The organism is Streptomyces sp. NPDC002088, assembly GCF_040296605.1.
Classification (GTDB): domain Bacteria; phylum Actinomycetota; class Actinomycetes; order Streptomycetales; family Streptomycetaceae; genus Streptomyces.
On sequence record NZ_JBEOXO010000005.1, the window covers coordinates 388,455 to 444,813 of the forward strand.

A 56,359-nucleotide genomic window follows, 5' to 3' on the forward strand; every position below is an offset into this window, starting at 1 on the left:
GCCGCAAGGTCGCGGACGGCCGGGTCAAGGGCGTCCACTACCTGATGAAGAAGAACAAGATCACGGAGTTCGACGGCCGGGGCAGCTTCCTCGACGAGCACACGCTCCAGGTCGCCGGCTACGACGGCGAGACCCGCACGATCGGCTTCGAGCACTGCATCATCGCCACCGGCGCCACCCCGAAGCTGCTGCCCGGCACCCGCCGCACCTCGCGCGTGGTGACGTACGAGGAGCAGATCCTCGCCGAGGACCTGCCGCGGTCGATCGTCATCGCGGGAGCCGGCGCGATCGGCATCGAGTTCGCCTACGTCCTGCACAACTACGGCGTGAAGGTCACGGTCGTCGAGTTCCTGGACCGTGTCGCCCCGCTGGAGGACGCCGAGGTCTCCGCCGAACTCGCCAAGCAGTACCGCAGGCTGGGCATCGACGTGCTCACCTCCACCCGCGTCGACGCGATCGACGAGTCGGGTCCGCAGGTACGGGTCACGGTCACCGGCAGGGACGGCGCCCAGCAGGTGCTGGAGGCCGACAAGGTGCTGCAGGCGATCGGTTTCGCCCCGAACATCACCGGCTACGGCCTGGAGAACACGGGGGTGAAGGTCACCGAGCGCGGCGCGATCGATGTCGACGGGCGCTGCCGTACGTCCGTGCCGCACATCTACGCCATCGGTGACGTCACCGCGAAGCTGATGCTCGCGCACGCGGCCGAGGCGATGGGCGTCATCGCCGCCGAGACGCTCGCCGACGCGGAGACGATGGAGCTGGACTATGTGATGATCCCGCGGGCCACGTACTGCCAGCCGCAGATCGCCAGCTTCGGCTACACCGAGGCACAGGCCCGCGAGCTGGGCTACGAGGTGAAGGTGGCCAAGTTCCCGTTCACCGCGAACGGCAAGGCGCACGGTCTCGGTGACACCACCGGCTTCGTTAAGTTGATCAGCGATGCCAGGTACGGCGAGCTGATCGGCGGCCACCTGATCGGCCCGGACGTGACCGAGCTGCTGCCCGAGCTGACCCTGGCCCAGCAGTGGGACCTGACCGTCCACGAGGTCGCCCGCAACGTGCACGCCCACCCCACCCTCGGGGAAGCGGTCAAGGAGGCGGTGCACGGCCTCGCCGGACACATGATCAACATGTGAGAAGGACGCCCCGAGCCGCTCTGAGCCGCCCCGAGCCGCCCTGAGCCGCTCTGAGCCCGCGGGGCCGTTCACCCGGACGGCCCCGCAGCACTCGCCGCCCCCGTACGGGCGGGATCTCCTTGTATCCACCGGTGCGCACCGACGAACCGATGGACAAGGGAGCCCGCCATGCCGGACAGCGGCGTCCCCGGCGCGAACGGATCCGGCGCGGACGCCTCTCGAACCGAGCTGGAGCAGCTCCGGGCTCGCATCACCGCGCTGGAGGCGACGCGCCCAGCGCCGCGCCCCCAGCGTCACTGGACGCGTTCACTCGTCGCCACCCTGCTCATCGTCCTCGGCTGTGTCCTCGCCCCACTCGGAGTGGTCGCCGCCTGGACCGCCGACATCATCGGCGACACGGACCACTACGTCGAAACCGTCGCGCCCCTCGCCTCCGACCCCGACATCCAGGACGCCGTCGCGAACCGCGTCACCACCGCGGTGACACAACACCTCGACCTGGCGACGCTGCTGGAGGGCGTGGCCCCGGCCCAGCGGCCCCTCCTGGAGAAGGCCCTGGGCAAACTGGGGAACTCCCTCGAAGGCGCGGTCAGCAGTTTCGTGCACGACAAGGCGCGGGCGGTCGCGGCCTCCGACGCCTTCGAGCGGATCTGGACCGACGCCAACCGCAAAATCCACAGCAGTCTGGACAAGGCGCTGACGGGCAGCGGCGGCGGCGCGGTGAAGCTGGAGAACGACGCGGTGACCGTGGACCTCGCCCCGGTCGTCGAGCAGGTCAAGCAGCGCCTCGTCGACTCGGGCATGACGGTCGCGGGGAAGATCCCCGCGATCCACACGAACATCACCGTCGTCCGGTCCGACGAGATCGGCAAGGTCAAGACCTACCTCCGGCTCCTCCAGCTCGCCGGTCTCTGGCTGCCCGTCCTCGCGGTCGTGCTGGTCGCGGCCGGTGTCCTGCTCTCCAGGCACCGCCGCAGAACTCTGATCGTCGCAGCGCTTTGCTTCGCCTTCGCCACGCTCCTGCTGGGCGCCGCCCTGACCGTCTTCCGGGTCGTGTACCTGGACGCCCTCCCGGGCGGCGTCTCACAGCCCGCGGCGGCGTCCGTGTACGACGTGCTGACCCGCTTCCTGCGCACCTCGGTGCGGGCGGTGGTCGCCCTCGGCGTGGTGATCGCCGTCGCGGCCTGGCTGACCGGACCGGAACGCCACGCCGGTCTCGTACGGCAGTTGTGGCGCTCCGGCATCGGCGCGGTCCGCGCCACCGCCGACCGCGCGGGGCTGCGCACCGGACCCGTCGGACCGTTCGTGCACCGTTTCCGCACATGGATCACCTGGATCCTGGTCGCGGCGGCGGTCCTGGCGTACGTCCTGTGGCCGTTTCCGACCGGCTGGGTCGTCATCGGCCTCGCGCTCGCCCTGCTCTTCGCGCTGTGCATCGTCGACTTCGTGGCGGAGGACGACTCGGGGAGAACACCGACCACCGGGGGACCGCATCAGGGGGACACAGAAAGGACAACCGCATGAGCCAGGACGCAGCACACCCGACCGGAGACCCGCAGGGCGAGGTCGGCAGCGCGTGGAACCGGCCGCGCAACGGACCCAATCCGACGCGCAGTCAGGACAGTTGGGTCAGCGGCGGCATCGTTTTCGCCGGCGTACTGATGCTGTGCAGCGGCGTACTGTCCATCCTGCAGGGCATCTCGGCGATCGCCAAGGACGACGTCTACGCCCGTGTCGGCTCATACGTCTACAAGATGAACCTCACCGGCTGGGGCTGGATCCACCTGATCATCGGCGTCCTGGTGGCTGTCACCGGCGCGGGCCTGCTCAAGGGTATGGCCTGGGCCAGGTTCGCGGGCCTGTTCTTCGTGGCGCTCAGCCTCATCACCCAGTTCCTGTTCCTGCCGTACGCGTTCTTCTGGCCGATCACCATGATCGCGATCGACCTGTTCGTGATCTGGGCGCTGGTCTCCCGGCAGGAAGGGGTGGGCTGATCCCCGGCCCCCTCAGCGCCTCCGCCGGGCCGCTGCGGCTGCCGCTGCCGCGCGGGTCCGCACGGGGATCCGCGGACATCCTGGACAGTCGAGGTTGATGTCGGATTCCCGCCAGCCCTGGTCCCTCCGGTGGCCGATGCTGGACGCATGCAGAACAACGGGATGCACGCCGACCGGGCACGCTGCGTACGCGCCGTCCAGTCCAAGGACGCGCGCTTCGACGGCTGGTTCTTCACGGCCGTCACGACCACCCGTATCTACTGCCGGCCCAGCTGCCCCGTCGTGCCGCCCAAGCCGGAGAACATGACCTTCTACCCGAGCGCGGCGGCCTGCCAGCAGGCGGGCTTCCGGGCCTGCAAACGCTGCCGGCCCGACACCAGCCCCGGCTCCCCGGAGTGGAACCAGCGCGCCGACCTGGTGGCCCGCGCGATGCGGCTGATCGCGGACGGTGTCGTGGACCGCGACGGCGTACCCGGCCTCGCCTCCCGCCTCGGCTACAGCACCCGGCAGGTCGAACGCCAGCTGCTCGCCGAACTCGGCGCCGGCCCGCTCGCCCTCGCCCGCGCCCAGCGCGCCCAGACCGCCCGCCTGCTCATCGAGACGACCGCGCTGCCCATGGCGGAGATCGCCTTCGCCGCCGGTTTCTCCTCCATCCGCACCTTCAACGACACCGTCCGCGAGGTCTTCGCACTCGCCCCGACCGATCTGCGCACCCGTCGCCCCAAGTCGACGGCAGCCCTCACCCCCGGTGTCCTCACCCTCCGCCTCCCGTTCCGCGCGCCGCTCAACCACGACAACCTCTTCGGCCACCTCGCGGCGACCGCCGTACCGGGTGTGGAGGAGTGGCGGAACGGCGCCTACCGGCGCACGCTCCGACTGCCCTACGGGCACGGCATCGTGGCGCTGACCCCACAGCCCGACCACATCGCCTGCCGCCTCACCCTCAGCGACCTGCGCGACCTGCCCGTCGCCATCAGCCGCTGCCGCCGCATGCTCGACCTGGACGCCGACCCGGTCGCGGTCGACGACCAGCTGCGCACGGACCCGGTCCTCGCGCCTCTCGTCGACAAGGCCCCCGGCCGGCGCGTCCCGCGCACGGTCGACGAGGCCGAGTTCGCCGTCCGAGCGGTGCTCGGCCAACAGGTCTCCACGGCAGCCGCCCGTACCCACGCGGCCCGCCTGGTCACCGCGCACGGCGAGCCGGTGGACGACCCCGAGGGCGGCCTCACCCACCTCTTCCCGTCCCCGGAGGCACTGGCCGTCCTCGCCCCCGAGACGCTGGCGATGCCGCGCACACGCCGCACCACCTTCACCACCCTCGTCAGCCAACTCGCCGACGACACGCTGCGTTTGGGTGTCGAGAGCGACTGGGCGGAGGCCCGTGCCCGGCTCCTCGCCCTCCCCGGCTTCGGCCCCTGGACGGTCGACGTGATCGCGATGCGCGCCCTCGGCGACCCCGATGCCTTCCTCCCCACCGACCTCGGAATCCGCCGTGCCGCCCAGGAGCTGGGCCTTCCGGCGACGCCCGCGGCACTCACCGACCGGGCAGCGACCTGGCGGCCCTGGCGTGCGTACGCGGTTCAGTACCTGTGGGCGACGGACAGTCACCCGATCAACTTCCTGCCCGTATAAGGGCACTTCAGTCAAGGACACTTCAGTGAAGCAACACACGGTCATCGACAGCCCGTACGGCCCCCTCACTCTCCTGGCCGACGACGGGGTCCTCTGCGGCCTCTACATGACGGCCCAGCGCCACCGCCCGCCGGAGGAGACCTTCGGCGACCGCGACGACGCGCCCTTCGGTGAGACGGCCGACCAGCTCAATGCCTATTTCGCGGGCGAATTGAAGGAGTTCACCCTCGAACTGCGCCTGCACGGCACCCCGTTCCAACGCGGCGTCTGGGAGCAGCTCCAGCAGATCCCCTACGGCGAGACCCGCTCGTACGGCGACCTGGCCGACGCCCTGGGCAACCCCAAGGCGTCCCGCACGGTCGGCCTCGCCAACGGCAAGAACCCCGTCGGCATCATCGTGCCCTGCCACCGAGTCATCGGCGCGAGCGGCAGCCTCACCGGCTACGGCGGCGGCCTGGAACGCAAGCAGCGGCTGCTGGACTTCGAGCGGGGAACGGCCCTGTTCTAGCCGTTTCGACCGGCGAGGCCGCCCCGCGCCTGTGGGCTCGTTCAGGCGGCGGGGCGAACTTCCAGGATGTCCTTGTCGCAGCGCAGGATCTCCAGATCCCGATCCGGACGACCGCTGCTCTGCGGGAAAGAGATGGCCAGCTGACGGCTGTCCACGAGCCGCCAGTGGCCGGGCACCGTATCCGGGGCATCTCCGCGTCCCACGGGGTGGTCGACGAAAGTACCGTCCGCGGCGAGTTCCATCCCACGACGACCCCGGGCGGGCGGAAACGCGTAGTCGGCGGGCCGATAGACCGTCACACCCTCGGTGTCCTCCTCGAAAGAGTGAACCCAGTACTGGAAAAGACAGGAGGGGACGCTCATGGGATCACCTCGCTCTGCACGCTCCTGGACCGAATTGACCAGCTCAGCGATGTATGTCTACACTTTTTAGTGTATGGGCTATTTGCGTGGTGCGCATTGCCCACCTCAGGTTCTGCGCTGTCCACTCGCGCAACGCAAGCCTCTGCGTCAAGCCGCTCTTCTGCATCGGCGGCGCTATTCCGTGGATATCCGGAGGAGGCACAGCCATGTCCGACGCACAGTCATACCTTCGCGTCACCTCGGCCGACTACAGCCGCTGGTGCGGAGCGATGGAAGTTCACCGCAGGCTCCTCGACAGGAATCCTGACTACGCCGGGAATCGTGCGTTGATCGAGAACACCGCCTTCGCCTATGAACGACAGGAGCGGACAACCGCGAGGCAGAGTGTGATCGACATTCCCGTCGTCGTGCATGTCGTGTACAACACGCCCCAGCAGAACATCAGTGACGCGCAGATCAGCAGTCAGATCGACGTCCTCAACCAGGACTTCCGGGCCAAGAACCCGGACATCGCCGGCGTGCCCGGTGTGTGGCGGGGGCTCGTCGCTGATCCGCGCATCGAATTCCACCTGGCCAGAACCGATCCGCTGGGGCGGCCCACGGACGGCATCACCCGTACCCAGACGTCGAACGAGGACTTCGGCACGGACGACCTGGTCAAGTTCACGCTGAGCGGGGGCATGGATTCCTGGCCCGCCAACTCCTACCTCAACATCTGGGTCTGTCAGTTGCAGCGCGGTCTGCTCGGCTATGCCCAGTTCCCGGGCGGCGCCGCGGCCACGGACGGGGTGGTCATCACCCATACCGGCTTCGGCACCAACGGAACCGCCACGGCTCCGTTCAACGGAGGCCGCACGTCCACGCACGAGATCGGGCACTGGCTCAACCTGCGGCACATCTGGGGCGACGACGACCAAGGATGCAGCGGCAGCGACTTCGTGGCGGACACACCCAACCAGGCCGGACCCAATCTCGGGTCCCCCACCTTCCCCAGCGTGACGTGTGGCAACGCGCCGAACGGCGACATGTTCATGAATTACATGGACTACACCGACGACGTGGCGATGTTCATGTTCACACAGGGTCAGGTCGCGCGCATGGACGCTGTCCTCGACAACGCACGCCTGTCTCTCATGCGCCAGGCCGTACCGGTGTGACGGTTCTCGGAACAGGTCCCGATCCCGATGATTCGGAGCCACTTCGACCGCTGACGAAGAGGAGGCTGCGGAGATGCCGCATGGTCCCTTCAAGAATGCAGAGCACCAGGAGAACATAAGCCCTGACCAGGGGCGCGAGCGCGAGTTGCACTTCAACTACCGGACCGAGTACGAGCGTGAGATGCGCGAGTACTTCGAGGGCCGCCAGGCACGCCTGAACACCGTCGCCACAACGGAAGCTCCGGACGGCCGCATTCTCGACTGGGTTCCGGTCGAATCCCAGGTGCCAGGGGGCGACATCGCCGATCCCCCTCCGTCGGACGCGGCGTTGATGGCATCTCTTCTCGGCGAGGAACTGCCCGCCATCACGCCGCTCGGGGAGAGCGGCGCCGCGCGAGGCCCCGCAGGCACGGTTCCCATACCACGCAAAAGGCTTGATCAGCTCGGATACACCAAACCGCTGAAGCAGTATCTGCAGAAGGCTCCGCAGCCGTACTTGTCGGCCTCGGCATACCCGCTGCCTGAAATCGGCGGACACGCATACGCCGCCTCAGGCCAACCGATCATCTGCTTCGGAGGAGAGGGGGTGCTCAGCTGCTTCTCCCCCTACACCGAGACCTCCGACGATTTCTCGCTGCTGCAGATCGGTCTGGCGAACCATGACCGCAACAACCGGCAGACGGTCGAGGCGGGCTGGCAGGAGAGCCAGGACATCTACGGTGACTGGGTCCCGCATCTCTTCGTCTTCTACACGACCAACAACTACACGGCGCAAGGTGACAACCTCGGCGGCTACAACCAGGATGTCGCCGGGTGGGTCCAGGTCGACAACACGATCTTCCCGGAGACCACCTTCGTGCCGTACAGCGTGCGCGGTGGAGAACAGCGGTCGATCACCATCAAATACCAGCTCTGGCAGAACAACTGGTGGCTACAGGTGCAGGGCCGCTGGGTCGGCTACTACCCGGCACGGCTCTTCATGGGAAACGAGAGCGTCTTCGAGACCCTCGGCGATCATGCCGATCACATCAACTTCTTCGGTGAGGTCTTCGACTCCGACGAGGTCGCGGGAAGAACGGGAACCGACCTGGGCAGCGGTTACATGCCCACCTCGGGCTGGACCTGGTCGGCGTACATGCACAACCTTGCCGTCCAGACCGACCGTGCCGGCACCCTTGCCCGATACGACGGAACAGCGGGTGTCTTCGAGAGCGACCCGGACATGTACGGGATCGAGCCCCACTTCGGCAACAGCGACAACTGGGCAAGTTACGCCTGGGTCGGCGGGCCGGGCGCCAACTGACTCGATCCGTCAGCCGTCGCTCGCGGTGCTCAGTCTGCGCAGCAGCTCGGGAAGGGCGGTACCGATGGGCTGCCGAATGACTTCGTCGGCCCGCTCGTCGTACGGTGTCGGCTCCGCGTTGACGATGACCAGCCGCGCTCCGTGGTCGGCGGCGACACCGGCGAGCCCGGCGGCGGGCTGCACCTGAAGACTGGTCCCGACCGCGATGAACACCTGGCACGCCTTGGTGATCGCGAGTGCCTCGCCCAGCACCACCGGATCGAGCCGCTCGCCGAACATCACCGTCGCCGACTTCAGGATCCCGCCGCAGTCCAGGCACGGCGGATCGTCCTCACCGGCCTCGACCCGGGCGAGGGCGTCCGCCATGGGCCCGCGCGCATGGCACTTCGTACACACGACACTGCGCGCCGTGCCGTGCAGCTCGAGCACCTTGCGGGCGGGCAGTCCGGCGAGCTGGTGCAGCCCGTCCACGTTCTGCGTGATCACCCGCACCGGCACCCCGGACCGCTCCAGCTCGGCCACCGCCCGGTGCGCCGCGTTGGGCTCGGCCTTCAGCGTCCGGTTCTTGCGCCGCAGCTGCCACGACCGCCGCCGGATCTCCGGATCGCCCATGTAGTACTCGTACGTCACGAGCTTCTCCGCCCCGGGATCCCGCCGCCACAGTCCGTTCGGACCGCGGTAGTCGGGGATACCGGAGTCGGTGGAGACACCGGCACCACTGAGAATGGCGACGAGTGGCTTGGTCATGGGACCGAGGGTAGGCCGGGCCGTCCGGATGCGGCGAGCGGATATCCGCGGCCAAGGCCCGGTGGTCGGCAACCCGTAGGACGCGGTGGAACTCGTCGTCCGTGACCACATCGAGCGCTGGCACCGTACGGAGGCCCGGATCGCCGCGCGCGACGAGGCGCTGCGCTGGGTGGACGGCAAGCCCCGGGACCCCGAGGGGTGAGCCCGGCCCTGGTCAGGCGACCCGGTGGCCGTTCTCGAGCTCGGCCGTGTCTGTGCCGTCCGTGAGGACGTCGAGCGCGGCCAGGACGCGGCGGCCCAGGGCGCCGGGGAGGTGGTCGGTGAGATCCTCACGCGGGACGAGACGCCAGGACAGCAGCTCCTCCTCCTGGAGGCGGATCGCCTTGAGGTCCTCCTCGCCCAGGGTGCCGCCGTCGTAGAGGTACGCCACCAGCGGCGGCCGGCCGGTTCCGTGCACCCAGTCCACCGCGAGCAGCCGGCCGAGCGCGCGGTCGAGGCCGATCTCCTCGGCCGTCTCGCGGCGCGCTCCCTGGCGCGGGGTCTCGCCGTCGTCCGACTCGATCGTGCCGCCCGGAAGGGCCCAGCCCTCACGGTAGTTCGGCTCGACCAGCAGCACCCGGCCCTCGGCGTCGCGGAAGAGGGCGGCGGCCCCGGCGAGAACGCGGGGGAGGCTCGCGATGTACGTGGCGTAGTCAGCAGTGGTCACCCAGGAAGGGTAACCAGCTCGCGCGGCGGCCTCGTGGATCTCGACGACGTCGTGCTCCTTCCGAAGCGCTGCGAAGTCCGGGCCGGTGGCGAGGAGTTCGTCGACCAGCTCCGTGAAGCCGGGTTGTCGAGCTCGTACGCCGTCTGCCGGCAACGGAAGGGCCGGTCGGTCAGGACGCGCCCGTCCCGGTCGGCTGGGCGGCCGGTGTGGCAGCGTGCGTCGCGGCCTCCGTCCCGGCCAGCCGTACCGTCCGCTCCGCCAGTTCGCTGATCCTGACCCCGTCGAAGCCGAACACCGCGCTGCGGACCGTGTCCTCCAGCGGATCCTTCCACTGGGCCGGGATGGCGTTCGCCCCGGTCAGTACGCCGGCCACCGAGCCGGCCGTCGCGCCGTTGGAGTCGGTGTCCAGGCCGCCGCGCACGGTCAGCGTGATGGTGCGGGTGAAGTCGCCGTCGCCGTACAGCAGCCCGGCGGTCAGGACTGCGGCGTTCGGGACGGTGTGGATCCAGCCGAGGCCGGCGGTTTCCTCGGCCAGGGTGGTGAGGGTGTCTTCCCAGCTCAGCCGGGTCTCGTGGAGTGAGGCGACGCGGCGCACGGTACGGGCCAGCCGGCTGCTCGCCGGGATCACGGTCAGCGCGGTGTCCACGGCGTGCCGCACAGTGGGCGCCGTGAAGGCCGCCGCGATCAGGGCCGCCGCCCACATCGCCCCGTACACGCCGTTGCCGGTGTGGGACAGCACCGCGTCCCGGCGGGCCAGCGCTGCGGCGCGGTGCGGGACGCCCGGGCAGGTCCAGCCGTAGATGTCGGCGCGGATGAGCGCGCCGATCCACTCCTGGTAGGGGTTGTCGTACGTCGCTGTCAGCGGCGGTTTGATGCCGTTGGCGAGGTTGCGGTAGGCGGCCCGTTCGGCGGTGAACGTCTGGAGGTACGGCAGCCGCAGCAGCCACAGGTCGCCGACCTGCTCGGTGCTGAAGTCGAAGCCGTGGGTCTCGAGGAGGTCGAGGCCGAGGATCGCGTAGTCGACATCGTCGTCGCGGCAGCTGCCGTGGATGCGGCCGCGGACGCAACTGCGCCACTCGGGGCGCAGCTCGAGGCCGTCGTGCTCGCTCGGGGGCTCGGGAAGGTAGTCCGTGAGCGGCAGGGCCTCGGCCCGCCGCAGATAGCGGTCGATACGGTCCCGCGTCCACAGGTCGCCCTGCTCGACCGGTTTGCCGAGCATGTTGCCCGCGATCCGGCCCAGCCAGCCCCCGAGGATGCGGTCGTCGAGCTCTGGCTCGGTGCCCACAGGGGTCATGGCTCCGGTTTACCCGATTCCGGGGGTGGCCGCGCGGGGTTCGGGCCGGGTTCGGGGCACAGGGGGATGCCAGGAGGTTCCCAGGGTTCGGTCGGGGCATGACGGCGGGGGCGTCCTCCGGTTAAGGTCGCAGCGGCGCGACTGGCCCTGACGTGCGCGGGCCCGGAGAGCAAGGGGATTTCAACGTGGCGGACGCTGCAGTGGACAACACCCGGCGGGTGCTTGTCGCCGCGGACAAGTTCAAGGGGTCGCTGACGGCCGTGGAGGTCGCCGAGCGGGTGACGGCCGGACTGCGCCGGGTCGTGCCGGACCTCGACGTGGAGGCGCTGCCCGTGGCCGACGGCGGTGACGGGACCGTGGACGCGGCCGTCGCGGCCGGGTTCGAGCGGCGGGAGATCCGGGTCGCGGGCCCCCTCGGGCAGGAGGTGACGGCCGCGTTCGCGCTGCTTGGCGACACCGCCGTCGTGGAGATGGCGGAGGCGAGCGGGCTGCAGCGACTGCCGGCGGGCGTCTTCGCACCGCTCACGGCATCGACGTACGGCTCCGGGGAGCTGCTGCGGGCCGCGCTGGACGCGGGCGCGCGGACGATCGTGTTCGGAGTCGGCGGGAGCGCGACCACCGACGGGGGTGCCGGGATGCTGTCCGCGCTGGGGGCGCGCTTCCTGGACGAGGAGGGCGAGCCGGTGTCGCCGGGCGGCGGCGGGCTCGCCTCTCTGGCGCGGGCGGACCTGTCGGGTCTGGACCCACGGCTGGCTTCGGTGGAGCTGGTACTCGCCAGCGACGTCGACAACCCGCTGACCGGTCCGAAGGGCGCGCCCGCGGTCTACGGCCCGCAGAAGGGTGCCGCGCCGGACGACGTGGAGGCACTGGACGCCGCGCTGGCGCACTACGCGAAGGTGCTGGAGGAGGCGGTCGGCGCCCGGGCCGCGGAGTACGCCGCGTCGCCGGGGGCGGGTGCGGCGGGAGGCATCGGCTACGGCGCGCTGCTTCTCGGTGCGCGCTTCCGGCCCGGCATCGAGGTGATGCTCGACGTTCTGGGCTTCGCGCCCGCGCTGGAACGGGCGTACCTGGTGATCACCGGCGAGGGCTCCCTGGACGAACAGACCCTGCACGGCAAGGCCCCGGCGGGTGTCGCGTCGGCTGCGCGGGCGGCGGGCAAGGAGGTCGTCGCCGTGTGCGGACGGCTCGCGCTGCCGCCTGAGACGCTCGGCCGGGCCGGAATCCGGCGCGCCTACCCGCTCACAGAGGTCGAGCCGGATGTGGCCACGTGCATCGCGGAGGCTGGGCCGATCTTGGAGCGGGTCGCGGAGCGGATCGCGCGGGACTTTCTGGTGTGAGGCGGGTACGGCACGGGCGGGACGGCCTGGGCTGAGCGGCTGAGGGGCCGAGGCAGCCTTTTCTCGCCGCGCCGCCCCTACCCGTCCCGTCCCAGGGGTTGTGCCCCTTCGACCCCGCGAGGGGCTTCGCCCCTGGCCCGGTGAGGCCGGGGGCGAAGCCCCTGTATGCGCCGCGCGCCCCCACCCCCGCGGCCGGGCAGGCGGCGGCCGCCCCTGCGTCGCACCGGCCCGCTTACGCCCCGATCGCGTCCAGCTCCGTCAGAGCGTCGGACGGGAGGGGCAGGCGGGCGGCTGCGATGTTCTCGCGGAGGTGGGACAGGGAGGAGGTGCCGGGGATCAGGACGATGGTGGGGGAGCGGTGCAGGAGCCAGGACAGGGCCACCTGCTGGGGGGACGCGTCCAGGCCGGCGGCGACCTTCGTCAGGGTCTCCGACTGGATCGGGGTGAAGCCGCCCAGCGGGAAGAACGGGGCGAAGGCGATGTTCTCGGTCGCGCAGCGGTCGACCAGGGCGTCGTCGTGGCGGTGGGCCAGGTTGTAGAGGTTCTGGACGGTCACCACGGGCGCGATCGCCTGCGCCTCGGTGAGCTGCTTCGCCGAGGCGCCGCTGAGGCCCAGGTGACGGATCAGGCCCGCGCGCCGGAGTTCGGCCAGCGCCCCGAACTGCTCGGAGACCGGTTCCTCGTCCGGCGTGTCGTGCGAGCCGACACGCAGGTTGACCACGTCCAGGACGTCCACGCCCAGGTGCTCGAGGTTCTCGTGGACCTGCTTGCGCAGGTCGGCCGGCTCCCGGGACATGATCCAGCTGCCGTCCGCACCCCGGCGCGCGCCGACCTTCGTGACGATGTGCAGGTCCGCCGGGTAGGGGTGCAGGGCCTCCCGGATCACCTCGTTGACGATGGTCGGGCCGTAGAAGTCGGCCGTGTCGATGTGCGTGATGCCGGACTCGACCGCCTCGCGCAGCACCGCCACGGCCTGGGCGCGGTCCTTCGGCGGGCCGAAGACGTTCGGTCCGGCCAGTTGCATGGCGCCGTAGCCCATACGGGTGAGTGTCAGGCCGTCGGTGGGAGTCACCGTTCCCGCTTCGCCGGCAGTGGTCGCAGTCATGTCGTCGTACCTTTCGGCCTTCTCGGCTCTTTCGGCTCTTTCGGCCTGTGTTCTGGTTCTCGTCGGACACGTGTCAGATTGCCGCGCCGCCACCCGGTACGGCAGTACCCCGTTGTTCCTGGGAGTGACAGGGACAGGCACCCCGGTGCGGCCCGGCCGTACGGTGGGGGCATGGACGGGACGAACGCGCTCGGTGAGTTCCTGCGTGCCCGCCGGGCGCTGGTCCGGCCCGAGGACGTGGGGCTGCGCAGCACCGGCCTCAGAAGGGTGCCGGGACTGCGCCGCGAGGAGGTCGCGCTGCTCGCCGGCATCAGCGCGGACTACTACCTCCGCCTGGAGCAGGGCCGTGACCGCAATCCGTCGGTGCAGGTCCTGGAGGCGGTCGCCCGGGTGCTGCGGCTGGACTCCGACGCCACCGCGCATCTGGTCGGGCTGGCGCAGGTGCGGTCCTCCGAGCCGCGCCGCCCGGCGGGCGAGGGCGGTCGCGGTCGCGGTGTACGGCAGCGGGAACGGGTGCCGGTCAGCATCCTCCAGCTGATCGACGGCTGGACCCACAACCCCGCCTACGTCCAGAACAAGTTCACCGACGCCCTCGCGGCGAACGCCCTGGCCACTGCCCTCTCCCCGAACTACGCCCCCGGCGTCAACCTGCTCCGCGCCGTGTTCCTCGACCCCGCCGAGCGGGAGCTGCGCCGCGACTGGGAGGAGCTCACGGAGGGGGGCGTGGCCGCTCTGCGGGCCGAGGTCGGGCCCGACGTGGACGATCCGCGCCTGCGGGAGCTCGTCGGCGAGCTGTCCGTGCGCAGCGACCGCTTCCGGTATCTGTGGGGCCGCCATGACGTGCAGCCGAGGCGGGGGCGGGTGAGCCGGATGAGTCATCCGGAGGTCGGCGACATCGACCTGCACTCCAACAAACTGTCGATCGACGGCGCGGACGGTCTGACCCTCGTTGTCTTCCACGCCGAGCCCGGCAGCCGCAGCGCCGACCTGCTGAACATCCTCGGCAGCCTCACCGCGCCTGCGCCACGCGCGCCACGCGACACCGACCACGATCCCGTCCAGGAACAGTAGATCCAGCAACAGAAGCAGATCCAGGAACAGCGGAAGGGCCCCGAATCTCTCGATTCGGGGCCCTTCACCGTCGTACCTCGTACCGCGTACGTGTACCTCGGCTACGGCAGCTGTGCCGCCCGCGCCTCGCGTCGGTTGTCGCGGAAGTTGTTCACCCGGCGAGCCGTGGCGAACAGCGGGATCACCGCGCCCATGACCAGCTGCAGCGCGCAGCCCGTCTGCAGGAGCAGCTGACCGCCGGGGGCGTCGAACGCCCAGGCGGCCAGCAGGCCCATGCTCAGCACGATCCAGGAGAGCATCGCTCCGGCGAGCCGGCCCCGCGGCTTCGGGTACTCGACTCGGCTCACCATCAGCCAGGCGGTGCCCAGGATCGCCAGCAGCGTCGCCACGAAGGGCAGCTCGAGCAACACGATCGAGACCACCGTCAGCGCGCCGAAGGGGCTCGGCATGCCCTGGAAGACGCCGTCCTTCATCGTCACGCACGAGAAACGCGCGAGCCGCAGTACGACCGCCAGTAGCACCACGATCGCGCCCAGCGCCGCCACCCGCTGGTGCGCGTCGTCCGCGACCATGCCGTAGACGAGGACGAAGTACGCCGGTGCCAGGCCGAAGCTGATCAGGTCGGAGAGGTTGTCCAGCTCCGCGCCCATCGGGGAGGAGCGCAGCTTCCTCGCCACCAGGCCGTCGAAGAGGTCGAAGACCGCCGCGCACAGCATCAGGATGACCGCCGTGGCCGCGCTGTGGCGGGCCATGCCGGACTCCTGGCCGCCGGTGAGGTGCGGGATCAGGATGCCGGTGGTGGTGAAGTACACCGCCATGAAGCCGCACGTGGCATTGCCGAGCGTGAGGGTGTCCGCTATCGAGAGGCGGAGAGAGAGGGGCATCTCCTCCGCTTCGTCCACCTCGTCGGCTTCGGGCACCCAGCCCGCCTGAGTCTCCGGATCAATCACGGTCAATGCGAGTCACCCCAGCCACGGTCTTCTGACCGACCTCGACTGCGACCTCCACGCCCTCGGGCAGGTAGATGTCGACACGCGAGCCGAAGCGGATCAGACCGATTCGGTCACCCTGCTCGACCTTCGTGCCCTGGGGCACGTACGGCACGATGCGGCGGGCGACCGCGCCGGCGATCTGGATCATCTCGATGTCGCCGAGTTCGGTGTCGAAATGCCAGACTACGCGCTCGTTGTTCTCGCTCTCCTTATTGAACGCCGGAACGAACCCGCCGGGGATGTGCTCGACCGAGGTCACCGTGCCGGAGAGCGGGGCGCGGTTGACGTGGACGTTGAGCGGGCTCATGAAGATCGCGACGCGGGTCCGGCCGTCCTTCCACGGCATGATGCTCTGCACCACACCGTCGGCGGGCGAGATGACCCGGCCCTGGGCGATCTCGCGCTCGGGGTCGCGGAAGAACCACAGCATGCCCGCCGCGAGCGCGGTGGCGGGTACGGCGACGGCCTTGGCGGCGCCGGAGCGGCGTGCGCGGGCCAGGCTGAGGGCTGCGGTGGCGACGGTCGGCAGAAGCCACGGCGATGCTCCGCGCGCGAGGCGGACCCGGCCGCGAGGTGCAGAGGATTGGCTGTGGGGCATGGATGACCTTCGTAGCGGATGATGCCGCGCTATATCAGGGGACGGCGGCTTTCCGGCGATCGTAGCGGCTAAGAGCCACAACTGGGTAAGTCAGGAAGCTGAGTCGATGGCTGAAGCGTGCTGACGGGGTGTGATCTTCTTCTCGAAGAAAACACCCCGTATCAGGACAATCAGCCTTGGAATCGATACTCCTCGAGCAGCCTGCGCCCGATGATCATTTTCTGGATCTCGGCGGTACCTTCACCGATGAGCAGCATCGGGGCCTCGCGGTAGAGGCGCTCGATCTCGTACTCCTTGGAGAAGCCGTAGCCGCCGTGGATCCGGAAGGCGTCCTCCACGACCTCCTTGCAGTACTCGGAGGCGAGGTACTTCGCCATCCCCGCTTCGAGGTCGTTTCGTTCCCCGGAGTCCTTTTTGCGCGCCGCGTTCACCATCATGGCATGGGCGGCCTCGACCTTGGTGGCCATCTCGGCCAGCTTGAACTGGATCGCCTGGTGCTGGGCGATCGGCTTGCCGAAGGTATGACGCTGCTGGGCGTACTGGACGCCGAGTTCGAACGCACGCTGAGCGACGCCGCAGCCGCGCGCCGCCACGTTGACGCGGCCGACCTCCACGCCGTCCATCATTTGGTAAAAACCTCGGCCGGTGACCCCGCCGAGCACCCGATCGGCCGGAAGGCGCAGCCCATCCATGATCATCTCGGTGGTGTCGACGCCCTTGTAGCCCATCTTGTCGATCTTGCCCGGGATGGTGAGGCCGGGGCGGACCTCACCGAAGCCGGGCTCCTTCTCGATCAGGAAGGTCGTCATCGACTTGTGGGGAGCGGTGCCCTCGGGGTGGCCTTCGTCACTTCGCACCAGAACGGCCACGAGGGACGACGTACCGCCGTTCGTCAGCCACATCTTCTGGCCGTTCAGGACGTACTCTTCGCCGTCCTTCACCGCCTTCGACGTGATCGCCGACACGTCGGAGCCCAGGCCCGGCTCCGACATCGAGAAGGCGCCGCGGATGTCGCCGGCCGCCATCCTCGGCAGGAAGTGGTCCTTCTGCTCCTGCGTGCCGTGCTGCTTGAGCATGTACGCCACAATGAAGTGCGTGTTGATGATGCCGGACACCGACATCCAGCCGCGGGCGATCTCCTCCACGCACAGGGCGTACGTCAGGAGCGACTCGCCCAGGCCCCCGTACTCCTCGGGGATCATCAGCCCGAAGAGGCCCAGCTCCTTCAGGCCGTCGACGATCTGCTGCGGGTACTCGTCGCGGTGCTCCAGCTCGGTCGCGACCGGGATGATCTCCTTGTCCACGAAGTCGCGGACGGTGGAGAGGATCTCCTGCTGGATGTCGGTCAGACCGGCGGTCTGGGCGAGACGGGCCATGACTACTTCTCCTGCTGCTCGAGCTCGGGGCGGCCGGGCTGCTCGCCGCCGCGCTCCTTGATGTACGTCTCGGTCGGCACCATCACCTTGCGGCGGAACACGCACACGAGCGTGCCGTCCTGCTTGTAGCCCTTGGTCTCGACGTAGACGATGCCCCGGTCGTTCTTCGACTTGGACGGCCACTTGTCGAGCACGGTCGTCTGGCCGTAGATCGTGTCGCCGTGGAAGGTCGGCGCCACGTGCTTGAGCGACTCGATCTCCAGGTTGGCGATCGCCTTGCCGGAGATGTCCGGCACGGACATGCCGAGCAGCAGCGAGTAGATGTAGTTCCCGACGACGACGTTCTTGCCGAAGTCCGTCGTCTTCTCCGCATAGTTGGTGTCCATGTGGAGCGGGTGGTGGTTCATGGTGAGGAGGCAGAACAGGTGGTCGTCGTACTCCGTGACCGTCTTCCCCGGCCAGTGCTTGTACGTCGCCCCGACCTCGAACTCCTCATAGGTGCGCCCGAACTGCATGCTCACGCCTCCGGAATCTCGAACGTGCTGGTGCGCTGCATGCCGGCGGCGCGGCCCTTGCCGGAGATGACCAGGGCCATCTTGCGGCTGGCCTCGTCGATCATCTCGTCGCCGAGCATCGCGGAGCCCTTCTTGCCGCCCGCCTCGGACGTGTAGTAGTCGTACGCGTCCAGGATCAGCTCGGCGTGGTCGTAGTCCTCCTGCGAGGGCGAGAAGATCTCGTTGGACGCCTCGACCTGGCCCGGGTGCAGCACCCACTTGCCGTCGAAGCCGAGCGCGGCGGCGCGCTGGGCGACCTCACGGTAGCCGTCGATGTTGCGGATCTGGAGGTACGGGCCGTCGATCGCCTGGAGGTTGTTGGCGCGGGCGGCCATCAGGATCTTCATCAGGATGTAGTGGTAGGCGTCCGCCGGGTAGCCGGGCGGCTGCTCGCCCACGACCAGCGACTTCATGTTGATCGACGCCATGAAGTCGGCCGGGCCGAAGATGATCGTCTCGACGCGCTGGGAGGCCGTCGCGATCTCGTTGACGTTGTTGAGGCCCTGCGCGTTCTCGATCTGCGCCTCGATGCCGATCTTGCCGACCTCGAAGCCCATCGTCTTCTCGATCTGGGTCAGCAGGAGGTCGAGCGCGACGACCTGCTGGGCGGTCTGCACCTTCGGCAGCATGATGCAGTCAAGATTCTGGCCGGCACCCTCGACAACCGTGACGACGTCTCGATACGTCCACTCGGTCGTCCAGTCGTTGACGCGCACGACCCTCGTCTTGCCCGTCCAGTCACCCTCATTGAGGAACTTGACGATGGTGTGCCGCGCCTCGGGCTTGGCGAGCGGCGCGCACGCGTCCTCCAGGTCCAGGAAGACCTGGTCGGCCGGGAGGCCCTGCGCCTTCTCCAGGAAGCGGGGGTTGCTTCCCGGGACCGCGAGACAGGAGCGTCGCGGACGCAGACGGTTGACGGGCGTGGTCATGCGGGGACCTCCAGGGGGTCGAGCTTGTTCGCTTTCCGGATCTCGTCGACGATGCGGCCGATGATGCCGGTGATGTCGAAGTCCTTCGGGGTGAAGACCGCGGCCACTCCCGCAGCCCTGAGCTGTTCGGCATCGCCATTAGGGATGATCCCACCGGCGATCACCGGTATATCTGTGGCACCGGCCACACGCAGCCGCTCCAGCACGTCCGGCACCAGCTGGGCGTGCGAGCCGGAGAGGATGGACAGGCCGACCGCGTGCACGTCCTCGGCGAGGGCCGCGTCCACGATCTGCTCGGGCGTCAGCCGGATGCCCTGGTAGACCACCTCGAAGCCCGCGTCACGGGCCCGCACGGCGATCTGCTCGGCACCGTTGGAGTGCCCGTCCAGGCCTGGCTTGCCGACCAGGAAACGGAGCTTGCCGACCCCCAGGTCGCGGGCGGTGACGTCCACCATTCGGCGGACCTCGGCCATGGGCGAGCCCGCCTCGGCGGGGACCGCCACCGGCGCCGACGAGACACCGGTCGGGGCGCGGAACTCCCCGAACACCTCCCGCAGCGCACCTGCCCACTCGCCGGTCGTGACCCCGGCACGGGCGCACTCCAGGGTGGCCTCCATGAGGTTGCCGGTGCCCTTGGCGGCCTCCTTCAGACGTTCCAGCGCCTTGCAGGGCCGCGGGTGGTTGAAAGGCGGCTGGTAGCGCGTGTCGCGCCAGTGCTGGAGCGAGGCGATGACGCGGGCCTCGACCGCCGGGTCGACCGTCTGGATCGCCGTGTCCAGATCGGCGGTCAACGGGTTCGGCTCGGTCGTCTCGAAGATGTTGACGCCGACGATCTTCTCTTGACCGGACTCGATACGGCCCCGGCGCTCGGCGTGCGACGAGACGAGCTGCGACTTGAGGTAGCCGGACTCGACGGCCGCCATCGCGCCGCCCATCTCCTGGATCCGCTCGATCTCCGCGAGGGACTCCTCGACGAGCTTCGCGACCTTCGCCTCGATGACGTGCGAGCCCTCGAAGATGTCCTCGTACTCCAGCAGGTCGCTCTCGTGCGCCAGCACCTGCTGGATGCGCAGCGACCACTGCTGGTCCCAGGGGCGGGGCAGGCCCAGGGCCTCGTTCCACGCCGGAAGCTGGACGGCACGCGCGCGTGCGTCCTTGGAGAGGGTCACGGCCAGCATCTCCAGCACGATCCGCTGGACGTTGTTCTCCGGCTGCGCCTCGGTCAGGCCCAGGGAGTTGACCTGGACGCCGTAGCGGAAGCGGCGCTGCTTGGCGTCCTCGATGCCGTAGCGCTCGCGTGTGATCTTGTCCCAGATCCGGCCGAACGCCCGCATCTTGCACATCTCCTCGACGAAGCGGACGCCCGCGTTCACGAAGAAGGAGATACGGGCGACGACGTCACCCTTGCGGTCCTCGGGGATCTGACCGGACGCGAACACCGCGTCCAGCACGGCGATCGCGGTGGACATCGCGTACGCGATCTCCTGAACCGGCGTGGCCCCCGCCTCCTGCAGGTGGTAGCTGCAGATGTTGATGGGGTTCCACTTGGGGATGTTGTTGACCGTGTAGCAGATCATGTCCGTCGTCAGCCGCAGCGACGGCCCCGGCGGGAACACGTGCGTGCCCCGCGACAGGTACTCCTTGACGATGTCGTTCTGGGTCGTGCCCTGGAGCTTGGTGACGTCCGCGCCCTGCTCCTCCGCGACGACCTGGTAGAGCGCCAGCAGCCACATGGCGGTGGCGTTGATGGTCATCGAGGTGTTCATCTGCTCCAGGGGGATGTCCTGGAACAGCCGGCGCATGTCACCGAGGTGCGCGATCGGCACGCCGACCCGGCCGACCTCGCCGCGGGCGAGGATGTGGTCGGAGTCGTAGCCGGTCTGCGTCGGCAGGTCGAACGCGACCGACAGACCGGTCTGGCCCTTGGCGAGATTGCGCCGGTACAGCTCGTTGGACGCCTCGGCCGTGGAGTGACCGGCGTAGGTCCGCATCAGCCACGGCCGGTCCTTCTGACGCTCACTCATGTATGGACCTCAGATGTTCCGGAAGCGGTTGATGGCGTCGACGTGCTTCGCGCGCAGCTCCTCGTCGCGCACGCCCAGGCCCTCCTCGGGGGCCAGGCACAGCACGCCGACCTTGCCCTGGTGGAGGTTGCGGTGCACGTCGTAGGCGGCCTGCCCGGTCTCCTCCAGGGAGTAGACCTTCGACAGCGTCGGGTGGATCTTGCCCTTCGCGATGAGCCGGTTGGCCTCCCAGGCCTCGCGGTAGTTGGCGAAGTGCGAGCCGATGATCCGCTTCAGGGACATCCACAGGTAGCGGTTGTCGTACTCGTGGTTGTAGCCCGAGGTCGAGGCGCAGGTGACGATGGTGCCGCCCTTGCGCGTGACGTAGACGGAGGCGCCGAAGGTCTCGCGGCCGGGGTGCTCGAAGACGATGTCGACGTCCTCTCCGCCGGTCAGCTCGCGGATGCGCTTGCCGAAGCGCTTCCACTCGCGCGGGTCCTGGTTGTGCTCGTCCTTCCAGAACTTGTAGTCCTCGGCGTTGCGGTCGATGATCGCCTCGGCGCCCATCGCCCGGCAGATGTCCGCCTTCTGCGGCGAGGACACCACGCAGATGGGGTTGGCGCCGCCGGCCAGCGCGAACTGCGTGGCGTACGAGCCGAGTCCACCGCTCGCGCCCCAGATCAGGACGTTGTCGCCCTGCTTCATGCCGGCGCCGTTGCGGGAGACCAGCTGCCGGTACGCCGTCGAGTTCACCAGGCCCGGAGCGGCGGCCTCCTCCCAGCTGAGGTGGCCGGGCTTCGGCATCAGCTGGTTGGACTTGACGAGCGCGATCTCGGCGAGACCGCCGAAGTTGGTCTCGAAGCCCCAGATGCGCTGCTCGGGGTCGAGCATCGTGTCGTTGTGGCCGTCCGACGACTCCAGCTCGACGGACAGACAGTGCGCGACGACCTCGTCGCCCGGCTTCCAGGCGTTGACGCCCGGGCCGGTGCGCAGGACGACGCCCGCGAGGTCGGAGCCGATGATGTGGTACGGCAGGTCGTGGCGCTTGGTGAGCTCGCTGAGCTTGCCGTAGCGCTCCAGGAAGCCGAACGTCGACAGCGGCTCGAAGATCGAGGTCCACACGGAGTTGTAGTTGACCGAGGAGGCCATGACGGCCACCAGGGCCTCACCCGGGCCGAGCTCGGGCACGGGGACCTCGTCGAGGTGGATCGACTTGCGCGGGTCCTTGTCGCGGGTCTCGAGCCCGGCGAACAGCTCCGTCTCGTCCTTGTGCACGGTGATCGCGCGGTACGACTCGGGGAGCGGCAGAGCGGCGAAGTCGGCCGGCGTCGATTCCGGCGACTGGATCGCGTCCAGGATGTCCTGAGTAGTCACGGTGTTGCCTCCGGCGATAAGCGCCCTGAGGGAGGGACGCTGGGGGTTACGTCGGTGCTGCTGAGGGTGTGAAAGGTGCCGTCGGTTCGGCGGGGGTGGTGCTTCGGCAGCGCTTTGTGGCGCGGGAGGGTGCCTGTGACGCAGGCGTCCGGGCGCGCGAACCAGGTGGTTGCGGGGACAGCCGACGTACGAATGGTCTCTGCACGCCGGCCGCCCGGACATCTCCAACGTATGGCACGCCGTGTCACCTCGCAAGGCACTGGGTGCCAGAACTTCCCCTCAGATGAAATCTTTACGTAACAAATGAGCGATGATCGATCGAACGGGTTCTGAAATCTGCTCGAAAAGGGCCTCTGACATGCCAAAACGGCCACCCGGTGGGGTGGCCGTCGTCACAGGGGCTATGGACGTTCAGCGCTCGCGGAGCGCCTCCTCGATGGTCCGCATGACCTCGTCCAGCGGGGCGTCGGTGCGGGCGACCGTCACCAGGACCTCGCCCTGGCGGGAGACCGCCGCCGGGGCCGCCGGCTTGGGGGCCGAGCTGCGTCCGGCGCCGATGCCCGTGCCGAACGTCTTCCGCACGATCGAGAAGGCATGGTCGAGCTGGGCCTCGACGTCGCCCTGGCCGCCGGCCCGCAGCCAGCGCCGCAGGACGTGGTTGTGGGCGGTGACCACGGCGGACGCGGCGACCTCGGCGAGCAGCGGGTCGTCGTTGGCGTCGTCGTCGTGCGCGTGCTCGTCGAAGTGGCCGAGGAGATAGCGGGTGAACAGCCGCTCGTAGCGGGCGACCGACGCGATCTCCGCCTCGCGCAGGGTGGGCACCTCGCGCGTCAGCTTGTAGCGGGCGACCGAGATCTCCGGCCGGGCCGCGTACATCCGCATGACCTCCTTGATGCCGCGGCACACCGTGTCGAGCGGATGCTCGTGCGCGGGGGCCGCGTTGAGCACCGCCTCGGCGCGGACCAACGTGTCGTCGTGGTCCGGGAAGATCGCCTCTTCCTTGGAGCGGAAGTGGCGGAAGAACGTGCGGCGCGCGACCCCGGCCGTGGCCGCGATCTCGTCGACGGTGGTCGCCTCGTATCCCTTCGTCGCGAACAGCTCCATCGCGGCCGCCGCCAGTTCGCGGCGCATTTTCAGCCGCTGGGCGGCGGCGCGACTGCCTGCGGCACTTTCCGGTGCGTCGGGCGTGGCTGGTGTACGTGAGGACTTGGCGGGCTGGGGCATGCCCCGAACGTACTGCATGTGCGCAGCTTGGTGCGCAGGTCCGGGGTTTCCCCCGCCCTGTGCGGGCGGGGGAGGGCCGGGCCGGTCGGCCGGCGCGAACCCGCCCGGATCGAGCAGCCCGCCCCAGTCCGTGTCCGACCGGAACCAGTCGCCTGGACGCTCAGCGGCGGGCATATTCGCGGAAGCCTCGGCCCGTCTTGCGGCCGAGGCAGCCCGCGGCCACCAGGTGCTCCAGGAGGGGCGCCGGGGCCAGGCCCGGGTCGCGGAACTCGCGGTGCAGGACCTTCTCGATGGCCAGGGAGACGTCCAGACCGACGACGTCCAGGAGTTCGAAGGGGCCCATCGGGTAGCCGCCGCCCAGCTTCATCGCCGCGTCGATGTCGTCAAGAGATGCATAGTGTTCCTGCACCATCTTGATGGCGTTGTTGAGATAGGGGAAAAGCAATGCGTTCACGATGAAGCCGGCTCGGTCACCGCAGTCGACCGCGTGCTTCTTGATCCTGACGCAGACCTCGCGGACCGTCGAGTGGACGTCGTCCGTCGTCAACACCGTACGGACCACCTCGACCAGCTTCATCGCCGGTGCCGGGTTGAAGAAGTGCATGCCGATCACGTCCTGCGGACGCGAGGTCGCGCGGGCGCATGCGACGACCGGCAGCGAGGACGTGGTGGTGGCCAGGACCGCGCCCGGCTTGCAGACCTTGTCCAGCGTCGCGAACAGCTGCTGCTTGACCTCCAGGTCCTCGGCGACGGCCTCGACGGCCAGGTCGACGTCGGCGAACGCGTCGTAGGAGCCCGCCGCGGTGATCCGGTCCAGGGTCTGCGCGGCTGCCTCGGCGGTCAGCCGCCCCTTGTCGACGGAGCGCGAAAGAGACTTGCCGATACGGGCCTTGGCGGTCTGCGCCTTCTCCTCGCTACGGGCGGCGAGGACGACCTCGTAGCCGGCCTTCGCGAAGACCTCGGCGATGCCGGAGGCCATGGTGCCGGAGCCGGCGACACCGACGGAGCGGACCGGGCGGCCGGGGGTGAGCTCGGCGCCGTCCAGCGGCGTCAGCGCGTCGCGCACGACCGTGGCGCTGCCGGAGGCCTCGTACGTGTAGAAGCCGCGGCCCGACTTACGGCCCGTCAGACCGGCCTCGCTGAGCTGCTTGAGGATCGGGGCGGGGGCGTGCAGCCGGTCGCGGGACTCGGCGTACATGGCCTCCAGGACCGTGCGCGCGGTGTCGACGCCGATGAGGTCGAGCAGTGCGAGGGGGCCCATGGGCAGACCGCAGCCGAGCCGCATCGCGGCGTCGATGTCCTCGCGGGAGGCGTACTTCGCCTCGTACATCGCGGCCGCCTGGTTGAGGTAGCCGAACAGCAGCCCGTCCGCGACGAATCCGGGGCGGTCGCCGACCGCGACGGGCTCCTTGCCGAGCTCGATCGCCAGGTCCGTGACCGCCGTGACGGCCTGCGGCGCGGTCAGCACGGAGGAGACGACCTCGACCAGCTTCATCGCCGGTGCCGGGTTGAAGAAGTGCAGCCCGAGCACCCGCTCGGGGCGGGCCGAGTCGGCGGCCAGCCGCGTGACGGACAGCGCGTTGGTGCCGGTGGCGAGGATCGTCCCGGGGCGCACGATGCCGTCCAGCTCGCGGAAGATCTGGTGCTTGATCTCGTACGACTCCGGCGCCACCTCGATGACCAGGTCGGCGTCGGCCGCGGCCCGCAGGTCGGTGGAGGTACGGACGCGGGCCAGAACGTCCGCGCGCTCCTGGTCGGTCAGCCGGCCGCGCTCCACGGCGCGGGCGGTCGAGGACTCCAGGGCGGCGACGGACCTCGCGGCCTGCGACTCGCTGATGTCGATGCCGACGACCTCGCGACCGGCCTTGGCCAGGACTTCGGTGATGCCGGTGCCCATGGTGCCGAGACCGACGACGGCAATGGTCTTGAGCGGGGACAGAGGGGTGTCGGACAGGGGAGTGGCCATCGCGGGACTCCAGGAGAGAGGGTGACGACTGGAAGCGCGCCCGGGTGCGCCGAAGAGAGCGCACCGGATGCGTGAGAAGTGCGGGTGTTGCCGGGCTGCGAGCGCACACGCCCGGTGCTGTCGTTCGCCGCGGGCGTGCACACGCCCTTGGAGCGAACGGTGGGAATCGACCGGCCCTGTCCCGGAGCCGGGTCCTGCTGCGGTACACGAGGTACCGAACCGACCGCTCTCGCGCCGGCTGCGTCACCAGGCCGGCACGAGGAGGAACGCGAGTGGGTAACTCGCTCGTCTGAGCTTAACTCGTGGGTAACGAGCGCGCCAGCCCCCGAGTTTGTGATGTAGGTCCCGAGACCCTTGTGGCACCCCTAATCTCGGCTCCATGGACGAAGAGTTGCGATCACTCACGGAGCGCTCACGGGGGGAGTCGGGCGGATCGGCCGCCTACGAGCGGCTGGCGGCGACCGGGGATCACGACGAACTCGCGGAGGTGCTCACCGCCCCCGGGCAGCCGCTGTGGGCCAGGGAGCTGGCCGCGTTCCGGCTGGGGCTGGCAGGCGACCGGCGCGCCTTCGAGGCGCTCGTCCTCCTGCTCAACCACCGGGACCCCCAGCGCTGCGCCTCCGCCGCGTACGCCCTCGCCCGGCTCGGCGACCCCCGCACCGCCCGCGCGGCGGCGGCCCTCGCCACCAACGAACTGCGCGTGGCCTACGCCCTGCACCCGGTCCGGCTCCTGGTGGAGCTGCGCGCCCCCGAGTCCGTACCGGCACTCATCACCACGCTGCAACGCCGGTTGCGCCCGCACGACCCGTACCGCCGCGTGGCCCTCGCCTGTGTGGACGGCCTCGGCGCCCTGGGCGACGCCCGCGCCAGACCCGTCCTCGACGAGGCGCTCGCCCACCCGGCGCTGGCCGAGGCGGCGGTGCACGCGCTGGCGCGGATCCCGCGCCGGCGGTGAACCGTCAGCCGGTCAGCTCCTTGGCGTACCGCACCTCGGGCACCTCCACGCCGTCCACCTCGTAGGGTTCCTCGGCGCCGTCCGCACAGAAGCCCGCCCGCTCGTAGAAGCGCCGGGCGCCGGCGTTCTCCTTCAGCACCCACAGGAACATGCGCGTGTGCCCGGCGGCCGTGCGCTGTCGTACCGACTCCGCCAGCAGTGCCCGGCCGACACCGTCGCCGTAGTGCCCGGGGTGCACGTATATCGCGTACAACTCGGCGTCCCCGGTGCGTACTTCACCGTCCCGGTACGGCCCGTGCGCGGCCCAGCCGACTATCTCACCGGCGCGCTCGGCGACCAGGTTCACCACGCTGCCGTCGCCCTGCGTGAACCAGGTGCGGCGCCGCTCGGTGTCCTCCGCCACGCTGAGGGCGTCGAGGTACGACTGCGGCATGAGGCCCTTGTACGCGGTCTGCCAGCCCCGGATGCGGATCTCGGACACACGGCCGCAGTCGGCGAGCGTCATGTCCCGGACGACGAGGCCGCTCATGCGCCCACCACCGCGAACGCCTCGATCTCCATCAGGAACTCCGGGCGGACCAGCGCGGCCACCTGCACGGCCGAGGCGGCCGGAAGCCGGTCATCGGGTATGTGCGCGGCGCGGGCCGCGCGGATCGCGGGCATGTGCGCCATGTCCGTGACGAAGTAGGTGAGTTTGACGACGTCGTCGAAGGTCGCTCCGGCGGCGGCCAGGCAGCGCCGCAGGTTCCGGAAGACCTGGCGGGCCTGGGCCGCCGGGTCGCCCTCGCCGACGAGTTCGCCGTCCTCGTCGACGGCGAGCTGGCCGGAGACCGCGACGAGGCGGCCGGTGGCGGTGACGACGTGGCTGTACTGCGTGGCGGGGGCGACCCTGTCGGGGGCGGCGATCCTGGTCGGCTCACTCATGCGTCCATCGTGAACCATGGGACTGACAACGCCCCCGACGGGCCCCGGTCGTGGCCTCAGCCGTGGAAGCCGAGCAGGTCGTGCAGGGTCGAGCCGCGCGCCGACGTGGACGCCACCTTCGACGTCAGCGGTTTGGGGTCGGGCAGGGTCTGGCACACCGCGTCGGCCTCGCCCTGGCCGCGCGGCACCGTGCCGTCGGTCAGGTACGCCGCCAGGTACTTGTCCAGGCAGGTGTTCCCGCTCAGCGCGATGCCGTGATTCCCGCCGCCCTGCTCCACCACCAGGCTGGAGTGGGCCAGGAGACGGTGGACCGTCGCGCCGCCCTGGTAGGGGGTGGCCGCGTCGTTCGTCGCCTGGAAGAGCAGGGTCGGCGGCAACTTGCCGTTGGCGAGACTCACCGGCCGCTTCGAGGCCGTCGGCCAGAACGCGCACGGCGCGTTGTACCAGGCGTTGCTCCACGTCATGAACGGCGCCTCCGCGTACGCCGCCCAGTTGTCCTTGCGCCACTGGTTCCAGTCGCGCGGCCAGGAGCTGTCACGGCACTGCACCGAGGTGTAGACGCTGTAGCCGTTGTCGCCGGAGGCGTCGACCGCGCCGAAGTTCTCGTACGCCTCGACCAGCGGATCGGCGTCCTCCTTCGTCACGTACGCCGAGAACGCCTCGGCGAGGTACGGCCAGTAGCCGTTGTAGTAGCCGCCGGGCAGGAAGGTGTCCTCCAGCTCCGCGGCCCCCACCTTGCCGCCGGCCGGCTTCTTGGCCAGCGCCGCCCGCATCGCATACCACTTGGCCTCGACCTCCGCCGGGTCGGTGCCGAGCTTGTACGTCGCGTCGTACTTGGCGATCCAGCTCATCAGCGCCCGGTGACGGTCGTTGAAGGCACGGTCCTGCCCGAGGTTGGCGTCGTACCAGACGCCGGTGGGGTCGACGATGGAGTCGAGGACCAGGCGGCGGACGTGCTGCGGGAAGAGCTTGGCGTACACCGTGCCGAGGTAGGTGCCGTACGAGTAGCCGAGGTAGTTGACCTTCTCCGCACCGAGTGCCTGCCGGATCGAGTCCAGGTCCTGTACGGCGCTGATCGTGTCGATGTACGGCAGCACGCGCGCGTACTTCTTGCCGCAGGCGTCGGCGAACGCCTTGGCGCGCGCGAGGCCGGCCTTCTCGACGGCCGGCGTGCTCGGCACCGAGGCCGGGCGCACCGGTTTGAAGTGGCCCGGCTCACAGTCCAGCGCGGGCTTGCTCGCGCCCACCCCGCGCGGATCGAAGCCGATCACGTCGTACTGCGCCGCCACCGCCTTGGGCAGCGAGGACGCGACGTACCCGGCGAGGGTCAGCCCGCTGCCGCCCGGGCCACCGGGGTTGACCAGCAGGGGACCCTGGTACTTGGTCGCGGTGTGCGGGACCCGGGACAGCGCGAGCGTGATCTGCTGCCCGTGCGGGTTCGCGTGGTCGAGCGGCACCTCGAGGGACGCGCACTGGAGTTTCGGATAGTCGGTGGTGCCGCACTTCTTCCAGGTGACCTTGGCGGCGCGAGCGATGTCCGCGGTCCGCGACGGGCTCGCGTCGGCGGGCACGGCCGTGAGCGTTCCGGCCACGACGACGGCGGCTGCGCACAGCACGGCTGCGCGTTTCCTCATGCAGTCCTCCCAGGACGGAGGGGGTCGGACCGCGAGGTTCACGGTCCCCGCCGCATCGTCCCGGAAAGCGCGCCTGGAAGGACGCGTTCTGGCATTATTTGACCCAATTGCGCGCTGGATGCGCTCGAACGCTCTCAGATCAGCGAGAGTTGCGTCGGTTCGGACATCGGAGCCTGTTCGGGTTCAGGGGGCTGGATCCGCCGGCTCGCTCCCGCGCGCGCGGGGCCGATGCCGTACTCCTGGGCCAGTTCGTGGACCTGACGGGTGATCCGGCGCTGATACCACTTCGGTGCGTAGGCCCCCTCCGCGTACAGCCGCTCGTAACGGCGCACCAGCTGCGGATGGTGCTGCCCCAGCCAGGCCATGAACCACTCGCGGGCGCCCGGGCGCAGGTGCAGGACCAGCGGGGTGACGGACGTGGCCCCCGAGGCCGCGATCGCCCGCACGGTGGCCCGCAGTTGGGCCGGGTGGTCGCTCAGGAAGGGGATCACCGGCGCCATCAGCACACCGCAGCCGATGCCGTGGTCGGTCAGGGTCCGTACGACGTCCAGGCGGCGCTCCGGGGGCGGCGTGCCGGGCTCCACGGTGCGCCACAGCCCGGGGTCGGTGAAACCGACGGAGACGGAGATGCCGACGTCCGTCACCTGCGCTGCCTGGGTCAGCAGGTCGAGATCGCGCAGGATCAGCGTGCCCTTCGTCAGGATCGAGAAGGGGTTCGCGCGGTCGCGCAGGGCGGTCAGGATGCCCGGCATCAGGCGATAGCGGCCCTCCGCGCGCTGGTAGCAGTCGACGTTCGTGCCCATCGCGATGTGCTCGCCCTGCCAGCGGTGCGAGGCGAGCTGGCGGCGCAGCAGCTCCGGAGCGTTGACCTTGACCACGATCTGGCTGTCGAAGCCGAGGCCCGTATCGAGGTCCAGGTAGCTGTGCGTCTTGCGGGCGAAGCAGTACACGCACGCGTGCGTGCAGCCCCGGTAGGGGTTGACCGTCCACTCGAAGGGCATGCGTGAGGCGCCCGGCACCCGGTTGATGATCGAGCGGGCCCGGATCTCGTGGAAGGTGATCCCGGCGAACTCCGGCGTGTCGAACGTACGGGTGGTCACCGCGTCCGCGCCGAACAGCGCGGCATCGGCCGCGCGCTCGTGGCCGGACCCCGCTGTGAGGTTCTCCCAGCGCATGACACCTCCTCGGTAGCACTCCCCCCAGATTAGAACACGTGTTCCCATGATCGTGCGGGCATCGATCCCGATCGGGTCGTGCACCCTGTTCGATCACTTCCGAGACCCCGATTTGGGTGGCCGGGGACAGGGGTGGTTGGCTTGCTCCAACCCCGAGAACTCAGGTGCTGGAGGAAGTCAATGGCGCAGGTCGAGGCCACTACGGAGCGGGTCGTCGCGGCGGACGCGGAGAAGGTGTTCGACGCCCTCGCCGACTACAGCGGCACGCGCGCGAAGCTCCTGCCCGAGCACTTCAGCGAGTACGAGGTGCGCGAGGGCGGCGACGGCGAGGGCACCCTCGTCCACTGGAAGCTCCAGGCCACCAGCAAGCGCGTGCGCGACTGCCTGCTGGAGGTCAGTGAGCCGACCGACGGCGAGCTCGTCGAGAAAGACCGCAACTCCTCCATGGTCACCACCTGGCGCGTCACCCCGGCCGGCGAGGGGTCCTCCCGCGTCGTCGTGACCACCACCTGGAAGGGCGCCGGCGGCATCGGCGGCTTCTTCGAGAAGACCTTCGCGCCCAAGGGCCTCGGCCGGATCTACGACGCGATCCTCGCCAAGCTCGCCTCCGAGGTCGAGAAGTAGACTTCCCGGGCCCAATGGGCCGATCTTGAGAGGGTGTTGATCCCCTCACCGGTTCGAGTGGATCTCCTTGTCGCGCGCTGTTGTGCCGTAACTCGTCGCGCTTGCTCACAGTTGTCGTTTTAAGCGGGAATTGTGTGGCAGGCGTGACGAGGGGAGCGGTACGTGGGCGGGATCACTCTGGTGAAGGGCGAGCCGACGACGGCGCCCCCGGACACCCCCGCTCCCGGGCCGGCCGCAACCGCCGAACTCGCCCCGCGCCGGATCCGGTTGGTCTTCTGCGGACTGATGCTCGCGCTGCTCCTGGCCGCCCTGGACCAGATGATCGTCGCCACGGCGCTCCCGAAGATCGTCGGCGAACTGCACGGACTGGACAGGATGTCCTGGGCGATCACCGCCTACCTGCTCACCTCCACGATCGGACTTCCGGTCTACGGCAAGCTCGGCGACCTCCTCGGCCGCAAGGGCGTCTTCCAGTTCGCGATCGTCGTCTTCCTCGTCGGCTCCGCGCTCGCCGGCCGCGCGCAGACCATGGACCAGCTGATCGCCTTCCGCGCCGTGCAGGGCGTCGGCGCCGGCGGGCTCATGATCGGCGTGCAGGCGATCATCGCCGACATCGTGCCGCCGCGGCAGCGCGGCCGGTTCATGGGCCTGATCGGAGCGGCCTTCGGCCTGGCCTCCGTGGCGGGCCCGCTGCTGGGTGGTTACTTCACGGACCACCTGTCCTGGCGGTGGTGCTTCTACTTCAACGTGCCCTTGGGTCTGGTGACCCTCGCCGTCGTCACCGTCGTACTCAAGCTGCCGAAGCCCGACGCCAAGCCGCGCCTCGACGTCCTCGGCGCCCTGCTGCTCGCCGCCGCCTCCACCTGCCTGGTCCTGCTGACCAGTTGGGGCGGCACCGAATACGCCTGGGACTCGCGCGTCATCCTCGGCCTCGGCGCCGGAGCGGCCGTCACCACCGTCCTCTTCCTCGTCGCCGAGCACCACGCCGCCGAACCCCTCATCCCGCTGAGGCTGTTCCGGGACTCCGTCTTCAACATCACGGGCCTGGTGGGCCTGGTGGTCGGCGTCGCGCTGTTCGGCGCCGCGAGCTACCTGCCGACCTTCCTCCAGATGGTCGACGGAGCGAGCGCCACCGAGTCCGGGCTGCTGATGCTGCCCATGATGGGCGGCATCGTCGGCGCCTCCATCGTCTCCGGGCAGCTCATCAGCCACACCGGCCACTACAAGATCTACCCCGTCCTCGGCGGCGCGCTCTCCGCCGTCGGCATGTGGCTGCTGTCCCGGCTCGAGGTCGACACGCCCCGGCTGCACTACAGCGTCTGGATGGCGGTCCTCGGCGCCGGCATCGGCATGGTGATGCCGGTCCTGGTCCTCGCCGTGCAGAACTCCGTGCGCCCCGCCGACCTCGGCACCGCCACCAGCGCCAACAACTACTTCCGGCAGATCGGCGGCAGCGTCGGCGCCGCGATCTTCGGCACCCTCTTCGCCGGCCGGCTCTCCGACGCCCTCGAAGAACGCCTCCCCGCGCGCGCGGGCGCCCGCCTCCCCGATCCGGAGTCCCTCACCCCGCAGCTCGTCCACGCGCTGCCTCCGGCGCTGCGGGACGCCTACATCAGGGCCTACGCCGACGCCATGCCGCGGATCTTCCTCTACCTCGTGCCGGTGCTCGTCCTCGGCCTGTTCATCGCCTTCTTCCTCAAGGAGAAACCACTGGTGTCCCACAACACCCCCGCCGCCGCGACACAGGAGTCCGCGCACGTGCACGCCACCGTTCCGCAGGCCCGTTCGCCGTACGCCGCGGGAATTCCTGTCTGCGGCACGGTGCAGCACCCCGACGGGACCGTCGTGCCCCGCGCGGCCCTCACCCTCATCGACGCCGTCGGAGCGCAGATCGGCCGCGGCGCGAGCGGCGAGGACGGGAGGTACGCGCTCTCGACGCCCGGATCCGGGGCGTACGTCCTGATTGCCGCAGCGGGCGGACACCAGCCGCAGGCCGTCTCCGTGACCGTCGGCGAGCGCCCCGTCGAGCTGGACGTCGTCCTCGGCGGCGCCGGACGCCTCGCGGGCGCCGTGCTGACCGCCGACGGCACGCCCGTGCGGGACGCCACCGTCACCCTCACCAACGTCCACGGCGAGGTCGTCGCCAGCACCCGCAGCGCACGCGAGGGCGGTTATGTGATCACCGAGCTGGTGGCCGGCGAGTACACCCTCGCCGCGAGCGCGCCCGCCTTCCGCCCGGCCGCGCTCCCGGTCACCGTCCAGGCCTCCCGGGAGACCCGCCAGGACGTCGAACTCGCGGGCGGCGCCGTCCTGCGCGGCACCGTGCGGGCCGGCGGCGGGCGGGTCGTCGAGGACGCCCGCGTGACCCTGCTCGACGCGGCGGGCAACGTCGTCGACACACTCACCACCGGACCTGACGGAACGTTCCGGTTCGTGGACCTGTCCTCCGGCGAGTACACCGTGATCGCGGCCGGGTATCCCCCCGTGGCCACCGTGCTGCAGGTGGCGGGCGGGGGACGCACGGAACGGGACCTCCAGCTGGGCCACGAGGACTGAACCGGCGCCAGGGGGCGTGCGGGCCCGCACGCCGGAGCGCCGCGGTGAAGCCAATTCCAGAATTGACATACATCCCGACCGGCGACCGCCGTACGGTGGTGACGGCGGCACAGATCTTGCGGAGCCGTGGGGAGAGAGGGCCTGGACCATGGACCGTGGCACCGAGCGGGGCACACCTCCCGCGGGTCACGCCGTGGTCGGCCGCGTTCCGCTGGCCGTGGTCGTCGTGGACCGGGACGGCCTCGTCTCCCACTGGAGCAGGGGCGCACGCCGACTCTTCGGCGCCCCCAAGGAGGAGGCGATCGGGCGGCCCGCCCTTGACCTGCTCCCCGTGTCCGGAGCGCTGCCCGAGGACGACGACCTCACGCCCTATGGGGCGTACGCGGCGTACGACGGCCTCGGCCCCGACCTGGAGTCCTCGCTCGGCGGACGGTTGTCCTACCCGGCCGCCGGCCGCGCCCGCCTCACCGTGCCGGAGCGCGGCCGGGTGGACGTGCTGTGGTGGGCGTACCCCCTGGTGGGCCCCGGCAGCGAGCGGCTGCTCGTCCTCGCCGCGGACGCGGCCGGGCTGCGCCAGGACGAGCCGGACACCGGCGCGGACTTCGAGCGCATCGCACCCGCCTTCGCCCTGCACACCGACTTCCCCGGGGCCGACGAACTCGCCCGGCGCCTGCCCGAGATCCTCCCCAGCATGAGCGTCGACGAAGGCGCTCGCATCGTCGCCCAGATCCTCGAACTCGGTTATCCCGTACTGGAGTTCAGTCAGAACGACCGGGTGCCCGTCACCCCCGACTGGGGAGTGCCGCGGCGGGCCGAGCGCAAGGCGCGCCGCGAGCGGGCCGCCCGGGCCGTGGCCGAGGGTCTGCCCGCGCCGGAGGGGTTCGCCGACGAGGGCGAGGACCTCGAGTACACCGCCGTCCGCGAGCGCCTGGAGTTCCTCAACGAGGTCAGCGGCAGGATCGGCACCTCCCTCGACCTGGCACGGACCATCATCGAGGTCAGCAGGGCCGTCGTCCCCCGCTTCACCGACGTCGCCGGCACCTATCTGCGTGAACAGGTCGTCGCCGGCGAGGGCTTCCCCGACGGCGTCCCCGACACGACCACCATGTGGCACCGGGTCGCCGTCGAACACACCGACGAACCCGGCCGCTGGGACGACGTCGTACCGGTGGGCGAGGCCATGCCGTTCCCCGCGCACACCCCGTTCTTCCAGTGCATGACCACCGGCGACCCCGTCCTTGTCCCGCGCATCAGCGAGCAGATGGGTCACGCCATCGCCTCGCAGTTCGACAAGCGCGACATCCGGCCGCTGATCACGGGCCGCTCCATGCTCGTCGTGCCGCTCAAGGCGCGCAACGTCGTCCTCGGCTTCATGATCCTGCTGCGCCACCCCGAGCGCGTCGAGTTCAACGACATGGACCGGGTCACCGGCGCCGAACTCGCCGCCCGCGCGGGCCTCGTCCTGGACAACGCCCGCATGTACACCTATCAGGAGAGCGTCGCCGAGACCCTCCAGGACAGCATGCTGCCGCACATCCCGCCGCGCATGGCGGGCTGCGACATCGCCACCCGTTACCTGCCCGGCACCCTGCTGGGCCGCGTCGGCGGCGACTGGTTCGACTCCGTGAAACTACCCGGCGCCCGCACCGCCCTCGTCGTCGGCGACGTCATGGGCCACGGCCTGAACTCGGCCGCCATGATGGGCCAGTTGCGTACGGCCGTACAGACCATGGCCGCCCTCGACCTGCCGCCCGCCCAGCTGCTGCGCAACCTCGACGACCTCGCCCAGCGCCTCGGCGACACCTACCTCGCCACGTGCCTGTACGCCGTCTACGACCCCATCGCGAGCGAACTGCACCTCGCCAACGCGGGCCACATCCCGCCCGTCCTGGTCCGCGCCGAGGACGGGCGCAGCGAGCTGCTCGAACTGCCCACGGGCGCGCCGATCGGCGTCGGAGGGGTGCCGTTCGAGGCGGTACGCGTGCGCGTGGAGCCCGGCGACCGGCTGGTGATGTGCACCGACGGGCTGGTGGAGATGCGCGGCGAGGACATCGGCGTGGGCCTGGCGACGCTCTGCGAGTCCGCCGCGCACCCGGCGGCCGCCATGGACGACGCCTGCGACACGATCATCCGCGCCCTGAACACCCGCGGCGGCCGCAAGGACGACGTGGCCCTGCTGATGGCCCGCCTCAACGGCATCGCACCCGACGACGTCGCCGAATGGCGGCTCGCCCTCGACCCGATCGAGGTCGGCCGGGCCCGGGCGGTGGTCCGCGAACAGCTGCACGACTGGGGTCTGGCCCGGCTCGCCGACAACGCCGAGCTGATGGTCGGCGAGCTCGTCACCAACGCCGTACGGCACTCCCACAGCCGTCCCGTCGAACTGCGCCTGGTGCGCGGGGACACCTTGCTGTGCGAGGTGGACGACGACGACCACGACCTGCCGACCCTGCTGAGCGCCGGTCCCGAGGACGCGTTCGGGCGAGGTCTGCGCGTGGTGAGCGCGCTCGCCCGCGAGTGGGGCACCAGCCGTACGGGGGCGGGCAAGACCGTCTGGTTCGAGCTGACGCTGCCGCGCCGCTGAACAGGGGCGCGCGGGGCGTTCATCGGCGTACGCATCTCGAACGCGGCGTGAAGGAACGCGCACCGTGCTTGTCGCCGTGACCAGGGAGCGATAGACCGTACTCGCCCGTCACTTACGACGGATCGGCGTCACACCCCGGGGAGTTGGGCATGAGCGTGACGAGTCGGTACCGGGAGGCATGGGAGAGCTTCTGGCGCGAGGCTTCCGACGAACCGGGAGCCGTGTTCTGGGACGCGGAGCCCGCGCTCGCCGTCGGCCCCCAACTCGCCCTCTTCGAACCGCACCTGATCACCCCCGGGCTGCCGCTGGTGGACCTCGGCTGCGGCAACGGCACCCAGACCCGCTTCCTCGCCGACCGCTTCCCGCACGTCATCGGCGCCGACCTGGCCGCCGCGGCCCTGGACCACGCCCGGTATGCCGACCCCGCAGGGCAGGCGACGTACCGGTTGCTCGACGCCGCCGAGAAGAGTGAGGTCGAGACGCTCCACGCCGAACTCGGCGACGTCAACCTCTACATGCGCGGCGTGCTGCACCAGTGCGAGCCCGACGACCGCCAGCCCCTGGTGGACGGGATCGCCGCACTCGTCGGTGAGCGAGGCCGGGCCTTCCTGGTCGAACTCTCCGAGGCGGCCCGCCCCGTCCTGGGCGGCCTGGCCCAGGGCCCCGCCGGACCGCCGCCGAAGCTCGCGCCGATCTTCCGCCATGGCATCGCCCCGGGAGAGGTGAAGGACGACGCGGTGCCCGCGTACCTGGCCGCGGCCGGTCTGACGATCGTCGCGAGCGGCGAACTGCCCCTGATGACAACGGAGTTCGCAGCCGACGGAACCCGGATCGCGCTGCCGTCGAAGTGGCTGATGGCAGGCCGCGTCATGTGATCGCAGTCACATCGAAAAGCTGCTCCTCTTGCTGTCACACTCCCGGCCCGCGAGGTGTCAGGCCAGTGACGGAAGTTGAGGAAGCCGCCCGGATCCACACCGGGCGCCACCGATGAGGAGCTGCTGCCATGTCCACTGCCTACGTCGTCGTCACCGTCCTGGGAGCTGTCATGGCGGGCTTCTCGGCTGCCTCGGTCTTCCTCCACGCCGAGTGGGTGGTCAAGCCGCTGGCCGACTACGGAGTGCCCCGCTCATGGTGGCCGTGGCTGGGCGCGGCCAAGGCCGCGGGAGCGGCCGGCCTGCTGGCGGGGCTGCTCGTGCCGGTCGTCGGCGTGCTGGCCGGGGTCGGCCTGGTGCTGTACTTCACCGGTGCCGTGGTGACCGTGGTCAGGGCGCGCTGGTTCTCGCACGTGCCGTTCCCGCTGCTGTACGCGGCGCCCGCGGCCGCCTCCGTCGTACTGGCGCTCACCGTCTGAGGCCCGCCGCGAGGGATGACCGCCGCCGCGAGGGGTGACCGGTGGACCACCGGTCACCCCTCGGCCGTTCTCACGCGTCGAGCACCGCGACCTCGATCCCGTCCAGCCGCTCTCGGTCCGCGATGACGTCGATCTCCGTGATCCCGTCCTCCGTGACGGTGAAGGCGAGGACCAGACGCAGCCGGCCCTGCGGTGCCATCGCGAGCCCGACCCCGCCGTCCAGGAGCGCCGGGCCGGTGAACAAGGCCCGGCCCGTGGCGGCCATCGCGCCCTTGGCGACCGTGTGGGAGCCGCTGACCACGACGGGCTCGGGAGTGGGGACGACGAACCGGTCGGCGGTCAGGACGACGTCCGGGTGGAGCAGCGAGACCAGCGCGTCGAAGTCGCCGCCCCGCGTGGCGGCCAGGAACGCGTCCACGACCGCCCGCTGCCGCGTCAGGTCGGGTGTGGCGGCGGGCGCGGCGCCCTTGACCCGGCGCCGCGCCCGGCTCACCAGCTGCCGTGTGGTGGCCGGAGTGCGCTCGATCAGCGGGCCGATCGCGTCGAAGGGCACCGCGAACATGTCGTGCAGGACGAACGCCAGCCGCTCGGCCGGCGCCAGTGTGTCGAGCACCACCAGCAGCGCGACGCCGACCGAGTCGGCCAGCAGCGCCTCCTCCTCCGGGTCGCCGCCGTCCCGTGGCCTGAGCGCCGGGTCGGTCACCTGCACGTCGAGGGGTTCCTCGCGCCGGGTCCGCCGTGAGCGCAGCATGTTGAGGCAGATCCGCCCCACGACCGTGGTCAGCCAGCCCGTGACGTTTCCCACATCCCCGACCTCGGCGCGACTGGCCCGCAGCCACGCCTCCTGCACGGCGTCCTCGGCCTCGCTCAACGAGCCCAGCATCCGGTAGGCCACGGCCCGCAAGTGGGCCCGGTCCGCCTCGAATCGCTCCGCCGCCAGTATGTGCTCGGTCATCGCTCGCATTCCCCGTTCGCGGTGTGCCGGAGGGCCTGGTGGGACGCGCCAAGCCTAGGGCCGCGGCTCCGGGCCGCCGACGGAGACGGGGGGTCCTGGCCGGTTCTCCCGTCGGCGCGTAACGTGGCGCACCATGAAGATCCTGATCAGCGCCGACATGGAGGGTGCCACCGGCGTCACCTGGCCGGCCGACGTGCTGCCGGGGACTGCGCAGTGGGAGCGGTGCCGGTCGATGTTCACCTCGGACGTGAACGCCGCCGTGCTCGGCTTCTTCGACGGCGGTGCCGACGACGTGCTCATCAACGAGGCCCACTGGTCCATGCGCAATCTGCTGCTGGAGCGGCTCGACGATCGGGCGCAGATGCTCACCGGGCGGCACAAGGCGCTGTCCATGGTGGAGGGCGTGCAGCACGGGGACGTGGACGGCATCGCGTTCGTCGGCTACCACGCGGGCGCCGGCGCCGAGGGTGTCCTGGCGCACACCTACCTCGCGAACTCGATCACCGGGGTGTGGGTGAACGACGTACGGGCCAGCGAGGGTCTGCTCAACGCGCATGTCGTCGCCGAGTACGGGGTGCCCGTCATCCTCGTCACCGGCGACGACGTGGCCTGCGAGGACGCGCTGGGGTACGCGCCGGAGGCGCTGAAGGTCGCGGTCAAGGACCACGTGTCGCGGTACGCGGCCGTGTGCCGTACGCCGGCCAGGACCGCCGCCGACATCCGCCAGGCGGCCAAGGCGTCAGCCGCGTTGGCGGTGCGCCACGAGCCGGTCGTCGGGGGCCCGTTCACGATCGCCCTGGAGTTCGACGCCGAGCACCTGGCGATGGCGGCCACCGTCGTGCCGGGCGTGGACCGGATCGGGGAGCGGAAGGTCGCGTACACCAGCGACACCATGTATGAGGGGATCCGCAGCTTCAAGGCGGTCACCACGATCGTCTCGGCTGCGGTGGAGGAGCAGTATGGCTGACGAGCAGGCACTGGACGAGGTCGTCCGGTTCACGTCCGAGCTGATTCGGATCGACACCACCAACCGGGGAGGCGGGGACTGCCGGGAGCGGCCCGCCGCCGAGTACGCCGCCGAGCAGTTGGCCGGGGCGGGGCTCGAACCCGTGCTGCTGGAGCGGACCCCGGGGCGGACCAACGTCGTCGCCCGTATCGAGGGCACCGATCCGTCGGCGGACGCGCTGCTCGTCCACGGTCATCTGGACGTGGTGCCGGCGCAGGCCGAGGACTGGAGTGTGCATCCGTTCTCCGGCGAGGTGCGCGACGGGGTCGTGTGGGGGCGCGGCGCCGTCGACATGAAGAACATGGACGCCATGATCCTCGCCGTGGTGCGGGACTGGGCGCGCAACGGCGTGCGGCCCCGGCGGGACATGGTCATCGCGTTCACCGCGGACGAGGAGGCCAGCGCCGAGGACGGCTCCGGCTTCCTCGCCGACCGGCACCCCGGGCTGTTCGAGGGGTGCACGGAGGGCGTCAGCGAGTCGGGTGCGTTCACCTTCCACGACGGCGGCGGGCGGCAGATCTATCCCATCGCCGCCGGCGAGCGCGGCACGGGCTGGCTGAAGCTCACCGCGCGCGGGCGGGCCGGGCACGGCTCCAAGGTCAACCGTGAGAACGCGGTGACGCGGCTGTCCGCCGCGATCACCCGCATCGGCGAGCACGAGTGGCCGCTCCGGCTCACCCCGACCGTGCGCGCGGCCCTCACCGAGCTCGCCGCCCTGTACGGCGTCGACGCCGACCTGTCGGACATCGACGGGCTGCTGGAGAAGCTCGGCCCCGCCGCCAAGCTCGTCGAGGCGACCGTGCGCAACAGTGCCAACCCGACGATGCTGGACGCCGGTTACAAGGTCAACGTGATCCCTGGGGAGGCCGTCGCGTACGTCGACGGACGTTATCTGTCCGGCGGCGAGGACGAGTTCCGCACCACCCTCGACCGGCTCACCGGGCCGGACGTGGAGTGGGAGTTCCACCATCGTGAGGTCGCCCTCCAGGCGCCGGTGGACTCGCCGACGTTCGCGCGGATGCGCGCCGCGGTCGAGGAGTTCGCGCCCGAGGGGCACGTGGTGCCGTACTGCATGTCGGGCGGCACGGACGCCAAGCAGTTCTCGCGGCTCGGCATCACCGGCTACGGATTCGCGCCGCTGAAGCTGCCGGAGGGCCTCGACTACCAGGCCCTCTTCCACGGGGTCGACGAGCGTGTCCCCGTGGAGGCGCTGCACTTCGGTGTCCGCGTCCTCGACCGTTTCCTGCGGACGGCCTAGGCGAGTGGGGGAGAACGTGCAGACCCTGGCGTACGGTTCCTGGCCCTCGCCCATCGACGCGGCCCTCGCGGCCGCCCACGACGGGCACCCCGAGTACGTCGGCTTCGTCGGCGACGAGGTGTGGTGGACGGCGCCACGGCCCGCCGAGGGCGGCCGGCGCACCCTGGTGCGGCGGCGCGCCGACGGCACCGAGGAGTCCGTGCTGCCCGCGCCGTGGAACGTGCGCAGCCGCGTGATCGAGTACGGCGGACAGCCCTGGGCCGGAGTCCTGCGGGACGGCGAGCCGCTCGTGGTGTTCGTGAACTTCGCCGACCAGCGGCTGTACCGGTACGAGCCCGGCGGCGAGCCGCGCCCGCTCACCCCCGTCTCCCCGGTGGGCGGCGGACTGCGCTGGGCGGAGCCGCAGCTGCGCCTGGAGCGCGGTGAAGTGTGGTGCGTGCTGGAGGAGTTCACCGGCGACGGGCCCACCGACGTCCGCCGGGTCCTCGCCGCCGTACCGCTGGACGGCTCGGCCGCCCAGGACCGGGACGCCGTACGTGAACTCGGCGACGACCGGCACCGGTTCGTGACCGGGCCGCGGCTCTCGCCCGACGGGCGGCGGGCCGCCTGGCTCGCCTGGGACCATCCGCGGATGCCGTGGGACGGCACGGAGCTGGTCGTGGCGGAGGTGGGCGACGACGGCACCTTCCGGGAGGCCCGGACGGTGGCCGGCGGGCCGGAGGAGTCCATCGCGCAGGTCGACTGGTCGACAGACGGCTGTCTGCTGTATGCAAGCGACCGTATGGGCTGGTGGAACCTGTACAAGGACGACCAACCTCTCTGCCCCCGCGAGGAGGAGTTCGGCGGCCCCCTGTGGAAGCTCGGGCACCGCTGGTTCGCCCCGCTGGAGAGCGGACTGGTCGCCGTCGTGCACGGCCGCGGCGCGACCGCACTCGGGATACTGGATCCCGAGACCGGCGAGGTCGTCGACGCGGCCGGTCCCTGGACCGAGTTCGCGCCCACGCTGGCGGTGCACGGAGAGCGGGTCGTGGCCGTCGGCGCCAGCCCGCGCAGCGCCTACGAGGTCATCGAGCTGGACACGCGAACCGGCCGGGCCCGGGTCGTCGGCTCCGCCCACGCCGACGCCGTGGACCCTGCCCACTACCCCGAGCCGCTGATCCGTACCTTCACCGGCCCCGACGGACGCGACATCCACGCGCACATCTACCCGCCGCACCACCCCGGGTACGTCGCACCCGCCGCCGAACTGCCGCCGTACGTCGTCTGGGCGCACGGCGGGCCCACCGGGCACGCGCCGCTCGTGCTCGATCTGGAGATCGCCTACTTCACCTCGCGCGGCATCGGCGTCGCCGAGGTCAACTACGGCGGCTCGACCGGGTACGGCCGGGAGTACCGCAACCGGCTGCGCGAGCAGTGGGGCGTCGTCGACGTCGAGGACTGCGCGGCCGTCGCGCTCGCCCTCGCCGACGAGGGCACCGCCGACCGCGACCGGCTCGCCATCCGCGGCGGCAGCGCCGGCGGCTGGACCACCGCCGCCTCCCTCACCAGCACCGACGTCTACGCCTGCGGCACGATCATCTACCCCATCCTCGACCTCGCCGGCTGGGCCACGGGGGAGACCCACGACTTCGAGTCGCAGTACCTGGAGAGCCTGGTCGGGCCGCTCGCCGAGGTACCCGCCCGGTACGCGCAGCGCTCGCCGGTCGAGCACGCCGACCGGGTCACCGCGCCCTTCCTGCTCCTCCAGGGCCTGGACGACGTGATCTGCCCGCCCGCGCAGTGCGAACGGTTCCTCGCCCGGATGCGGGGCAGAGGGGTGCCGCACGCGTACATCGCCTTCGAGGGGGAGGGGCACGGGTTCCGGCGCGCCGAGACCATGGTGCGCGTCCTGGAGTCCGAACTCTCCCTGTACGCCCAGGTGTTCACGCTGAACCCGTCCGGCATTCCGACCTTGGAGCTCGTCAAGTGAAGCAACTCCTGCGACCGTCCCGGCTCGCCCCGGGCGCCCGGGTGGCCGTTGTCGCGCCCAGCGGGCCCGTGGCGGAGGAACGGCTTCAGGCCGGCCTCGACGTGCTGCTCGGCTGGGACCTCGACCCGGTGGTGGCACCCCATGTGCTCGACCGGCACGGCGAGCTGAACTACCTCGCCGGCACGGACGCGGACCGCGCCGCCGACCTCCAGGACGCCTGGTGCGACCCGTCGGTCGACGCCGTGCTGTGCGCGCGGGGCGGGTACGGGGCCCAGCGGATGGTCGACCTGCTCGACTGGGCGGCGATGCGGGCGGCCGGACCGAAGGTGTTCGTCGGCTTCAGTGACATCACCGTGCTGCACCAGGCCTTCGCGACCCGCCTGGACCTGGTCACGCTGCACGGGCCCGCGGCGGCCGGCGTGGACTTCATCAAGAACGCGCGGGCCCAGGAGCACCTGCGGGCCACACTGTTCGCGCCCGAGACGGTCCGCACCCTCACGTCGGGCGGCGGTGCGCTCAGCCCCGGGCGGGCGCGCGGCGTCACTCTCGGCGGCTGTCTGAGCATGCTCGCCTCCGACCTCGGCACCCCCCACGCCCACTCGGACGCCGGGGGTGGGCTGCTGATGCTCGAGGACGTCGGCGAGCGGGCGTACCGGATCGACCGGACGCTGACCCAACTCCTGCGCACGGGCTGGCTCGACGGCGTCGCCGGGATCGCACTGGGGTCCTGGGCCGGCTGCGGTCCGTACGACGAGGTACGCGCCGTCCTCGCCGACCGCCTCGGCGGCCTGGGCGTCCCCGTCGTGGAGGAGCTCGGATTCGGGCACGGCGAAGGGGCGCTGACGGTTCCCTTCGGGGTGAGCGCCGAACTCGACGCGGACGCAGGCACGTTGACGCTCGACGAGCCCGCCCTGCGCTGAGTCGCCGTGCGGTGGCGGGACGTGCCGCCCTCAGCGGAGGTCTTCGTGTTCCGACGTGAGCCCGGTTCCCGCGCCCTCGCCGCCGCTCCCACCGACCCTTCGCGACGACGCCGACCTCGGCAACAACCGTGGGATCAAGCCGGTCGCCGTGGTCGGCGCGCCGCAGGACACGGGCGTACCGGAGCCGCGGGTGGCCGGCGACCCGAGCAGCCTTGACGAAGTCCGGTGCGGTATCGCGCCCCGTAAGGGGCGCGGGGCTGTGTCGGTATGCGGCTCCACCGCGTGGGCGCGACCAGTCCCCCACCGGCCCACGGGTTCGTCACCGCGCTTCCGGCGGAGCACTCAGTCACCCGGACGGTGCACGGCCCGCTTTCCCGGGGGGTGCTCACCGCGCGCGTGGGGCCGGTGCGACCCATCCTGGTCGCATGAGCCCGAAGACCTCCGAGCGCGGCGGCCCGGCCGCCGGGAAGAGCGGTGGCCGGGGCGGGCCGGTGACGCCCTCGCGGGGCAGCGTGGTGCTGCTCGCCGTCCTCGTCCTGATCCTCGTCTTCGAGAACACCCGCGCCACCAGGATCAGGATCCTGCTTCCCGAGGTGACGATGCCGCTGTGGATGGCGCTCCTCGCCACCGGGGTCATCGGTGCGCTGTGCGGGGCGTATTCCGTGAAGCGCAGGCGATAGGCCGTCGTAGGGTGGCGGGATGCCGCACACCGCATCCCGCTACCTCGCCGAGGGCCCCCGCGTGGGCATACGCCACTTCACCTACGAGGACGGTGCCGAGTTCGCCGCCCGGGTCCGGGAGAGCAAGGACCTGCACCACCCCTGGTTGTTCCCGCCGGACACCGCCGACGCCTACACCGCCTACGCCGGCCGGCTGATCGAGGACCGGACCAAGGCCGGGTTCCTGGTCTGCGAGAAGAGCGAGGGCGGGGCCATCGCCGGGTTCGTCAACATCAACAACATCGTCGAGGGCGCCTTCCTCAGCGGCGCCCTCGGCTACGGCGCCTTCGCGCACGCGGTCGGGCGCGGGCTGATGCGCGAGGGGCTGGACCTCGTGGTGGGGTACGCGTTCGGGCCGATGCGGCTGCACCGGCTGGAGATCAACGCGCAGCCCGCCAACACCGCCTCCATCGCCCTCGCCCGCAGCTGCGGCTTCCGCCTGGAGGGCTTCTCGCCCAACATGCTCCACATCGACGGAGCCTGGCGGGACCACGAACGCTGGGCCGTCACCGCCGAGATGCGGGCTTCCGGTTGACCTTCATCGTGTCGAGGTCCGTGACCGTCGACTTCAGCGCGCCGAAGCCGTAGCCGAGTCCCCGCAGGGCGGCCTCGGCGCGGTCCTCCGCGATCGCGCCCGCCATCTCCTCGCCGTCCGCCGCGTCCGACACCACGACATAGCGCATCGAGAAGTGCTTCAGCGGCGCCGGCTCGTACGACAGGGAGCCCTCCTCGGAGAACCGCATGCTCGTCAGGCCGTGCTCGGGGGCCTCGGCGAGCAGGCGGGCGCGGGCCTCGTCGGTGAGTCCGTCCCAGGTTCCCCGGACGATCACCCGGTAGGTGTGCTGCTCGCTCATGTGCCGTTCCGCTCCCTTTCGCAATCCTTTGGACGCCCGACTCTACGCCGACGACGATGAACCGCATACGAAATATCGTGTGCAGGGCAGTAGGGCCCGTGGCCCCGCTCGCCGAGGTCGTCGTGGGCGGCTTTGCGTAATCCTGACCGTTAGCTCCCCTGGGCAGGGCACCGGTTGCCGGGTTCCATGGTGATCGTGACGACGATCCGACGTGACGTAGTGACAGTGCCCGCCGCACAGCTGGGCCCGGACAACCCGCTCCCGCCGCTGAGCCCCCTCGACGAGGTCCACCGCATCGACGACCGGGACCGGGAGGACCTCCCGCGCGACGTTGCCCGGCAGGTCGGCCACGCTCCCCTGCGCAGTCTGCTGCCCGTGCGGGTGCGGGACGGGTACGGGCGGACGCGTGAACCCCGCGACATCGACGCCCTCGTGATCGAGAACGACCGCCTGCGCGCGACGGTTTTCCCCGCTCTCGGCGGTCGGATCGCGTCCCTCGTCCACAAGCCGACCGGCCGTGAACTCCTCTACCGCAACCCGGTGTTCCAGCCCGCCAACTTCGCCCTCAACGGCGCCTGGTACTCCGGTGGCATCGAGTGGAACATCGGCGCGACCGGCCACACCACCCTCTCCTGCTCGCCCCTGCACGCCGCCCGTGTACCCGCCCCCGACGGCGGCGAGATGCTGCGGCTGTGGGAGTGGGAACGGCTGCGGGACCTGCCCTTCCAGGTCGACGTGTGGCTGCCGGAGGGCTCCGACTTCCTCTACGTGGGCGTCCGCGTCCGCAATCCGCACGAGCACCCCGTGGCCACCTACTGGTGGTCCAACATCGCCGTGCCCGAGGAACGCCGGGTGCTCGCCCCGGCCGAGGAGGCGTGGCACTTCGGTTACGAGCGGCGGCTGCGCAGGGTCCCCGTCCCCTCGTACGACGGAACCGACCGCACGTATCCGCTCAACAGCACCTTCGCCGCCGACTACTTCTACGAGGTGCCCGACGGCCGGCGGCGCTGGATCGCCGCGCTCGACGGCGACGGGCACGGGCTGGTGCAGACGTCCACCGACGTGCTGCGCGGCCGCAAGCTGTTCGTGTGGGGCACGGGGAGCGGCGGGCGGCGCTGGCAGGAATGGCTCACCGAGCCCGGCACCGGCGGCTACTGCGAGATCCAGGCGGGGCTCGCCCGTACCCAGCTGGAGCACGTACGCCTCGAGGCGGAGAGCGAGGTGTCGTGGCTGGAGGCGTACGGGCCGCTGACCGCACCGCCGGAAGGGGAGTGGACCGACGTGCTGCGCGAGGCGGAGGGACGGCTCGAAGAGGTCCTCCCGCGCGCCGACGTCGACGCCGCCTACGAGGCGTGGAGGGCGCACGCCGACACCGAGCCCGGCGAGATCCTCGCCACCGGCTCCGGCTGGGGCGCGCTCGAAGTGCTGCGCGCCGACTGGAAGCTGCCCGGCACCCCCTTCGGCGAGCACACGCTCGGCGACGCCCAGGCACCGTGGCGTGAGCTGCTGCGCACCGGGTCCTTCCCCGAGCCGCGCCGGGTACGGCCGCCCGGCGGCACCCTCGTCGCCCCGCACTGGCGGGACATGCTGGAGAGCGCGCCCGCGACCCCGCTCACCGAGTACCACCTGGGTGTCGCCCAGTGGCACGCCGGCGACCGGGCGCAGGCGGTGCGCAGCTGGGAGCGCGCCCTCGAACTCGCGCCCTCCCTCTGGCCGTTGCTGCGCTGCCTCGCGGTCGCCGACCGGGAGAGCGGCAATCTCGAGCGGGCCGCCGACCGGTACGCGGACGCCTTCGACGACCTGTGCCACGAGCGACGCGACAACGGCGAGTCGTGGACGGCGGCCACCGCCGCGCTCGGCCGTGAGGCGGTCGAGGCGCTGCTCGCCGTACGGCGGCCGGCGGCGGCGCGGGCCGTGTGGGCGCGGCTGCACCCGGAGACCCGGGCGCGTGGCCGGTTCCGGCTGCTGGAGGCCGAAATCCTCTACGCGGAGGGCCGGCGCGAGGCGGCACGCGCCGTCTTCGACGCGGGCTTCGAGGTCGCCGACCTGCGGGAGGGCGCCGAGGCCCTCGACCGGCTGTGGGCCCGGGTGAGCGACGGACCGCTCCCGGCGCGCCACGACTTCCGCATGCGGCCGTCCACGCCCTGAGGCGCGGGGCAGGTGACGTCCGGGCGAGAGCGGTGAGGTGAGGTCCTACGGGTGGCGGCGGTCCACGTACTCGTACACCGCGCCGTCCGGATGCCGCACGATCAGGTTGCGGCCCACCGGTGTCGGGACCGGGCCCGCGATGATGTCGGCGCCCGACTCGGTGAGGACCTTGTGGGCCTCGTCGACGTCCGCCACGGCGATCGTCGCGGCGACCTTGCGCAGCACCTCCAGCTCGGACTCCGGCCCGCTCATCAGCAGGAAGCAGCCGACCGCGGCCACCTGGACGCCCGCGCGCTCGAAGCGGAGGGCTTCGGCTCCGGCGAGCCGTTCGTAGAAGCGGACCGAGGTCTCGAGATCGTCGACGCAGACGCGCAGCGTGGCTCCCAGAATCTCCATACGGGCGAGCCTAGTTGACCGAGTGACGTCGCGGGCCGCGGGTACCCGGCGGCCGTGGACAGCTTGGAACGCCTGGAGCATCTCGACAAGCATCTGGTCGACGAGCCGGCGCGGCCCTCGCGCTCGCCGTGGGACTGGCCCTCGCGATCGTCCTGCCCGACTGGGCGGCCGCGCTGATCACCGCGGTGATCCTGGGCGCGGTGGCCTACGCGCTGCGCGGTGCGGCCCGGCCGAAGCCGGCGCAGCCGGGCACGGGGCTGCCGCGGCGGCGGGCGTGAGGCACGGGGGCGAGGAACCGGCGGACGTTTGGGCCCCCTGGCCAGGGGGACGCGGAAAGCCTCGTACGCGAGGTACGCAAGACCTCGTCCGCCTCTTCATGCCCTCGTACGCCCCACAGCCGGAGGCGAGCCCCCGTGAGTCGACCCCGCATCGTGATCGTCGGCGCCGGCTTCGCCGGTTACCGGACCGCCCGCACCCTGTCGCGCCTGGTCCGGCACAAGGCCGCGATCACGCTGCTGAACGCGACCGACTACTTTCTGTACCTGCCCCTGCTGCCCCAGGTGTCCGCAGGCATCCTCGAACCGCGCCGGGTCACCGTGTCCCTCTCCGGCACCCTGCGCCATGTACGCCTGGTTCTCGGCACCGCCGACGGCATCGACCTCGACGGGCGCACGGTGCGCTACACCGACCCCGAGGGCGGCACCGGCACCCTGTCCTACGACCGGCTGGTGCTCGCCGTCGGCAGCGTGAACAAGCTGCTGCCGATCCCCGGCGTGGCCGAGCACGCGCACGGCTACCGGGGCCTGCCCGAGGCCCTGTACCTGCGCGACCACGTCACCCGGCAGGTGGAGCTCGCCGCGGCGGCCGACGACGCCGACAGTCGCGCCGCCCGCCGCACCTTCGTCGTGGTCGGCGCCGGATACACGGGCACCGAGGTCGCCGCGCAGATGAAGATGTACACGGACGAGCTGGTACGCAGGCACCCGCTGCGGGGCGCCGCGCGGCCGCGCTGGCTGCTGCTGGACATCGCCTCGCGCGTCCTGCCCGAGATGGACGAGCGGCTGTCGCGCACCGCGGACCGCGTGCTCCGGCAGCGTGGCGTCGACGTGCGCATGGGGACCTCCGTGAAGGAGGCGACCCACGACGGAGTCCTGCTGTCCGACGGCGAGTTCGTCGACACCCGCACCTTGGTGTGGTGTGTCGGGGTACGGCCCGACCCGTTCGTCGAGTGCAGCGGGCAGCCTCTGGAGCGGGGACGGCTCATCGTCGACCCGTACCTCCAGGTCCCGGGCCGGCCCGAGGTGTACGCCTGCGGTGACGCGGCCGCCGTACCCGACCTGAACAACCCGGGCGCGTTCACGCCGATGACGGCGCAGCACGCCTGGCGGCACGGCAAGGTCGCCGGCCACAACGTCGCCGCGTCGCTCGGAGTCGGCGAGCGGCGCCCCTACCGCCACCGTGACCTGGGCTTCGTCGTGGACCTGGGCGGCGTGAAGGCGGCCGCCGACCCGCTCGGCGTACCCCTGTCCGGGCCACCCGCGGCAGTGGTGACCCGCGGCTACCACCTCGCGGCGATGCCCGGCAACCGTGTCCGGGTCGCCGCGGACTGGCTGCTGGACGCCGTACTGCCACGGCAGGCCGTCCAGTTGGGGCTCGTACGCTCCTGGTCGGTGCCCCTGGACACGGCGTCCCCGGAGCTGGCCCGCATACCGGGCGACCCTCAGCGGCTGCCGCCCGCCCGACCGGCGGGGACCGGCCCGGAGCCCGCGACGAGCCGGCCCGGCGGTGCGTCTGCGAAGAGTCAGCCGGGCGGCGAGCCCGCGAAGAACCAACCAGGTCCCGAACCGGCCGGGCACCACCTCGCCCCCGGCCCCGTCAAGCGCGCCGACATCCCCGATATCCCCGACAGCAGTGCCGAAGGCAGTCCCGAAACCCCCGAGCACCCCGCGGAAGGAGACTCATGAACACCCGTGAACTCGTCGAACTGGCCCAGCAGTTGCGCGTGGACAGCGTGCGCGCGGCCGACGCCGCGGGCTCCGGGCACCCGACGTCCTCGATGTCCGCGGCGGACCTGATGGCCGTACTGCTCGCCCACCACCTCCGCTACGACTTCGACCGCCCCGCACACCCCGCCAACGACCGCTTCGTGCTCTCCAAGGGACACGCCTCACCCCTGCTGTACGCCGCCTACAAGGCGGCCGGCGCCATCGACGACGCCGAGCTGCTCACCTTCCGCAAGCTGGGCAGCCGTCTCGAAGGCCACCCGACCCCGCGACAGCTGCCGTGGCTCGAGACCGCCACCGGATCGCTCGGACAGGGCCTGCCCGTCGGCGTCGGCATCGCGCTGGCCGGCAAGCGGCTCGACCGCACCGACTACCGCGTATGGGTGCTGTGCGGCGACAGCGAGCTGGCCGAGGGGTCCGTGTGGGAGGCCGCCGAGCACGCGAGCTACGAGCACCTGGACAACCTGATCGCGATCGTCGACGTCAACCGGCTCGGCCAGCGCGGCCCGACCCGGCACGGCCACGACCTCGACGCGTACGCGCGCCGCTTCCACGGCTTCGGCTGGCACACCGTGGAGATCGACGGCCACGACGTCGACGCGGTCGATCGCGCCTTCGGCGAGGCGGAGTCGACGAAGGGGCAACCGACCGTGATCCTCGCCCGCACGCTCAAGGGCAAGGGCGTCGCGTCCGTCGAGGACCGCGAGGGACTGCACGGCAAGCCGCTGCCCCACGCCGAGGAGGCGATCGCCGAACTCGGCGGCCCGCGCGACCTGCGCGTGAGCGTGCAGGAGCCGCCGGACACCCGCATGCTGCACTCCGTACGCACCGGGCAGCTGGAACTCCCGCGCTTCGAAACGGGAGACCATGAAGGGGGCGTCGCCACCCGCGACGCCTACGGCAAGGCGCTCGCCGCGCTGGGCACCGCCCGCGGCGACGTCGTGGCCCTCGACGGCGAGGTCGGCGACTCCACCCGCAGCGAGTTCTTCGCCAAGGAGCATCCCGACCGCTACTTCGAGTGCTACATCGCCGAACAGCAGATGGTCGCAGCCGCGGTGGGGCTCGCGGCACGTGGCTGGGTGCCGTACGCCTCGACGTTCGCCGCGTTCCTCACGCGCGCGTTCGACTTCGTGCGCATGGCCTCGATCAGCGGCTCCGGCATCGTCCTGAACGGCTCGCACGCGGGTGTCGCGATCGGACAGGACGGGCCCTCCCAGATGGGCCTGGAGGACCTGGCGATGTTTCGGTCGGTGTACGGCTCGACCGTGCTGTACCCGTGCGACGCCAACCAGACCGCCAAGCTCGTCGCGGCGACCGCCGGTCTGGAGGGCGTGCGCTATCTGCGCACCTCGCGCGGCGCGAGCCCCGTGATCTACGGCCCGGACGAGGAGTTCCCGGTCGGCGGCAGCAAGGTCCTGCGCACCTCCGACGGGGACCGGCTGACGATCGTCGCGGCGGGCGTCACCCTCCACGAGGCACTGTCCGCCGCCGAGGCGCTGGACGGGCAGGGCATCCCGGTCCGGGTGATCGACCTCTACTCGGTCAAGCCCGTAGACCACCGCACGCTGCGGCAGGCGGCCGAGGAGACCGGCTGCCTGCTCACGGTCGAGGACCACCGCGAGGAGGGCGGCCTCGGCGACGCGGTCCTGGACGCCTTCCTCGACGGCCGTCCCGTGCCGCGTCTGGTGCGGCTCGCGGTCCGTACGATGCCGGGCTCGGCGACCCCGGCCGAGCAGCTGCACGCCGCAGGCATCGACGCCGAGTCGATCGCGGCGGCCGCGCGGCTGCTGGTGGAGGAGGCGGTCGTGCGGTGAGCGCGGGCGGCGACCGGGCGACGGACGGGGGAGCCAAGGACGACGGGAGCGCCAAGGAGCACACCAACTGGTGGGAGACCGACCCCGCGCTGTCGTCGAAGGCGCGACGGGACGAACTCGCCAGGGAGAACACGGAGTTGCGGGAACGGCCGGCCCAGCTGGAGCCGGGCCGCGCACAGAAGGAGGCACCATGACCGGACTGCGGTACGTCTACGCCGTCTGCCGCCCCTTCCGCGCGGCCCTCCAGGCCGAGCTCACCGGGGTGGCGGGCGCGCCCGTCGGGCTGCTCAACCACCATGGCCTCGTCGCCGTCGTCTCCGCCGTTCCCAAGCAGGACTTCGCCGAGGAACCGCTGCGCGCGCACCTGGAGGACCTGGACTGGCTGGCCGCCACCGCGCGCGCCCATCAGGGCGTGGTCGACGCGCTCACCGCCGTCACCACACCGCTGCCGCTGCGGATGGCCACCGTCTTCCGGGACGACAGTGGCCTGCGCGTCATGATGGAGGCACGCGAGGCCGAGTTCGCGCGCGCCCTCGAGCGGCTGGACGGGCGGGTCGAATGGGGCGTCAAGGTGCACGTGGAAGCGCAGTCGGCCGACCGCGCCCACGAGGAGCTGTGGCAGCGCGCCGAGGAATTCGCGACCCGACTGCACGAGATGCTTTCCCGGTACGCCGAGGATTCCCGCCTCCACGCCCCGCAGAACTCGGCGCTTTCCGACGCGTCCGGGCGCAACGTACTGAATGCGTCCTATCTGGTGCCGCGGGCGGATTCCGAGGAATTCGTGGAACTGGTGGACGGCACGAAGGACGACGCCCCCGGAATGCGGGTCGAACTGGCCGGTCCCTGGGCGGCCTATTCTTTCGCAGGGGAGGAAGGGGCGGAGGGGACAGAGGGGGAGGGAAAGGAGTGACTGTCGTGCTGCGCGGGCGCTACGGACTGCGGCCCGAGGACCTGAACCTGGACCTCGGGCCGCTCGGACCACTGCTTCCCCGGGGTGAGAATCCCCGGGGTCGATTCACCACCTGTACCAGCGGCCCCTGCCTCCGGCTGCGCTCGTTCCGCGGAACAGGAATCCAAGCAGCCAAAGGACCAGAACTATCAGTGCGATCCACCAGAGTAGTTTGACTGCGAATCCGGCACCGAAGAGAAGGAGCACCAGAAGCAGTACGAGAAGGACGGGAATCATAATGTGAACCTCCTTCTCTCCGTGTTTCCCGAATGCGCAGATTCAGGCTTCCTTGCGGCAGAGAATTTCTCCGTGCAGGACGCTGAACCAGCCGTCCTCCCGCTCGCCCCACGCCCGCCAGGCGTCCGAGACGGCCCGCAGTTGCGCCTCGGTCGCGTGACCGCCTCCGGTGGCCCGGTCCGCGTACGCCGAGGCGACCGTGCGGTCCGCCCACAGCCCGCTCCACCACTCCCGCTCCTCGCGGGTCGAGAAGGTCCAGGTGCCGGAGGTGGTCGTGATGTCCGTGATGCCCGCCGCCAGCGCCCACGACTTCAGCCGGCGTCCGGCGTCCGGCTCGCCGCCGTTCGCGCGGGCGACCCGGCGGTACAGGTCCAGCCAGTCGTCCATGCCCGCGGATTCGGGGTACCAGGTCATCGCCGCGTAGTCGGAGTCGCGGACCGCGATGAACCCACCCGGCTTCGTCACCCGCTTCATCTCGCGCAGCGCCTGCACCGGATCGCCGACGTGCTGGAGCACCTGATGGGCGTGGACGACGCAGAACGTGTCGTCCGGGTAGTCCAGGGCGTGGACGTCGGCGACGGCGAAGTCGGTGTTGGTCAGACCCCGCCCGGCGGCCGTGGCCCGCGCCTGGTCCAGGATCCCCGGCGCGTGGTCGACGCCGGTGACGTGCCCGTCAGGGACCAGTTCGGCCAGGTCGGCGGTGATGGTGCCCGGGCCGCAGCCGATGTCCAGGATCGCCATGTGGGGCTTCAGCGAGCCGAGCAGGTACGCGGCGGAGTTGGCGGCGGTGCGCCAGGTGTGCGAACGCAGCACGGACTCGTGGTGCCCGTGCGTGTAGACGGCGGTCTCCTGAGCTTTCGGCATGGCTGTGCCCTTCTCGTCGGCTTCGCGTACCGGCCCTCGCGGGGCTTGCGACCCGGCGGGGCGATGCATGTCACCGTACGCACGGATGCCGAATAATGAGACCGTCGTATTGCCATGTGGACTGACGGATCATCAGTTCTGCTGGTTGCCGGTCAGCGGGCGGTACACGACCAGCGCCTCGGGCAGCTTCTCCAGCGTCACATCGCCCTCCACCTCGGTGACTTCACCGTCGTACGCGAGAAGCGTGCCCGGCTCGACGCCCGACAGGCGCAGCCGGCTCACCTGGACCGCGGCGTGGGCGGGGGAGCGGGTGAGCGGTCCCGCGGCGGCGGCGGCGAGCAGACGCAGCGCGGGCCTGCGGCCCCCGAGCACCACCCGCACGTCGAGCCGTCCGTCGGCCAGGTCCCTGCGTCGGCCCGGTGCGAGGCCCATCCGGTGGTAGGTGCCGTTGCCGGCGAACAGCAGCCACAACGGGCGGGTACGGCCGCCGAGTTCGGCCGTGAGCGGGTGACGGTCCGCGCGCAGGACGCGCAGCGCCGCCAGCAGTCCGGCCGGCCAGCCGCCGATCCGGTGCGACCAGCGGTCCCGCTCCCGCACCAGCTCCGGATAGACGCCCAGGCTGCAGGTGTTGAGGAAGATGCCCTGCGTGTCCCCGACGCTGAACCGGCCCACGTCCACGCGCACCGCCTCACCGCGCTGCACGGCCCGGCTCAGGTCCCGCTCGTCCTCCACGGACAGGTCGTAGGCGAAGTGGTTGAGCGTGCCGCCGGGCAGCACCGCCAGCGGCAGGCCGTGGCGCAGGGCGACGTCCGCGGCCGCGTTCACCGAGCCGTCGCCGCCGCACACGCCGAGGACCCGGGCGCGGCTCGCCGCCTTCTCCAACGCGGCCCCGACATCGGCCGGTACGCACTCCACGACCTCAGCGAGCGGCAACGCGTCCCGCAGGGCCCGCACCCGGTCCACGGTGCCCGACGCGGTGTTGGCCACGACCACCAGACCGTCCCCGTCGGGCAGGGCCGGGGCCCCGGCACGCGGCCGGGCCGGCGGCACGACCTGGGCGCGGGTCGGCACCATGCCCCGTACGGCGAAGGCCGCCCCCGCGCCCAGCGCCGCGCCCGCCAGCACATCGCTCGGGAAGTGCACCCCGGTGTACACGCGGGACATGGCCACGGAGAACGCCACCGGCGCCACCACGGCGCCCCACGCCGGCGACTCCAGCGCGACCCCGGTCGCGAACGCGGCCGCCGACGCGGAGTGCCCGGACGGGAACGACGTGGTGATCGGCTGCCGCTTCAGCTGCCGGACCAGCGGTACGGGGTCCAGGACCGGGCGGGACCGGCGCACCGAGCGCTTGCCGAGGGTGTTGATGGTCAGGGAGGCCAGGCTCAGGGAGGCGAGACCCCGGGCGGCGGCCCGGCGGGCCCGCGGCGTACGGCTCGCCGCGATGGCGGCCGCCGCCGTGAACCACAGCACGCCATGGTTCGCGCTTCGGCTCAGCCGCGGCAGCACGGGCTCGGCACCCGGCCAGTGACGATCGGCGGCGAACTCGAACAGGCGGCAGTCGAGGGCGAGCAGCCGGTCACGCACGGCGTGGCGGCCGGGCTTCAGGACGGTGAGGTCGACGTCTGGGCTCATGCGGTGACGGGTACCCTGAAGTGGTCGTTTCCTGCCTGGGACGGCACCACTGCCGAAGGGTCACCGCATGCGTCTGCTCCTCGTCCGGCACGGCCAGACCCCCACGAACGTCGACTTCCTGCTGGACACCGCCGTCCCGGGACCGGGCCTGACCGCACTGGGCGAGCAGCAGGCCGCGAGGCTGCCGGAGGCCCTCGCCGACGAGGACATCGAAGCGGTCTACGCCTCCACCCTCATACGTACCCAGCTCACCGCCGCGCCCCTGGCCGCCGCCCGCGGTCTCGACGTGACCGTGCGTGACGGCATCAGGGAGATCTCCGCGGGTGACCTGGAGAAGCTGCCCGGCGACTCCGAAAAGGGCGAGCTCTACATGCGTACGGTGTTCGCCTGGGCCGCCGGAGACACCGCGCTCAGAATCCCCGGCGGCGAGAGCGGCACCGAGGTACTCGCACGCTACGACGCCGTGATCGCGGAGATCGCGGACACCGGCGCCGGCACGGTCGCCGTGGTCAGCCACGGCGCCGCGATCCGCATGTGGGCCGCCGCCCGCGCCCACAACGTCGACGTCCCCTTCGCCGCCGCCCACCGCCTCGAGAACACCGGCGTGGTCATCCTGGAGGGCACCCCGACCGACGGCTGGAAGGCCCTGACCTGGGCAGGCGCCACGGTGACCCCCACGGGCGAGGGCGGCCCGACGGGCCGGCCGCTGGACGAGACGGGCTGAGCGGAGCCGCACGGTCGGATAAGCATTTGGCGGGCGCGGCGGGGGACCCGCAGAATGCCTCTTCATGGGACATCTGGAAGCCGCGCACCTCGAGTACTACCTCCCCGACGGGAGGGCGCTGCTCGGCGATGTGTCGTTCCGGGTGGGCGAAGGGGCCGTCGTGGCCCTTGTCGGGCCCAACGGCGCGGGCAAGACGACCCTGCTCCGGCTGATCTCCGGCGAGCTGAAGCCGCACGGCGGCACCGTCACCGTCAGTGGCGGCCTCGGGGTCATGCGGCAGTTCGTGGGCTCCGTACGGGACGAGACGACCGTACGGGATCTCCTCGTGTCGGTCGCGCCGCCGCGCATCCGTGAGGCCGCGCAGGCCGTCGACCAGGCCGAGCACGGCATGATGACCGTCGACGACGAGGCCGCCCAGCTGAAGTACGCGCAGGCACTCTCCGACTGGGCGGAGGCGCGCGGATACGAGTCCGAGACCCTCTGGGACATGTGCACCACGGCCGCGCTGGGCGTGCCGTACGAGAAGGCACAGTGGCGGCAGGTGCGCACGCTGTCCGGCGGTGAGCAGAAGCGGCTGGTGCTCGAGGCGCTGCTGCGCGGCACCGACGAGGTACTGCTGCTCGACGAGCCCGACAACTACCTCGACGTACCCGGCAAACGCTGGCTGGAGGAGCGGCTGAAGGAGACCCGCAAGACCGTGCTGTTCGTGTCGCACGACCGGGAACTCCTCGCCC

The 56,359-nt window shown here is 71.0% G+C and carries 52 protein-coding genes and 1 pseudogene (2 of these 53 only partly in view); 29 read left to right on the forward strand and 24 right to left on the reverse strand.

What is annotated here, in order from left to right; translation table 11 throughout:
- The 5 genes from lpdA to ABT114_RS14080 all read left to right on the forward strand — a co-directional run.
- A protein-coding gene (lpdA, locus tag ABT114_RS14060; RefSeq protein ID WP_351142095.1) for a dihydrolipoyl dehydrogenase crosses the window boundary here: on the forward strand, positions 1–1,139 show its 3' portion. 274 nt of this gene lie to the left of the window's left edge; the window shows 1,139 of its 1,413 coding nt (coding positions 275–1,413); the start codon falls outside the window, past its left edge; the stop codon is at positions 1,137–1,139.
- A 168-nt stretch (positions 1,140–1,307) separates the two neighbouring features.
- The gene (locus ABT114_RS14065; protein ID WP_351142097.1) at positions 1,308–2,663 is read left to right on the forward strand and encodes a hypothetical protein; all 1,356 of its coding nucleotides are present in this window, start codon (positions 1,308–1,310) and stop codon (positions 2,661–2,663) included.
- A complete protein-coding gene (locus ABT114_RS14070; RefSeq protein ID WP_351142100.1) occupies positions 2,660–3,133 on the forward strand; it encodes a DUF7144 family membrane protein in 474 nt (157 codons plus the stop codon). Before ABT114_RS14065 ends, ABT114_RS14070 begins: the two co-directional genes overlap by 4 nt.
- A gap of 162 nt (positions 3,134–3,295) precedes the next feature.
- Positions 3,296–4,765, forward strand: a complete 1,470-nt coding sequence (locus ABT114_RS14075; RefSeq protein ID WP_351142223.1) for an AlkA N-terminal domain-containing protein — start codon at positions 3,296–3,298, stop codon at positions 4,763–4,765.
- A 25-nt stretch (positions 4,766–4,790) separates the two neighbouring features.
- Positions 4,791–5,273, forward strand: coding sequence for a methylated-DNA--[protein]-cysteine S-methyltransferase (locus ABT114_RS14080; protein WP_351142102.1), 483 nt, complete (start codon positions 4,791–4,793; stop codon positions 5,271–5,273).
- A gap of 41 nt (positions 5,274–5,314) precedes the next feature.
- On the opposite strand, the gene ABT114_RS14085 is transcribed toward ABT114_RS14080, so the two are convergent.
- A complete protein-coding gene (locus ABT114_RS14085; RefSeq protein WP_351142104.1) occupies positions 5,315–5,635 on the reverse strand; it encodes a hypothetical protein in 321 nt (106 codons plus the stop codon).
- A gap of 206 nt (positions 5,636–5,841) precedes the next feature.
- Here ABT114_RS14085 and ABT114_RS14090 point away from each other — a divergent pair, with 206 nt between their 5' ends.
- Together ABT114_RS14090 and ABT114_RS14095 are read left to right on the forward strand one after the other, a co-directional pair.
- Positions 5,842–6,792, forward strand: a complete 951-nt coding sequence (locus tag ABT114_RS14090; protein ID WP_351142106.1) for a zinc metalloprotease — start codon at positions 5,842–5,844, stop codon at positions 6,790–6,792.
- A gap of 73 nt (positions 6,793–6,865) precedes the next feature.
- Positions 6,866–8,095 (forward strand): neprosin family prolyl endopeptidase, encoded by a 1,230-nt coding sequence (locus ABT114_RS14095; RefSeq protein ID WP_351142108.1) that lies wholly within the window; start codon positions 6,866–6,868, stop codon positions 8,093–8,095.
- A gap of 9 nt (positions 8,096–8,104) precedes the next feature.
- Here ABT114_RS14095 and ABT114_RS14100 read toward each other — a convergent pair whose 3' ends face one another.
- The 3 genes from ABT114_RS14100 to ABT114_RS14115 all read right to left on the reverse strand — a co-directional run bounded on the left by ABT114_RS14100 (position 8,105) and on the right by ABT114_RS14115 (position 10,842).
- Positions 8,105–8,842, reverse strand: a complete 738-nt coding sequence (locus ABT114_RS14100; protein WP_351142110.1) for an SIR2 family NAD-dependent protein deacylase — start codon at positions 8,840–8,842, stop codon at positions 8,105–8,107.
- 214 nt (positions 8,843–9,056) lie between these two features.
- A complete protein-coding gene (locus ABT114_RS14110; protein ID WP_351142112.1) occupies positions 9,057–9,548 on the reverse strand; it encodes an NUDIX domain-containing protein in 492 nt (163 codons plus the stop codon).
- 169 nt (positions 9,549–9,717) lie between these two features.
- Positions 9,718–10,842, reverse strand: a complete 1,125-nt coding sequence (locus tag ABT114_RS14115; protein WP_351142114.1) for an ADP-ribosylglycohydrolase family protein — start codon at positions 10,840–10,842, stop codon at positions 9,718–9,720.
- Positions 10,843–11,060: 218 nt separating this feature from the next.
- Here ABT114_RS14115 and ABT114_RS14120 point away from each other — a divergent pair, with 218 nt between their 5' ends.
- A complete protein-coding gene (locus ABT114_RS14120; RefSeq protein WP_351142225.1) occupies positions 11,061–12,179 on the forward strand; it encodes a glycerate kinase in 1,119 nt (372 codons plus the stop codon).
- A 232-nt stretch (positions 12,180–12,411) separates the two neighbouring features.
- Here ABT114_RS14120 and ABT114_RS14125 read toward each other — a convergent pair whose 3' ends face one another.
- A complete protein-coding gene (locus tag ABT114_RS14125; RefSeq protein ID WP_351142115.1) occupies positions 12,412–13,284 on the reverse strand; it encodes an oxidoreductase in 873 nt (290 codons plus the stop codon).
- A 171-nt stretch (positions 13,285–13,455) separates the two neighbouring features.
- On the opposite strand from ABT114_RS14125, the gene ABT114_RS14130 reads away from it, so the two are divergent.
- Complete coding sequence (locus ABT114_RS14130; protein WP_351142117.1) at positions 13,456–14,355, forward strand: helix-turn-helix domain-containing protein; 900 nt, start codon at positions 13,456–13,458, stop codon at positions 14,353–14,355.
- A gap of 101 nt (positions 14,356–14,456) precedes the next feature.
- Here the strand turns inward: ABT114_RS14130 and pssA are convergent, their stop codons facing one another.
- The 9 genes from pssA to ABT114_RS14175 all read right to left on the reverse strand — a co-directional run bounded on the left by pssA (position 14,457) and on the right by ABT114_RS14175 (position 25,371).
- The gene (pssA, locus tag ABT114_RS14135; RefSeq protein ID WP_351142228.1) at positions 14,457–15,275 is read right to left on the reverse strand and encodes a CDP-diacylglycerol--serine O-phosphatidyltransferase; all 819 of its coding nucleotides are present in this window, start codon (positions 15,273–15,275) and stop codon (positions 14,457–14,459) included.
- A gap of 22 nt (positions 15,276–15,297) precedes the next feature.
- Positions 15,298–15,945, reverse strand: a complete 648-nt coding sequence (locus ABT114_RS14140) for a phosphatidylserine decarboxylase (protein WP_351142118.1) — start codon at positions 15,943–15,945, stop codon at positions 15,298–15,300.
- A 170-nt stretch (positions 15,946–16,115) separates the two neighbouring features.
- Positions 16,116–17,321, reverse strand: coding sequence for an acyl-CoA dehydrogenase family protein (locus ABT114_RS14145; protein WP_351142121.1), 1,206 nt, complete (start codon positions 17,319–17,321; stop codon positions 16,116–16,118).
- Between the two features lie 2 nt (positions 17,322–17,323).
- On the reverse strand, positions 17,324–17,836 hold the full coding sequence (locus ABT114_RS14150) for a MaoC family dehydratase (protein ID WP_214330405.1): 513 nt from the start codon (positions 17,834–17,836) through the stop codon (positions 17,324–17,326).
- Positions 17,837–17,838: 2 nt separating this feature from the next.
- Positions 17,839–18,804 (reverse strand): HpcH/HpaI aldolase/citrate lyase family protein, encoded by a 966-nt coding sequence (locus ABT114_RS14155; protein ID WP_351142123.1) that lies wholly within the window; start codon positions 18,802–18,804, stop codon positions 17,839–17,841.
- Positions 18,801–20,828 (reverse strand): ethylmalonyl-CoA mutase, encoded by a 2,028-nt coding sequence (locus ABT114_RS14160; protein ID WP_351142125.1) that lies wholly within the window; start codon positions 20,826–20,828, stop codon positions 18,801–18,803. Before ABT114_RS14160 ends, ABT114_RS14155 begins: the two co-directional genes overlap by 4 nt.
- Before the next feature lie 9 nt (positions 20,829–20,837).
- The gene (ccrA, locus tag ABT114_RS14165; RefSeq protein ID WP_351142127.1) at positions 20,838–22,181 is read right to left on the reverse strand and encodes a crotonyl-CoA carboxylase/reductase; all 1,344 of its coding nucleotides are present in this window, start codon (positions 22,179–22,181) and stop codon (positions 20,838–20,840) included.
- Positions 22,182–22,592: 411 nt separating this feature from the next.
- Positions 22,593–23,405: a TetR family transcriptional regulator gene (locus ABT114_RS14170; RefSeq protein ID WP_351142129.1), complete on the reverse strand. Its 813-nt coding sequence runs from the start codon at positions 23,403–23,405 to the stop codon at positions 22,593–22,595.
- A 160-nt stretch (positions 23,406–23,565) separates the two neighbouring features.
- Positions 23,566–25,371 carry a 3-hydroxyacyl-CoA dehydrogenase family protein gene (locus ABT114_RS14175; RefSeq protein ID WP_351142131.1) on the reverse strand — a complete coding sequence of 602 codons (1,806 nt, stop codon included), beginning with the start codon at positions 25,369–25,371 and terminating at the stop codon, positions 23,566–23,568.
- A 379-nt stretch (positions 25,372–25,750) separates the two neighbouring features.
- Between ABT114_RS14175 and ABT114_RS14180 the strand changes: the two genes are divergently transcribed.
- Entirely contained in the window at positions 25,751–26,326 is a 576-nt protein-coding gene (locus tag ABT114_RS14180) for an adenylosuccinate lyase (RefSeq protein ID WP_351142133.1), read from the forward strand.
- Positions 26,327–26,330: 4 nt separating this feature from the next.
- Here ABT114_RS14180 and ABT114_RS14185 read toward each other — a convergent pair whose 3' ends face one another.
- The 4 genes from ABT114_RS14185 to ABT114_RS14200 form a co-directional block, all read right to left on the reverse strand.
- Positions 26,331–26,855, reverse strand: coding sequence for a GNAT family N-acetyltransferase (locus tag ABT114_RS14185; RefSeq protein WP_351142135.1), 525 nt, complete (start codon positions 26,853–26,855; stop codon positions 26,331–26,333).
- Positions 26,852–27,250: a RidA family protein gene (locus tag ABT114_RS14190; protein WP_351142137.1), complete on the reverse strand. Its 399-nt coding sequence runs from the start codon at positions 27,248–27,250 to the stop codon at positions 26,852–26,854. Before ABT114_RS14190 ends, ABT114_RS14185 begins: the two co-directional genes overlap by 4 nt.
- Before the next feature lie 56 nt (positions 27,251–27,306).
- Entirely contained in the window at positions 27,307–28,884 is a 1,578-nt protein-coding gene (locus ABT114_RS14195; RefSeq protein ID WP_351142139.1) for an alpha/beta hydrolase, read from the reverse strand.
- Between the two features lie 134 nt (positions 28,885–29,018).
- A complete protein-coding gene (locus ABT114_RS14200; protein ID WP_351142141.1) occupies positions 29,019–30,059 on the reverse strand; it encodes an Rv2578c family radical SAM protein in 1,041 nt (346 codons plus the stop codon).
- A 180-nt stretch (positions 30,060–30,239) separates the two neighbouring features.
- Here ABT114_RS14200 and ABT114_RS14205 point away from each other — a divergent pair, with 180 nt between their 5' ends.
- The 5 genes from ABT114_RS14205 (at position 30,240) to ABT114_RS14225 (ending at position 37,174) form a co-directional block, all read left to right on the forward strand.
- Entirely contained in the window at positions 30,240–30,683 is a 444-nt protein-coding gene (locus ABT114_RS14205; RefSeq protein WP_351142143.1) for an SRPBCC family protein, read from the forward strand.
- 162 nt (positions 30,684–30,845) lie between these two features.
- Positions 30,846–33,239: an MFS transporter gene (locus tag ABT114_RS14210; protein WP_351142145.1), complete on the forward strand. Its 2,394-nt coding sequence runs from the start codon at positions 30,846–30,848 to the stop codon at positions 33,237–33,239.
- Positions 33,240–33,387: 148 nt separating this feature from the next.
- Entirely contained in the window at positions 33,388–35,823 is a 2,436-nt protein-coding gene (locus ABT114_RS14215) for an ATP-binding SpoIIE family protein phosphatase (RefSeq protein ID WP_351142147.1), read from the forward strand.
- 149 nt (positions 35,824–35,972) lie between these two features.
- Entirely contained in the window at positions 35,973–36,698 is a 726-nt protein-coding gene (locus ABT114_RS14220) for a methyltransferase domain-containing protein (protein ID WP_351142149.1), read from the forward strand.
- Positions 36,699–36,826: 128 nt separating this feature from the next.
- On the forward strand, positions 36,827–37,174 hold the full coding sequence (locus ABT114_RS14225) for a DoxX family protein (RefSeq protein WP_351142151.1): 348 nt from the start codon (positions 36,827–36,829) through the stop codon (positions 37,172–37,174).
- A 70-nt stretch (positions 37,175–37,244) separates the two neighbouring features.
- Here the strand turns inward: ABT114_RS14225 and ABT114_RS14230 are convergent, their stop codons facing one another.
- Positions 37,245–38,129 (reverse strand): sigma-70 family RNA polymerase sigma factor, encoded by an 885-nt coding sequence (locus ABT114_RS14230; RefSeq protein ID WP_351142153.1) that lies wholly within the window; start codon positions 38,127–38,129, stop codon positions 37,245–37,247.
- A 133-nt stretch (positions 38,130–38,262) separates the two neighbouring features.
- On the opposite strand from ABT114_RS14230, the gene ABT114_RS14235 reads away from it, so the two are divergent.
- The 6 genes from ABT114_RS14235 (at position 38,263) to ABT114_RS14260 (ending at position 44,536) form a co-directional block, all read left to right on the forward strand.
- Positions 38,263–39,096, forward strand: a complete 834-nt coding sequence (locus ABT114_RS14235) for a M55 family metallopeptidase (RefSeq protein WP_351142155.1) — start codon at positions 38,263–38,265, stop codon at positions 39,094–39,096.
- On the forward strand, positions 39,089–40,393 hold the full coding sequence (locus tag ABT114_RS14240) for a M20/M25/M40 family metallo-hydrolase (protein WP_351142157.1): 1,305 nt from the start codon (positions 39,089–39,091) through the stop codon (positions 40,391–40,393). Before ABT114_RS14235 ends, ABT114_RS14240 begins: the two co-directional genes overlap by 8 nt.
- Positions 40,394–40,409: 16 nt before the next feature.
- Positions 40,410–42,362 carry a S9 family peptidase gene (locus ABT114_RS14245; protein WP_351142159.1) on the forward strand — a complete coding sequence of 651 codons (1,953 nt, stop codon included), beginning with the start codon at positions 40,410–40,412 and terminating at the stop codon, positions 42,360–42,362.
- Positions 42,359–43,282 (forward strand): S66 peptidase family protein, encoded by a 924-nt coding sequence (locus tag ABT114_RS14250; protein ID WP_351142161.1) that lies wholly within the window; start codon positions 42,359–42,361, stop codon positions 43,280–43,282. Before ABT114_RS14245 ends, ABT114_RS14250 begins: the two co-directional genes overlap by 4 nt.
- 425 nt (positions 43,283–43,707) lie before the next feature.
- Positions 43,708–43,962 (forward strand): LapA family protein, encoded by a 255-nt coding sequence (locus ABT114_RS14255; protein ID WP_351142163.1) that lies wholly within the window; start codon positions 43,708–43,710, stop codon positions 43,960–43,962.
- Positions 43,963–43,981: 19 nt separating this feature from the next.
- Positions 43,982–44,536 carry a GNAT family N-acetyltransferase gene (locus ABT114_RS14260; RefSeq protein WP_351142164.1) on the forward strand — a complete coding sequence of 185 codons (555 nt, stop codon included), beginning with the start codon at positions 43,982–43,984 and terminating at the stop codon, positions 44,534–44,536.
- Here ABT114_RS14260 and ABT114_RS14265 read toward each other — a convergent pair.
- Complete coding sequence (locus ABT114_RS14265) at positions 44,508–44,855, reverse strand: DUF6204 family protein (RefSeq protein ID WP_351142166.1); 348 nt, start codon at positions 44,853–44,855, stop codon at positions 44,508–44,510. The genes ABT114_RS14260 and ABT114_RS14265 overlap by 29 nt on opposite strands.
- 186 nt (positions 44,856–45,041) lie before the next feature.
- On the opposite strand from ABT114_RS14265, the gene ABT114_RS14270 reads away from it, so the two are divergent.
- Complete coding sequence (locus ABT114_RS14270; protein ID WP_351142167.1) at positions 45,042–47,003, forward strand: DUF5107 domain-containing protein; 1,962 nt, start codon at positions 45,042–45,044, stop codon at positions 47,001–47,003.
- 45 nt (positions 47,004–47,048) lie between these two features.
- Here ABT114_RS14270 and ABT114_RS14275 read toward each other — a convergent pair whose 3' ends face one another.
- On the reverse strand, positions 47,049–47,399 hold the full coding sequence (locus ABT114_RS14275; RefSeq protein WP_351142169.1) for a VOC family protein: 351 nt from the start codon (positions 47,397–47,399) through the stop codon (positions 47,049–47,051).
- A gap of 128 nt (positions 47,400–47,527) precedes the next feature.
- Here ABT114_RS14275 and ABT114_RS50585 point away from each other — a divergent pair, with 128 nt between their 5' ends.
- The 5 genes and pseudogenes from ABT114_RS50585 to ABT114_RS14300 all read left to right on the forward strand — a co-directional run bounded on the left by ABT114_RS50585 (position 47,528) and on the right by ABT114_RS14300 (position 52,126).
- The gene (locus tag ABT114_RS50585) at positions 47,528–47,677 is read left to right on the forward strand and encodes a hypothetical protein (RefSeq protein ID WP_502988319.1); all 150 of its coding nucleotides are present in this window, start codon (positions 47,528–47,530) and stop codon (positions 47,675–47,677) included.
- A gap of 135 nt (positions 47,678–47,812) precedes the next feature.
- Positions 47,813–49,363, forward strand: a complete 1,551-nt coding sequence (locus tag ABT114_RS14285) for an NAD(P)/FAD-dependent oxidoreductase (RefSeq protein WP_351142171.1) — start codon at positions 47,813–47,815, stop codon at positions 49,361–49,363.
- Complete coding sequence (locus tag ABT114_RS14290) at positions 49,360–51,216, forward strand: transketolase (protein ID WP_351142173.1); 1,857 nt, start codon at positions 49,360–49,362, stop codon at positions 51,214–51,216. Before ABT114_RS14285 ends, ABT114_RS14290 begins: the two co-directional genes overlap by 4 nt.
- 65 nt (positions 51,217–51,281) lie before the next feature.
- Positions 51,282–51,410 (forward strand): annotated as a pseudogene (locus tag ABT114_RS14295) (gas vesicle protein); the annotation flags it as partial.
- Entirely contained in the window at positions 51,407–52,126 is a 720-nt protein-coding gene (locus ABT114_RS14300; protein ID WP_351142175.1) for a GvpL/GvpF family gas vesicle protein, read from the forward strand. The pseudogene ABT114_RS14295 and the gene ABT114_RS14300, both read left to right, overlap by 4 nt.
- Positions 52,127–52,231: 105 nt before the next feature.
- On the opposite strand, the gene ABT114_RS14310 is transcribed toward ABT114_RS14300, so the two are convergent.
- From ABT114_RS14310 to ABT114_RS14320, 3 genes are all read right to left on the reverse strand, one after another.
- Positions 52,232–52,402, reverse strand: a complete 171-nt coding sequence (locus ABT114_RS14310; RefSeq protein WP_351142176.1) for a DUF5670 family protein — start codon at positions 52,400–52,402, stop codon at positions 52,232–52,234.
- Positions 52,403–52,444: 42 nt separating this feature from the next.
- On the reverse strand, positions 52,445–53,266 hold the full coding sequence (locus tag ABT114_RS14315; RefSeq protein WP_351142178.1) for a class I SAM-dependent methyltransferase: 822 nt from the start codon (positions 53,264–53,266) through the stop codon (positions 52,445–52,447).
- A gap of 132 nt (positions 53,267–53,398) precedes the next feature.
- Positions 53,399–54,901 carry a bifunctional phosphatase PAP2/diacylglycerol kinase family protein gene (locus ABT114_RS14320; protein WP_351142180.1) on the reverse strand — a complete coding sequence of 501 codons (1,503 nt, stop codon included), beginning with the start codon at positions 54,899–54,901 and terminating at the stop codon, positions 53,399–53,401.
- A gap of 67 nt (positions 54,902–54,968) precedes the next feature.
- On the opposite strand from ABT114_RS14320, the gene ABT114_RS14325 reads away from it, so the two are divergent.
- Both ABT114_RS14325 and ABT114_RS14330 read left to right on the forward strand, forming a co-directional pair.
- Entirely contained in the window at positions 54,969–55,625 is a 657-nt protein-coding gene (locus tag ABT114_RS14325) for a histidine phosphatase family protein (RefSeq protein WP_351142182.1), read from the forward strand.
- A gap of 64 nt (positions 55,626–55,689) precedes the next feature.
- Positions 55,690–56,359, forward strand: partial view of an ABC-F family ATP-binding cassette domain-containing protein gene (locus ABT114_RS14330; protein WP_351142184.1) — the start only. It continues 950 nt past the right edge of the window; only the first 670 of its 1,620 coding nucleotides appear in the window; the start codon lies at positions 55,690–55,692; its stop codon lies off the right edge, out of view.

Coding starts and splice junctions, on each gene's coding strand:
- ABT114_RS14065 (WP_351142097.1), top strand. CDS start 1,308: ATGCCGGACAGCGGCGTCCCCGGCGCGAACGGATCCGGCGCGGACGCC.
- ABT114_RS14070 (WP_351142100.1), top strand. CDS start 2,660: ATGAGCCAGGACGCAGCACACCCGACCGGAGACCCGCAGGGCGAGGTC.
- ABT114_RS14075 (WP_351142223.1), top strand. CDS start 3,296: ATGCACGCCGACCGGGCACGCTGCGTACGCGCCGTCCAGTCCAAGGAC.
- ABT114_RS14085 (WP_351142104.1), bottom strand. CDS start 5,635: ATGAGCGTCCCCTCCTGTCTTTTCCAGTACTGGGTTCACTCTTTCGAG.
- ABT114_RS14090 (WP_351142106.1), top strand. CDS start 5,842: ATGTCCGACGCACAGTCATACCTTCGCGTCACCTCGGCCGACTACAGC.
- ABT114_RS14095 (WP_351142108.1), top strand. CDS start 6,866: ATGCCGCATGGTCCCTTCAAGAATGCAGAGCACCAGGAGAACATAAGC.
- ABT114_RS14100 (WP_351142110.1), bottom strand. CDS start 8,842: ATGACCAAGCCACTCGTCGCCATTCTCAGTGGTGCCGGTGTCTCCACC.
- ABT114_RS14115 (WP_351142114.1), bottom strand. CDS start 10,842: ATGACCCCTGTGGGCACCGAGCCAGAGCTCGACGACCGCATCCTCGGG.
- ABT114_RS14125 (WP_351142115.1), bottom strand. CDS start 13,284: ATGACTGCGACCACTGCCGGCGAAGCGGGAACGGTGACTCCCACCGAC.
- ABT114_RS14130 (WP_351142117.1), top strand. CDS start 13,456: ATGGACGGGACGAACGCGCTCGGTGAGTTCCTGCGTGCCCGCCGGGCG.
- ABT114_RS14140 (WP_351142118.1), bottom strand. CDS start 15,945: ATGCCCCACAGCCAATCCTCTGCACCTCGCGGCCGGGTCCGCCTCGCG.
- ABT114_RS14145 (WP_351142121.1), bottom strand. CDS start 17,321: ATGGCCCGTCTCGCCCAGACCGCCGGTCTGACCGACATCCAGCAGGAG.
- ABT114_RS14150 (WP_214330405.1), bottom strand. CDS start 17,836: ATGCAGTTCGGGCGCACCTATGAGGAGTTCGAGGTCGGGGCGACGTAC.
- ABT114_RS14155 (WP_351142123.1), bottom strand. CDS start 18,804: ATGACCACGCCCGTCAACCGTCTGCGTCCGCGACGCTCCTGTCTCGCG.
- ABT114_RS14160 (WP_351142125.1), bottom strand. CDS start 20,828: ATGAGTGAGCGTCAGAAGGACCGGCCGTGGCTGATGCGGACCTACGCC.
- ABT114_RS14170 (WP_351142129.1), bottom strand. CDS start 23,405: ATGCCCCAGCCCGCCAAGTCCTCACGTACACCAGCCACGCCCGACGCA.
- ABT114_RS14175 (WP_351142131.1), bottom strand. CDS start 25,371: ATGGCCACTCCCCTGTCCGACACCCCTCTGTCCCCGCTCAAGACCATT.
- ABT114_RS14180 (WP_351142133.1), top strand. CDS start 25,751: ATGGACGAAGAGTTGCGATCACTCACGGAGCGCTCACGGGGGGAGTCG.
- ABT114_RS14185 (WP_351142135.1), bottom strand. CDS start 26,855: ATGAGCGGCCTCGTCGTCCGGGACATGACGCTCGCCGACTGCGGCCGT.
- ABT114_RS14190 (WP_351142137.1), bottom strand. CDS start 27,250: ATGAGTGAGCCGACCAGGATCGCCGCCCCCGACAGGGTCGCCCCCGCC.
- ABT114_RS14195 (WP_351142139.1), bottom strand. CDS start 28,884: ATGAGGAAACGCGCAGCCGTGCTGTGCGCAGCCGCCGTCGTCGTGGCC.
- ABT114_RS14200 (WP_351142141.1), bottom strand. CDS start 30,059: ATGCGCTGGGAGAACCTCACAGCGGGGTCCGGCCACGAGCGCGCGGCC.
- ABT114_RS14205 (WP_351142143.1), top strand. CDS start 30,240: ATGGCGCAGGTCGAGGCCACTACGGAGCGGGTCGTCGCGGCGGACGCG.
- ABT114_RS14215 (WP_351142147.1), top strand. CDS start 33,388: ATGGACCGTGGCACCGAGCGGGGCACACCTCCCGCGGGTCACGCCGTG.
- ABT114_RS14220 (WP_351142149.1), top strand. CDS start 35,973: ATGAGCGTGACGAGTCGGTACCGGGAGGCATGGGAGAGCTTCTGGCGC.
- ABT114_RS14225 (WP_351142151.1), top strand. CDS start 36,827: ATGTCCACTGCCTACGTCGTCGTCACCGTCCTGGGAGCTGTCATGGCG.
- ABT114_RS14230 (WP_351142153.1), bottom strand. CDS start 38,129: ATGACCGAGCACATACTGGCGGCGGAGCGATTCGAGGCGGACCGGGCC.
- ABT114_RS14235 (WP_351142155.1), top strand. CDS start 38,263: ATGAAGATCCTGATCAGCGCCGACATGGAGGGTGCCACCGGCGTCACC.
- ABT114_RS14240 (WP_351142157.1), top strand. CDS start 39,089: ATGGCTGACGAGCAGGCACTGGACGAGGTCGTCCGGTTCACGTCCGAG.
- ABT114_RS14255 (WP_351142163.1), top strand. CDS start 43,708: ATGAGCCCGAAGACCTCCGAGCGCGGCGGCCCGGCCGCCGGGAAGAGC.
- ABT114_RS14260 (WP_351142164.1), top strand. CDS start 43,982: ATGCCGCACACCGCATCCCGCTACCTCGCCGAGGGCCCCCGCGTGGGC.
- ABT114_RS14265 (WP_351142166.1), bottom strand. CDS start 44,855: ATGAGCGAGCAGCACACCTACCGGGTGATCGTCCGGGGAACCTGGGAC.
- ABT114_RS14270 (WP_351142167.1), top strand. CDS start 45,042: ATGGTGATCGTGACGACGATCCGACGTGACGTAGTGACAGTGCCCGCC.
- ABT114_RS14275 (WP_351142169.1), bottom strand. CDS start 47,399: ATGGAGATTCTGGGAGCCACGCTGCGCGTCTGCGTCGACGATCTCGAG.
- ABT114_RS14290 (WP_351142173.1), top strand. CDS start 49,360: ATGAACACCCGTGAACTCGTCGAACTGGCCCAGCAGTTGCGCGTGGAC.
- ABT114_RS14300 (WP_351142175.1), top strand. CDS start 51,407: ATGACCGGACTGCGGTACGTCTACGCCGTCTGCCGCCCCTTCCGCGCG.
- ABT114_RS14310 (WP_351142176.1), bottom strand. CDS start 52,402: ATGATTCCCGTCCTTCTCGTACTGCTTCTGGTGCTCCTTCTCTTCGGT.
- ABT114_RS14315 (WP_351142178.1), bottom strand. CDS start 53,266: ATGCCGAAAGCTCAGGAGACCGCCGTCTACACGCACGGGCACCACGAG.
- ABT114_RS14320 (WP_351142180.1), bottom strand. CDS start 54,901: ATGAGCCCAGACGTCGACCTCACCGTCCTGAAGCCCGGCCGCCACGCC.
- ABT114_RS14325 (WP_351142182.1), top strand. CDS start 54,969: ATGCGTCTGCTCCTCGTCCGGCACGGCCAGACCCCCACGAACGTCGAC.